The organism is Pseudanabaena sp. CCNP1317 (assembly GCF_034931345.1).
Taxonomy (GTDB): Bacteria; Cyanobacteriota; Cyanobacteriia; order Pseudanabaenales; family Pseudanabaenaceae; genus Pseudanabaena; species Pseudanabaena galeata.
In genome coordinates this window covers 1-57,671 of the sequence record NZ_JAYGIF010000012.1, presented here as the reverse complement: position 1 = coordinate 57,671, position 57,671 = coordinate 1, and the positions used below count along the sequence as shown (strand labels likewise).

The window sequence follows — 57,671 nt, the reverse complement described above, 5'->3', positions numbered from 1 at the left end:
GCTTGTCTATAATCGCGCAAATCGAGATTTATGTCAAATGCGATCGCTAAAAAAATAAAAACTATGGAAGCGCCGCAACTCGTCTTCTGGTTTTGCGTACTAATATCAAGTGACAACAGCTATAAAGGCTATTTCGCGTACCAACTTTTGCGCTATTGCTGCAATGGCTTTAAGGCAAGAAAACAACTTTAACGTGAGTTCGATATAGCCATTTGCGGCGTGCTTCGCACGCCGCAAATGGCGAAAAAAGGTAAGAATCGCTAAGCGATTCTTACCTTTTTTCGCTTTCGTCGAACTGACGTTAACTTTACTCCCTTCCCACCGAAGAAATAGACATATAAAACCAAGAAATAGACGTTGCGGCGCGAAGCGCCGCAACGTCTATTCTTTCACTGGGAAGGGAGTAAGAGGATTTGAAGTTTTAATTCTGCAATAGGTGCTGAATTGGGCTATTTATACCAAGTTTGATACCACTGACGCATCTGTTCGATTTCTTGACTTTGAGATTGAACGATCGCATTAGAGAGAGATCTCATTTCAGCGCGATCGCTGTCAACGATCATGCTAGACATCATCAACGCCATTTTGTGATGGGGAATCATCTCAGCAATAAAGGCTTTATCAAAATCAGGAGCAGTTTCGAGGGTTTTCAGATCAACTGCCATCATGTTCTGCATTCCCATCGGTCTTTTCGTTACCATTGGCTTTTTCATTCCCATCATGCTGCGATGATTCATGGCAGTCGGAACATCTGTAACATACCATTGCTTATACCAAGACTTCATTTGCCCGATTTCACGGGTTTGATCGTTCTTGATTGACTCGGCAAGCTTTCTAATCTCAGGACGTTTAGAGAGTTTGAGGGCTAGATCTGCCATTTGGATTGCCCCTTCATGGTGTGGAATCATCATTTCGATAAAATGGCGATCAGCTTGCTCACCTGCCATCATCATGCCATGCATCATCATGCCTTGTTGAGGCATCATTGGTCTTTGAGTAATTGAACTTGGCTTTGTACTTGTAGAGGCTTGTGGTGTTTGCTCTGCTTGAACGATGTTGGTAGATGCGATCGCTACGGCTGTGCTACCGACGAGAATACTCGCTACACCCAAGAGTAATGCTTTGTATTTTTTGGGACTATTCTGACTTTCTCTGGCAGAGTCTTGAGAATCTTTAGAGTTCATAGATTTTCCCTAACGTTATATTTCTACACTAATTCAAGAAAATGAAATCAGAATGAAATCTACTCTTTTGAGAGGAAACTTAACAAGCGTACAATGCTTACTAGACCTTACTTTATGCTTATTCCATAAATATCTAAAAAAATATAACTTGCAGGACTTGACTCTCCATTTGGCTGGAGAGTGTATAAGTAGTTTAAGTTGATTTGCATCTAAATCACTTGAGTTTTTAGGAGGCAAAGATCTAACTATGGTGGATACATTATCTCAAACCCAAAACAAAGATCAGCTATTACTTCAAATAGGTCAAGTCGCAGTCCAGAGTCAAGTTCCGATTAAAACGATTCGCTATTATGAAGAACTCGGCTTATTAAAATCTTCAGAACGTACTGAAGGAGGATTTCGTTTATTCGCTCCTAATACGATCGCCCGAATAGCTTTTATCAAACGGTTACAGAAACTGGGATTGAGCCTACAAGAGATTGCAGAGATTTTGAAAGTTCATGATCGTGGTTTGGCTCCTTGCGCTGAGATTAAGCAACAACTGGAGCATCAGATCCTAGAGATTGATCGGCGAGTTACCGAATTGATGACTTTGCGTGGTGAGATTAGCGCATTGCTCGATGACTGGACTCCCACGGCAAAGTCTGCCACAGAAGAGATTTGTCCAATTTTACAGCAGCAATGATGATGTGCCGCCCAGAGTGCGGCACATCATCACTCAAAATACTTATTTAGAAAAGCAAAACCAATGGCAAAGATAACAATGAAGCTCCGAGGAATGCACTGTGCCTCTTGCGCCAGTAGCATCGAATCAATGACCCGATCACTGGCTGGTGTGGCTAGCAGTAATGTCAACTTTGCGATCGAGCAAATAGCGATCGATTACAATCCTCAAAAAACTAGTCCTGATGCGATTCAAAAAGCGATCACTAACCTTGGTTATGAAGCATTTGTGCCAGATTTATCGACAAATGGCGAAGATGCAGATAAAGAAGCACGGTTAACTGAATTACAGGACTTAACTCGCAAAGTTGGATTAGGTGGTGTGATTAGCACAATTTTAGTAATCGGTTCGCTACCGATGATGACAGGATTGAATATTCCCTTTATTCCTGCTTGGCTACATAATTTTTGGTTACAGCTTGTTCTTGCTCTACCTGTGCAGATTTGGTGTGGAAATTCTTTTTATATCGGTGCGTGGAAAGCCTTTAAGAATCACACCGCCACGATGGATACATTGATTGCATTAGGTACAATGGCGGCTTTTTGCTATTCCCTCACCGTTACCTTAAATCCTAGCTTCTTCATCGCTCAAGGTTTACAGCCTGAGGTTTACTACGAGGTTTCTGTAGTGGTAATTACGCTGATTTTACTGGGTAAACTGTTTGAGAATCGCGCCAAGGGAGAAACCTCCGACGCAATTCGGAAGTTAATGGGATTGCAACCAAAAACGGCGCGAATCCTCCGTGATGGTCAAGAATTTGATATTCCCATTGCAGATGTGCTGATTGGTGATGTCGTACTTGTGCGTCCAGGGGAGAAAATTCCTGTCGATGGCGAAGCGATCGCAGGTAACTCCACTGTCGATGAATCCATGATTACAGGCGAAAGTATTCCCGTTGAGAAGAAAAGTGGCGATCGCGTGATCGGTGCGACCATGAATAGAACTGGAAGCTTACAGATTCGAGCTAGTCATGTGGGCAAAGATACCGTACTAGCACAGATCGTGCAGCTTGTGCAGCAGGCTCAAGGCTCGAAAGCGCCGATTCAGAGATTGGCGGATCAAGTGACAGGTTGGTTTGTACCTGTGGTTATTTCCATCGCGATCGCGACATTTTTGATCTGGTTCAACGTTATGGGCAACTTGACACTGGCGACTATTTCCGCCGTTGGTGTGCTGATTATTGCCTGTCCTTGTGCATTGGGCTTAGCGGCTCCTACTTCGATTATGGTGGGAACTGGCAAAGGCGCAGAAAATGGCATCTTGATTAAAGATGCTGGCAGTTTGGAACTAGCCCATAAAATTCAAACCATTGTTTTAGATAAAACAGGAACCGTTACGGAAGGTAAACCCACTGTAACGGACTTTTTTGCCCTCACCCCCAGCCACTCTCCCACAGAGGAGAGGGGAGAAAGAGAATTATTGCAACTGGTGGCAGCGATCGAGCGTAATTCAGAGCATCCTTTAGCGGAGGCAGTTGTAGAATATGCCAAACAGCAAGGGCTGGATCTACCTAATGTGATTGAGTTTGAGGCGATTTCTGGTAGCGGAGTCCAAGGCAAAGTTGGTAATACGTTGGTGCAAGTTGGAACAAGACGCTGGATGGATGAACTCAAAATTGATACGAGTGCATTGCACCAATATCAAGATGCTTGGGAAGTGGGCGGTAAAACAGTGGTGTTGATTGCGGTTGATAGCGTAGCCAGAGGATTAATTGGAATAGCCGATCAAGTTAAGGCTTCTTCCCATGCGGCGGTTGATGCTTTACAACGAATGAAAATCGAAGTTGTGATGCTCACAGGTGATAATTTGCCAACGGCTGAAGCGATCGCCCGTGAAGTTGGCATTAAGAGAGTCTTTGCTCAAGTGCGTCCCGATCAAAAGGCGGCAAAAATCAAGGAGTTGCAATCCGAAGGCAAGATCGTCGCGATGGTCGGCGATGGCATCAATGACGCTCCTGCCTTGGCTCAAGCAAATGTCGGTATTGCGATCGGTACGGGTACGGATGTGGCGATCGCCGCCAGCGATATTACCCTGATCTCAGGCGATCTCCAAGGGATTGTCACCGCCATCCAACTCAGCCGCGCCACGATTCGCAATATCCAACAAAATCTCTTCTTTGCTTTTATCTATAACGTTGCAGGTATTCCCATCGCCGCAGGGATTCTTTTCCCCTTCTTTGGGTGGCTACTCAATCCAATTATTGCAGGTGGCGCGATGGCATTTAGTTCTGTCTCTGTGGTCACTAATGCTTTGCGGCTACGCGGATTCCGTCCCAATGTTACTAACTAGAAAATACACTTATGCTAAAACTTAAATTGATCAACCTCATGCTTAGCCTCTCTTTTATGGGAGCGATCGCCTCAAGTGCATCGGCAGCAGAAATGAGTGGAATGGCTAAGGACCATACTACGCGATCGCCTCAATTTCAAAGAATTGAACAACCTCTTGCGCTTAAAATCGGCTTAACTGTAGGTGGTCTAACCCTAATCAGCACTCAGCTATGGTGGTTTCTTTTCAGTAAGCCAAAGTCTCAACAAGCAAAAACAAGTAATGGTGTACAAGAAATCAGCATCACTGTAGATGGTGGTTATAGTCCTTCGCTAGTAAACGTGAAACGTGGACTACCTGTGCGCTTAAAGTTTATACGTCGCGATCCTAGTAGCTGTTTGGAAAAGGTTCTATTTCCTGAGTTCCACATCGCTCAAGATTTGGTGCTAAATGCAACCACCCCAATCGAGTTTACGCCGCAAACCGTAGGAAGTTATCAATTTTCCTGTGGGATGAATATGTTTCACGGAGCCATCAATGTAGAAGAGTAAAAAGTGATGAATAAATCAAGCAATCACTTAGAGCTTGTTTTAGAAGTCTCCTGTCTAGCATAAATTTCTGCATTTACCCCCCTTAATCCCCCCTTACAAAGGGGAGAAACTTAAATCCTCCCCCTTTGCAAGGGGGGGGGTTAGAGGGGGTAAAAAACTTCTCAAACACCGTCTTAAGTACTTGTGCAAAATAAATTACCAAAACCCGTAAAGTTGCGCTCCTTCGGGGCGCAACTTTACGGGTTTTGGTAATTTATTTTGCACAAGTACTTATTCATCGATAGGTTTAGCAACTTCAAACTTAGTGCGTGGCAAAGCTGCCACGATCGCATCGAGCACTTTACTCACAGGAATAACTTCCATTCCATAGTCCTGCATCACCTGCATACTCGGAATAATGGCTCGTTTAAATCCTAACTTCGCCGCTTCCTTTAGACGTAAATCTAATTGCGATACGGGGCGCACCTGCCCACCAAGTCCCACTTCACCAATCATCACTGTGCGCGGATCTACCGTGCGATCGCGAAAACTTGCAGCAACAGCGATCGCTACTCCCAAATCCACCGCAGGTTCCGCCACATTCAATCCACCCGCAGCCGCCACATAAGCATCAAGTTTTGATAAAGGAATCCCAATTCTTTTTTCGAGAACTGCGAGAATTTGCAGAAAGCGATTGGTTTCAATACCCGTTGTCGTGCGACGTGGAGAAGAATAACTGGTAGGACTGACAAGGGCTTGCAATTCCACCACAATCGGGCGTGTTCCCTCACAGGCAACAATTGTGGCAGTTCCGGGGACAGATTCATCACGATTACCGAGAAATAATTCCGAAGGATTGGAAACCTCACGCAAGCCGCGATCAATCATTTCAAAAACACCGATTTCCTGCGTTGCTCCAAATCTATTTTTGACCGATCGCAATAATCTATGAGTAGCAAAGCGATCGCCTTCAAAATAGAGAACTGTATCCACCATATGTTCTAACACTTTGGGCCCCGCGATCGAGCCTTCCTTAGTCACATGACCAACGATAAATAGTGAGATATTCTCACGTTTAGCCACTCGCATCAACGCCGCCGTGCATTCCCGTACTTGCGAAACGGAACCGGGGGCAGCATTTAAGTTGGAGAAGTAGAGCGCTTGAATACTATCAATTACCGCAACCGTGGGTCGAAGAGATTGTAATTCTCTTAAGACAGTTTCTAAATCCGTTTCCGCTAACAAATAGAGATCATCAGAATTCTCTTCTAAGATCCCCAACCTTTGCGATCGCAGTTTTACCTGTTGCGCTGACTCCTCGGCACAGACATAGAGCGTGGGATAGCGGCTCATCAATTTTTGCGCCATACCCAATAAGAGCGTACTTTTGCCAATCCCCGGTTCTCCACCAATCAGCACAAGGGAACCTGCGACAATGCCACCACCCAATACGCGATCGAGTTCTTCATACCCAGAAGGAGATCGGGCTTGGTCATTGTCGGTAATTTGCGAGAGAGTTAAGGATTCTCTAGGTTTTGCCTTGCCCGTGGATTTGGCTGTACCAAGATGCGAGAATGTGGCGATCGCATTGGTATTTGTAGACATGACAGGTATCAGTTCCTCTTGCAAGGTTCCCCAACTGGAGCAAGCGGGACATTTCCCATACATCTGCGGGAAGTCTTCACCGCAGTTATTACATACATATCGACTTTTTGCTTTTGCCATTATTTAAAGGTTTTGTTGCATTTCTTTCGACAAACTAATTCAATGGTCTAGTAAGCCCATGAGTCGAGTCTTCTAATCACTTTTTAATTTCAATGATAGTTTCTAATAGGGCAAGCGCTAGAATCATAACACCAGCAAGTAATATCCACTATTATCCTGCTTTCACGACAATTAGCCTCTCAATTTTTTTGAGTACAATCCAAGACTATAGCAATCCTAAATAGGTTGTGAGAGTGCGCCCCAAAGGGGCGCACTCTCACAACACTATACAAAATCCTTAAGGGCATCTCTAAAAATAGATGCTACGCCTATTTTTAGAGATGCCCTATAGTGGAGATTTCTCGATGTGTTTACGAAATTTGATAGCGTCGATGATTAATATCAATTCACAAAAGTGTTGGCACACCTTCATAAATTGGTATTAATCCCACCATAGTGGAACTGTTTTATTGATCACAAGCGATCGCTTAAGTAGCTCAAATCCATAATTCTCATCAGAGAGATGTTATAGCTATAGCCACCTGTATCAGGACAAATCAAAACCCAGATAGTGTGAGGCGGCGCTTCGCGCCGCCTCACACTATCTGGGTTTTATGTCCTAACAAGAATGGCGACAGCTATATCGCCATTTGTACCGACTTCTCTTACCTGTTGATATTTATCCATATATTTAGTGAGTTTATGATTAATTACGCCCTGAGCCATCGGGTTGTACCATCTTTTTGATCAACGAGGGTAATGCCTAAAGCTTTTAACTCATCTCGAATGCGATCACCTTCTTGATAATTTTTTGCCTTCTTAGCCTCAATCCTTTGTTGAATTAGCGATTCTATTTCTGGATCACTAATGTTTTCCACCGTGACTTGGCGATCGCTAATATTCGCAACAAAACCCAAAATGCTGGTCATATAGCTAAGGGCTTGCCAATCTTGAAATAGAACCTCAGAACTCGCAGCAGTTTTACCTGCATGGGATAGCGAGTTGCGCTCTGAGCGTAATTTCTTAGCTAGTTCAAACACATGGGACATCGCCACAGAAGTATTAAAATCATCATCCATCGCTTCTTCAAAACAGGCGATCGCTTCTCCTACATCGCTTCGAGTAGGAATTTCTATATTTTCCCAACCTAACTTTGCGCCAAAATCTGCTGCAAACAGCATTCCATCGCGAATCGTTTCCCAGCCCTTCGTTGCCGCATTAATCGCTTCTTCGGTAAAGTCAATCGGTTGCCGATATTGCGCTTGCAAGATAAATAAACGGATTGCCATTGGGTGGAAATGAGTAACCAGATCCCGAATAGTTGTGAAATTATTTAGCGATTTCGACATCTTCTCGCCATCAATATTCACAAATCCGTTATGCATCCAATAGTTGGCAAGTGGCTTTGCATAAGCCGCTTCGGACTGCGCGATTTCATTCTCATGGTGGGGAAACTGTAAATCCGTGCCACCTGCATGAATATCGATCGTTTCACCTAACCGCGATCGCACCATCGCTGAGCATTCGATATGCCAACCAGGTCTTCCATTTCCCCAAGGTGATGACCAAAAAGGCTCATTGGGCTTAGCGGATTTCCATAAGGCAAAGTCAAAGGGATAACGCTTATAGGGTTCCTGTTCATCTACGCGACCACTTGCCCCTGCTTGCATATCTTCGAGTTTGCGTCCCGACAACTTGCCATAGCAAGGAAACTTCTGCACTGCATAATAGACATCGCCACCAGAGGCATAGGCATAGTTGCGATCGATTAACTGCTGGATCAAATCAACAATTTCGGGGATTGTCTCTGTAGCGCGAGGATAATCATCGGCTTGGGCAATATTCAGCTTTGCCATGTCTTCATCGTAGGCAGCGATATATTGCTCTGCGATCGCCTGCATGGTTGTGTCATTTTCTTGCGCCTTTTTTAAGATCTTGTCGTCAATGTCCGTAATATTCTGAACATATTTAATTTGATATTTTGTCGCCAAATAGCGCCGAATCATGTCCCAAACTACATAGGCTCTAGCATGACCTAAGTGGCAGTAGTTATAGACAGTTACACCACAAACATACATTTTCACAATCCCCGTTTCGAGGGGAATAAAGTCTTCTTTGCGACGAGTAAGTGTGTTGTAGAGGCGAAGGGTCATGGATTTGAGTATTTTCGATTATCTAGGCGCGAAGCAATTATACAGCATGGCTTTGCTACGAAAATATCTGTTAATCATGCTACTTACCAATTGATAATTAAACTTAGTAAGGGTAATAGCGAATCAAGAAATGGCGTAGCCATTTCTTGATTCGCTATTACCTTCAAAACCACCAAAAAAGTCGGAACTCTAAGCCTCTAACCAAAGCCAACACTGCTAAAATATCCAAAAGCACAACTTCATAAAAGCTATGGTTATTGCCAACTCTTCATCACCACTAACCATTCTCGAAAATGGCGATCGCCTTAATCGAGACGAATTTGAGCGGCGTTATACAGCATCTAATATCAAAAAAGCAGAACTAATCGAAGGCATCGTACACGTGGCATCTCCCCTACGCTTTACCCCACATGGTAAACCCCATAGCCAAATCATTGGCTGGCTAGTTACCTATCAATCAATGGTCGAGGGGCTAGAAGTTGGTATTGAGCCAACAGTCAGGCTTGATGACGACAACGAACCTCAACCCGATGCTGTACTTTTCCGTGTTGATGGCAGTGCCAAAATAGATGATGATGGTTATATTTCAGGTGCACCCGAACTGATTGCTGAAATTGCTGCTAGTACAGTTTCTTACGATCTACACAGCAAAAAACGTACCTACGAACGTAACGGCGTAAAGGAATACATCGTCTGGCGAACATTAGATCGTCAAATCGATTGGTTCATTCTCGAAAATGGCAAATATAGTAGATTAGAACCTGATCAATCAGGAATTATCCGTAGCCAAGAGTTTTTAGGTTTGTGGCTAAATGTAACCGCAATTTTGAACAATGATATGTCATCAGTTCTCAAGACTTTGCAGAATTAAAAGATGCGATGTTTGATGGCGCGGCTTCGCTGCGCCATCAAACATCGCCTCCTTATTGAATTGAATTCTTTAGCCAAAAAATACGATCCAGATCGGCAGCATAAAGATTAGTCCGATGAAAGAAAAGGCGATCGTGCTAATTAGTAAATCACGATCAAGATTGTAAACTTCTGCAAGAATTAGCACCGATAAACCCGTGGGCGTACCCGACATTAAAGTAAGAATTAGTCGCGGATCATGGCGCAGTCCAAACATTGTCGCTCCCAAACCGATCGCTAAAGGTACAATTCCCACACGCAAAAAAGCAGCGATCGCCGCAGGTTTCAGACTGTCCCACTTCTCGATTTTGCCTAATCGCAATCCCACTAGAGACAAAGCAAAGGCGATCGTCACCCATATCCCCATATCTAGCCCTGACTCGATCACCTCAGGTAAACCTATGGGGCGCGTATACCAACCAATCGCAAAAGCCCAGAGACTCGGCACAGTCGCCACATCCAGCAATAACTTCCACCAAGGCGGCTTCACATCGCTTTTGCCAAAATAGCTAGCAATAAAAACCGCAATTCCATAGTTACCAGCGACATTACTGGCGATACTATATAAAACTGCCCAATCCGCATAGGTAGAACTTGCTAGAGAAGTTGTCAGAGTCAAGCCCACAAATCCTGTATTGCCTAGCATCGTCGCCAAAATAAAGCTACCCAAACTAGAGCGATCGCTATCTTCCTGTTTTGCAAACTGCCAACCGACTAGAGCCAATAGCCAACTGAGAATCAGCGCCGCGATCGCCACATAGGGAATATAGGGAGTATCAGAAAATTGCGTGTGTCTGGCAAGGACAAATAATTGCAGTGGTACTCCTACCCAATAAAGGGTGACACCCATGAATTTGGAAGTATTGATTGGCGCAAATCTAGATGCTACCAAACCAACGCCCGTCCATAGCATCAATGGGATATAAGCATTGATCAGTTCGCCAAAATGGAAGATAGACCAAAATTGGTTGGGATCACTTAGCAGCATTCAAAATCCATTCGGTAACGCCGTCAGCGAGGGTCTTAGCAAGTAGCATTTGCTGTTGTGGATCGATAATCCATTCAAATTCAACAGGATTAATCATAAAACCTAATTCCAAAAGTACGGATGGAGCAGTTGTGGGACGGACTAGGGCAAGATTATTCCAAAAAACGCCATAATCACGACGATTTAGATTTTTAGAAAGGTAGGTATTAATAAACTTGGCAAAATCTTGCGCTTGGGGATTGTACCAAAAGGTTCCTATCCCTGACGTATTAATTGCATCGCCATGATCGGGCAGAGCATTGTAATGAATGCTAATCGCTAGTGTTGGTTCTTCACGATCAATTTGGGCAACCCTTGGTTCCAATAGGATATCGGAATCATCATTGCGGGTCATGCTCACCTTTGCCCCACGATTTTGCAATTCAGTTTGGAACAGTTTTGATGTGATCAGGTTGACATCTTTTTCGGGGTATCCTGTGGGACCTCGCGCTCCTAGGTCTTGGTCGCTGCCATGGCCTGCATCAATGAGAATTTTTACGCCTTGAAGTGGTTGAGAATTATCTGATGTATTAGACGAAAGAATCGGTGGATGCTTGAGGGATAAGATTAAGTTTGTCCCTTGATAGCGAACTTTATATCCCCATTGCTGCTTGGGTTTGAGACTAATTGTATAGGTCACCTTATTTGGGTCAGTTTGTACCCATTCCAGCTTATTAATAATCGATTCTGGATCGATTGAAATCGTATCTGTTTGAGCAGTCACATTATATAGTGTCAGCGTAAATAGACGATCGCCCTGTTTAATGGCGATTGGTACTGGTACTTCTAGGGGAATGGTCACCTCTGTCCATACATTATTAGGATAGTCAGCTTGATTGGCTTGATTGACAACTCGCTTAGTATTAATACTTCGCACAATTGAGGGTGGTGGAGTCTCGGCTGGTTGGATCTTCGTCATGCTCTTGCGTACCCAGCCGCCATAGCCAAGTCTGAGCCAATCGCCTTGAAGCCCTGTAACTACGTCTTTGACTCCTTGAGGTAAAGGCGTGAGTCGTGAGAAATCAGTACTTGCACCAGTTCTAGCATCCGCAGCGATCGCGGTTACTTCGGCAACTTGGATATTTTGAGAAGAGAGAATCTCCACTTTACCTTTGGCTTTTTGCTTGACCACGCGATCGCCAGATTGATCCTTGATCCGCATTTCATACTCAGGTTGACCTAGTTTACTGGCGGTTTCAAAGGTAGTGCAGCCACGAAAATATCCTGAAGGTGATTCGCTAGTGGCTTCGTTATTGCCTGTCAATACTGAAGAATTTGGTGGTAATTGGATATTGCGACGACGAGGTAACAAGGGGATTTCGCGATCGCCTATTCTGACTAGAGCCGTGGCGTTGGGTGTGGCGATCGCATCGAAGCAGATTCTTTCATTGGGTTGTCGCGCAATATCGACAGTGGGGAATAGAGATTCTGGGATAAAACCAATATCTTTAGGAGGTAAGGTGATGCGAGACTCCCGTAAGACTTTGACATTGATCTGGCGTTCATTACGGCGATCGCCTGTTGCATCGACATACTTGATCTCAAACTTGTTTTCTCCAAGGGCAAGCGGCAAACTTGGAGCGAAATGTCCAGCATCAGTACGTTCGATGGGATTGCCATTAATACTGACCTTGCCTTCTTTGGGAGCCGTACCAATAAAAAACAGGCGATCGCTGGTGGTTTTATGTTGTAGCGGTGGATAGGTGAGATGTAGTTGTGTGGGGGGGACAAAGTTTTGAGCGCCTACTGCGATCGCAAAGACAAAGCTCAACAGTCCAATCACAAATATTCTAATCAGTCGCCGCATAATTCCTACTACTTAATTAGTGATGCAGTAAATCATTACTAATATTATCTCTATGGAGGTTTTTAAAATAAGTCATAACTAAAATTGAATATCATCAAGTGGAAGTAAATCTTGATCAATATCGGGAAATTCTTCATCAATATCGTCAAGTGTTGGTAATAAATCTAATAAAGATTTTTTCTTATAGGGTTCAATAATTAGTCTTTCTCCTTCTTTGCGAATAATCACATTATTACTAGACATAGCAAATGCTTGGGGAATATTCAGAGCTTGGTTATGTCCATTGCGAAACAGACGGATTTGATATTGGGTAACCATAATTTTTGCCCCATCTGCCTTAGGAAAACATCGTTTATATTATAACTCCATTGATCTAGGGACAGCGCAAAACGATATATTCTGTGTTTAGGAAATGTAATGAGAATCAGTTAAAAATGAAAATTTTAGTAATGGGCGGCACAAGATTTATCGGTGTGTCGCTAGTCAAATTGTTGGTGTCCCAAGGACATGAAGTAACTCTATTTAATCGCGGTAAAAAGCCCTCACCCGTTGCAGGACTACGAACAATTATCGGCGATCGCACTGATTCACAGCAATTACAAGACAAGCTTGGTGGTGAATCCTTTGATGCGATTTTTGATAACAATGGTCGGGAACTAAGTGACACCCAGCCCCTTGTAGAAATCTTTCGCGATCGCCTTCAGCACTTTGTGTACATGAGTTCCGCAGGTGTATATCTCGATAGCGATATTCTGCCCTATCACGAAGCCGATGCCACTGATCCGAAAAGCCGACATAAGGGCAAGTTAGACACCGAAGCATATTTGCAAAAGGTACGCGCTGAATCAGGATTCCCCTATACTTCCATTCGTCCTACTTATATATATGGACCACAAAACTATAACGATGTGGAAGCTTGGTTTTTTGATCGAATTGTCCGCGATCGTCCAATGCCGATCCCTGCTAATGGCAAGTTTATTACTCAACTTGGTCATGTCGAAGATCTCGCTTCGGCGATGGCAGCAGTTTTGGATAATCAAAAGGCGATCGGCGAAATATACAATATTTCCGATACCCGCTATGTGACTTTTATCGGACTTGCTAAACAATGCGCGATCGCCGCAGGTAAAGATCCGAGTCAACTTAACTTTGTTTATTACAATCCCAAAGATTTTGACTTTGGCAAAAAGAAAGCTTTCCCCTTCCGCTTGCAGCATTTCTTTGCGACCGTCACCAAAGCCCAGCAAGATCTAAACTGGAATCCTAAGTATGATCTCTTGTCTGGCTTGAAAACATCGTTTGAGTATGACTATATTCCTTCCAATCGTCAGCACGCCGATATTGATTTCTCCACAGATGACCAAATCTTGAAATAGTTTTGTGATTTATCGGAAGTATGCGCCGCATACTTCCGATAAATCATAGTACTTACACAAAATGATTTGAAATCCTGATTCTAGCGTAGGGGCAATTCATGAATTGCCCCTACTTTTGGCTGTTTTACGTCTATTTTGCGTAAGTCCTAAATGATTTATAGCGCTTTGCGCTGTAAATCATTTGCCCCATCAACCAAACATTGAGTTAAAGTTAGACTTGATGCCCCAAGCCCGATCGCCAATATCACCCATGAATATTACCGTCAAGCTTCGCCGCCAAACATCGCGCACTAGCGAACCCACCTATCAGACTTTTCAAATCGAAGCCGATCCTGATCGCACAACAGTATTAGATGCATTAATCAAGATTCAGAGCGAACAGGATGGCTCCGTTAGTTTTCGGCGTAATTGTCGTAATGCTATTTGTGGATCTTGCTCAATGCGAATTAATGGGCGATCGGGCTTAGCTTGTCAGAAGCATATCAGTGAAGTGATGGGAGAGCATGATTCAGAACTGGTAATTGAGCCAATGCAAAATCTGCCTGTAATTAAAGACTTAATCGTAGACATGACTAAATTTTGGGATAACCTTCACAAAGTCGATCCCTATGTCTCCACTGCATCACGACAAATCAGTAAAACAGAATTTCTGCAAACTCCCTCGCAACGTGCCAAACTCCAAGCTGCTGCTAATTGTATTCTCTGTGGTTCTTGCTATTCTGAATGTAATGTTGCGGCTGTAAGCGATCGCTTTGTGGGACCTCATGCTTTAGCAAAGGCATATCGAGTCATGGCAGACAACCGCGATGATCAGACAGAGGAGAGAGTCGCAAAATATAATGAATCAGGTTTTGTCTGGGACTGCACGCGCTGCTATAACTGCAATGAAGTCTGTCCAGTGGAAGTGCAACCCTTAGATCGAATTTCCCAAATCAAACATGAGATCCTCGCTAATACCGATCTACCAGAATCCACTGCTCAGCGTCATCGTCATACAATGGTCGAGCTAGTCAAAGAAGACGGTTGGATCGATGAAAGTAAATTTGGGGTGCGGGTTGTTGGCGATAACTTCCGAGATTTAAAAGGATTACTCAGCATTTTCCCCCTCGGCATTCGTATGATTTTAAGCGGTAAAATGCCCTATCCTTGGCAATTTCAAAAATCAGAAGGAGCAGTCGAAGCTAAAGCATTGATTGAGGCGATCGCTTCTGCGAAAAGCGATCATTCTTCAGAAAGCCATTGACGACAAGCTCTCATAGCGGCGCTTCTACCTTGATTGATGGAGATCGCTACAAAGTTGGGGATTGCTTCGGTAATTTTTAGATTTGGGAAGGTAGGGCTAATTTCTGTCTGAATATAGCGATCGCCTTGCAAAATGTAAATTGATAATTGGCGATCGCTGTAGCACCATAACTCACGAACCTGTAAAGCTTCATAAGCTTTTAGTTGAGTAAATGAAGTGACATCTATTTCTATAGATAAATCAGGTGGTGGATCGATAGCGAGATTGAGCCTCCGTTTCCCAACCATCCTGTGATGATTAGCAATATAAAAACAAGTATCTGGTTCAATACCGCTTTTCCTCTCCTGACGTTTAAATGTCGTTGAGCCAAAGCATTCAAACTCCATCCCAAAAGTATCTAAAATTAGTTTGACGATATCCCCAATCAGTTCCTTGTCAACTTCATGTTCTGGTAAAGGCCTTCGCACCTCTAATATCCCATCAAAATAAGCGATCCGAGAAGCACGGTGTTCACCCATCTCTCCCAAAATTGCTTCAAATTCTTGCCAACTAAGATCATGCAAGCGCAATCTTTGCCCTTCGGGAATCTCTAACTGACGTAAAGCTAATTGAACATTCATACGTTAGCCGCAACAGTAATCTTTTCCTTGGGAATATCAAAATATTCTTTTTCTGTATTCTCGACTGTATTTTTAGTCTCAACTAAATTTTGTAAAGACATTTGAGAAATCTTAGTAGGAATATCTTCACCATGCTTTTGATAACTTTCTTTAACGCCGTTCCATGCAATTTCTAGTTCATCTAGAGCCTCATGAGGAGTATCTGCAAATGCAGAAACATTTGGCATTTCAATAAAATGTGCTATCCAATCACCATCTTCATCTCGGAAAATTTTGATACTAAACCCATCAAAAACATTTTTAGCGATTTGGCTCATTTCATTTCTCCTGCAAAGCTAGAAATTGTTTAACTTGGTATTCTTTGGCTTCGTTGTTTTTTGTGGGCTGAATTGATAAACGGACTTTCTCAGGAGAGTACCAAATACGATGACTTCCCGTTTGATGATCGCAAATCCAACCACAAATCTCCAGTAAAGATTCAAATTCACTAAAACGCAATCCTTTAGGATTTTGTTTGGCTTTGTTAAGTAGTTTTTCTTTTTTGCTCACTTATACAACGTATATGAATTTACTAATTTTAGCTTGTATTAATTGAGTCTAGAAAATACCTGCGGATTCGTAAAGGCGGCGGATGAGAGCGAGGATTTTGCGATCGTAGAGAGGATCGATCGCCCATCGTCCTGTTAGTTGACTTAAAACTGGGGCAATACCTCGCGCAACTAAATGGAATCTGGGCGCAACTACAGGTTGAAATAGCGGAGCATTGCTGGCATAAGCCTTGAGATGTTGAATATGCGCTCTTACACCTGTTCGCTGATCCTCAAAACTTGCACCCGATGCTTTTGCTGCCGAACTAGCTACGGCTCCTAAACTAGCAAAATTATTTTGCTCAGGCTCTATACCTTTCCCAAATCTCAAGAAGCTAGTTTCAATACACATTTGACAAAAAGCAATATCGTGGTTTACCCCTTCAATCTCCGCTTCTTCACGATATAAATGGGGAAGATCGCCATAGTTCGTCAGAGCAGATTCATTATTGTTTTTCAAAAACATCAGTAACTGCACTTCCGAAGCATTACCCACACCCATGATCTGAGCGATTTGCCCCGTAAAAACTTTGAAAATTGTTTTCAAATGAAGTGTGCGGGTTGTGCTATCCCAAGAAACAGAAGTATTTAACTCACGTAAGGCGATCGCCTGTACATAGACAATACTTTGATAACGCAACCGACAATTGAGCGGAATCTGATTAAGCTCAAAGCCAAGGCGATCGACTAAATCCGCAGGTACAAATACATTTCCCGATACAAGAATCCCTTTTTCGGCATAACTCTGCCCATTGAGATTGATATTAATCTCTGGATAAGTTATCGGTTGTAGATTAGTTGGGCGATTGGCTGGTGTATATACAGGAATTGTGGTGGCAGTTTCATTAATCCATGCTTGCAAACCATCGGCAATACCGATCGCATAGTCACGCCTTCTTGTTTGCATCAGCAGCCGATCTTGCGAACTATTAGAAAAAACTAATTCCAGCAAAATAGAAGGCACTGAAATTTGGCGGCAAAAACTTAAACTGCCAATACTAGCGATCGTATCGGCCTTTGCGCCACGATTGGTGATTTCAGGTACACGCTTAGTTAAGGCATTGGTGAGTATTTCTGCTTGTCTTTTACGCAGTGCATTATTGGTAATGTAATAGGCGGTTGTGCCACGTAATTCAGGAGCATTGGCAATATTTAGTTGCAACGATAAAGCCACATCTTGCTGATCTGACCTTGTATTAATCCATGCGATCGCCTCAGCTAAATTCAGATCGTCGCTAGGTATGGCGATCGTAATCCCACGCGATCTCAGCTCGGCAATTACCAAGTCTCTTGTAGCGACTAATTCAGCAGTTTCCGTCGTTCCACCTGTCATCTCGCTTAGATCGCGAAATGAGCCTTCAAAACTACCGTGACCTGCGGAAATAAATATTTTGCCCATATTCCTATCTGCCAGTCCATTTCAGCAAGCAAAAAAGTCTTCGTAAGTCTATCAGCTTTTGTCCTGTTTGACTTTTTATTATTAAAAACACAGCAATTCTCATTATGAAAAGGATTTGGGTGTTTCCAGCGCCTTCGGCGCTGGAAACACCCAAATCCTTTTTTTTGAAAGCTCGCCAACGACGGGCTTTCAAAAACAGGACAAATCAAAACCCAAATAGTGTGAGGCGGCGCTTCGCGCCGCCTCACACTATTTGGGTCAAAAAAGGCGACAGCTATAAATCAAACCCCAAGCCCAAAAGTTAGTGGCGGCGCAAAGCGCCGCCACTAACTTTTGGGCTTGGGGTTTTCCTAGCATGATTAGCAACAGCTACAGGATTAAGATTCGATGGTAAAAACATCAAAATTGGTTTCATAATTAATACAACACTCTATGGATGCATAATGAATGCATTTATAAAGCAAAAATCAATCTCAGTAAGGTTTTTGACTTTGGATTTTGCCTACGGCAAAATCCAAAGTGATCTATTGCTGATTTATTAGGGCGGGAATCTTCCAAAAACACCAACTATGAAAAAAAGAGTTAATCTTACCTTTCCCAAGCGAGCAATCAGCATTCCGATCACCTATCGGCTTGCCAAAGATTTTAATATTGCTGCCAATATCATCCGCGCCCAAGTTGCCCCCAACAAAATGGGCAAGATGGTACTGGAGCTATCGGGCGATATTGACCAGCTTGAAGAAGCGATGGACTGGATGCGATCGCAAGATATCGAGGTTTCATTACATGGTCGCGAAATTGTAATTGACGATACGACCTGTGTTGATTGTGGCTTGTGTACAGGTGTTTGCCCCACTGAAGCCCTGACCCTTGATCCAAAAACCTTTCAACTCAACTTTCTGCGATCGCGCTGTGTGGTCTGTGAGCAATGCATTACTGCTTGTCCAGTCAACGCTATCTCTATTAACCTATAGCAGGACAAATCTCGTGTCTCCCTAATTAAGATTGCATTGTCGGCATAGTCCTGCGATACAAATAATCAACAACTGGTATGCGATCGCAATAACCGCCTATAATGATACAAAAAGTAACAATTTTTCACAAACAATTTAACCCATCAAATTTTGAGTCATAACTCATGCATTTTGAGTTTTTTTCGTTAGAAATTATTCAAGAATGGACGCAGCAGTATGGATACTGGCTAGTCTTCTTTGGCATCATGCTTGAGAACGCAGGTATCCCCTTGCCAGGCGAAACGATCACCCTAGTTGGTGGATTTTTAGCTGGCAATGGCGAGTTGCGTTATCCATTAGTTCTGCTCTGTACAGTTGCAGGAGCGATTTTAGGGGACAGTGCGGGATACTGGTTAGGTCGTTGGGGTGGCTTACCAGCATTAGAGAAAATTGGCAAAGTATTTCGGATGCCCAGTGATGAAATTGCGATCGCCCGCGAAAAATTTCGAGGTAGTGCTGATCGCGCCGTCTTTTTTGGGCGATTCATTGCCATTTTGCGAATTTTTGCAGGACCAATGGCGGGCTTATCAGGAATGTCCTATTCCCGATTTCTCTTTTTTAATGCCACAGGTGCATTAGTTTGGGGAGCAGTGACCACAGGCGTTGCCTACTATGCTGGTACTTTGATTCCTTTAGAGACCTTAGTCTCTGGAGTTGTGAGGATTAGTTCTATCATTCTAAGTGGTGTAGTGTTATGGTTTGCCACCCCACCAGCCTTCCGTTGGCTCAAAGAAAGATTTATCACTTGGCGTAATGCTAAAAAAATTCATGCTTCTAACCCTAGTCAGCCGAAGTTACAGTCTGAACAGGAACCATCTGTAATATTTCCAATCGTAGAAGATAAAGTGATGGTAAAGATCGAAAAGGATTATTAACACCAAAACGCAAAATGGCTACGCCATTTTGTGTTTTTAAAGCTCTTACTGGGTTTGGTTTTTAATTAACGAAAGTGTGGCAACACTTTCGTTAATTGGTATAACGTGAGTTGGGGATAAGCTACAAAATTTTAAGAGCCGAAACAGTAAAAGCCTCGCTAAGCGAGGCTTTTACTGTTTCGGTTCCTAGATAGGGTTCGCGCAGCTAACCCTATCTAGGAAGGTGGTTTGAAATTAACCCGAACTGAGATTATTTAACGTCAGTTCTACGAAAGCGAAAAATGGTAAGAATCGCTAAACGATTCTTACCATTTTTCGCCATTTACGTCGTGCGAAGCACGCCGCAAATGGCAATATCGAACTCACGTTAATTCACAAAAGTGTTGCTAGACTATCGTGAATTGGTATAACAAGAAAGAAGGGCTACCCGATGGGTAACCCTTCTTTTTATAGTTACGGAGAGAGAGGGATTCGAACCCTCGGTTGCTTTCACAACATTCGATTTCAAGTCGAACGCATTCGACCACTCTGCCATCTCTCCCGTTGGTTATTCTAAAGCATGATTACGCCTAACACAAGCAAAAAATAAAGACTCGCAAAGCGAGTCTTTATTTTTTGGTTCGGCTACTTAGCCCAGAACCTATGCTTTGACAGCAGACATTGACAAGGTGTAATAACCCAACTGGTTAGGAACTCTCTCCCACTTACCATCAAGCTTGCCCTTAGACAAGTTCTTGGTAACGCGATCCTTCGCTTGGCGGAAATTTTCTACCGAAAGATCGCCATACAAAGCTTTGACAACACTATCTGCATTGACAAATTCACCCTTGCGCTCTTGTAAAACCTTCTCGATCGCATCAGTTAAAGTATTGCCCTGATAGAGAGGACGCATTACCAAAGAACTCATGCGCCCAGACTTCTTCGGCTGTGGCGCTCTAGCTGCCTCTGCTTCAGCTTTCTTGGATGCTTTAGGAGCAACTTTGGGAGCCTTAGGGGCAACAGCTTTGGTAGCCTTAGGAGCTTTAGTTGTTTTGCTTGCTTTAGGAGCAGGAGCAACTTTAGCCGCAGCTTTAGGAGCTTTAGGAGCTTTAGGAGTTTTAGGAGCTTTAGTAGCAGGAACTTCAGCTTTTACAGATGCAGCACGACCTCTCTTAATAGTTGAGATGGGAACAGTTTTTAAGGTTTCTAGAGATAGTGTGTAGTAACCAAGTTGGTTAGGAACACGCTTCCATCTATTTTCGCCTTTGCCTTTAGATAGATTCTTGGTTACACGCTCCTTAGCAACTCGGAATACAGTCTCTGTCAAATCACCGTAAAGGATATTGACTACATCATCAGCATTGACAGCTTGACCTTGACGTTCATTCAAAATCTTTTCGATCGCTTCTGTGAGGGTCAGCCCTTCGTAAGCAGGACGAGTTGTCAAAGAACCACGACGATGTCCTCTTCCTCTTCCTTTAGCAGCAGGTGTAGCGGCAGGGGCTGCTTCAGGCTTATCGATGGCTTTAGGTTTGCGACCTTTAGTGGGGGCGGGTGGAACTTCAGCAATTACAGGAGCAGCTACAACAGGAGCAACGGCTACGACTTCTTTCTTTTTAGCTTTAACCTTAGGAGCTTCGGCAGGCAAACTTCCTAGGAGGGCTTCGACATGAGCGAGTTGAGCACGGGCTTGAGCGACTTTATCTTCATATTCAGAGAGGAAGCCTTGCAAATGGGTTTGCAAAGCTTGTAAAGACGCACCAAATCCGTCTGGCTGCAAACTTACAGGTAGATCTATAGTCATATTATGGAAACCAAAGAGATAGTAATGATTGATTGATTTGATTAGTTTGTTTCCTCATACTTTTTCTTATGATGGAAGAAACTCATCATTTCGTTCTATCATGTTTTGAGAGAACTCGCAATAGTTTAGAAAGAATTCTCACCATTATCTATTTTTTTTAGAAGACAGAGGCGCGTTTATCATTGCCCATCTCTTGCTGCATAAGATTAATTCTTGAAAGTATAATTACACTCTCAAGAATTGAAAGCCTTATTTAGCAGGCTGTTTGGCTTTTTAAAAAGATTTTGCTATTTAGAAAATTAGTGTAATTTTAAAAGACAACAACTTTGCGGGGTTCAATTTGCCTTAGACAGATTAAACCTCGCTATAGTTGCTATTTTTTTAAGTTTAGGAGGAATTTGGCTTCGGTGGCCCGATCGCTGTTGGGATATCGATCAACCAATCTTTGCAAATAATTAGACTGTTCGCTAAGAAAGAAGCTAGAAAACAGCAAATCATCAATATATTGGCTCTGAGGAAACTTCACTTGTAATTCAGTGATGATGCCATCAATCCGTCGTTGATAGTCAGAACGTATGATATTTTCGCGTTGCGCGTAATCTTGGAAAGAATAGCTACGTTGTGTTGGTTGATATTGCTTGGTAGTAGCCACTCCTAGGGGTGGATGGATACGTTGGGTTTCTGAGAAAGTGTGGTTTTCCCACTGGTCAAGAAGTGTCATTGCTACCATGTACAGGGACTTTTCTCGCAGTGTTGATGAAAGCTGGTTATCGTCAAGTAATTTTTGATAGAGGGAAAGAGCGATCGCATTTTGACTGCCCGCTTGATATTTAGCAAGAATTTCCGCATCACTGCGTTTAGAGCGATCGCATACCCACCATTCGCGACAATTCCAGTCTGTTGGTAAGTAATAAGCTCGAAATCCATCCCAAATAGGTAAATAACCGTTTTTCCATCCACCCATACCTGCCCAATCAGAGGCGATCTGATACCGTGATTCAGGTGTGTTTTTGATTTGCCATTGGTGAAGCTTTTGCCAGCGTAATTTTTGTTCACCCAATAGTGATTGAGCTTCTTTCTTAAATTTCTCGACCTGATTATCTTGTTGCCACCAACGCCCTTGTGGATAGTAGTATGCTTCGAGAATCTGGTCAGGAATAGTTTCTAGCTGGACATTTCCTGAGATCTCTAAGGCTTTGGCATAGTTGTGTGATCTCGCATATTGGATGGCGATCGCATATTGTAAAAGTGGTGCAAGGACTTGATTTTCTGGTTCTTGTAAGAGGGTTTGCATTTGGTCGATGGACAAGCCAACATCAAGGAGAGTCCGAACATGGGGGAAAGCAAGATAAAGAGCATCGCGATCGCCCATTGGTTGCGCCATAATTTTGATCCAGAGACGCATTGCTCCGACAATATCATTGTTATCTTGCAATCTCAGCGCCAGAAAATAATTGGCATCATCGGCTCCAGAATGATCAGCATATCTCTTCAGCCAGTCTTGCCAAGCATTGAGATGTTCTTTCTCAGTACGTTTGGCATTGCGAGCAAGGATAGCTGGCTCGCGTGGCTCAGCATTGAAATATGAGCGTCCTGTCAAATCGCCATATTCACGACAGGCGATCGCAAATTTTGATTGTGGATATTTCTCCACCATTCCCAACAGCAGATAATAGGCATAGTCACCCTTTCGCTCAAAATTTTCGTAACTGACAATCTTGGAGAGAGAATGAAGCTGGGATAGATCGTTATTTAAAATATGTTTGAGGAGTTCTGTCCCTTGGGTATCTCCATGTCGATCAAGTTCAGCGATCGCCCACATGCGATCGCTAGCTGAGCGTTCATTAGCTAAAGCACGGAAGAATGCTCGCGCAAAAGATGTAATTTCCCCCGCCTTTAAAGCCCCTAGTCTCTCAACTAAAATATGCTCTTGAGCATCACTAGATAATTTCTGATAGAGGGCGATCGCCGCTTTGACTTGGATATCTGTTGGTTGTTGCAGTTGCTCGTAGGTCAACCATTCGGATAGACCGACAAAGTTTTTACCTTTCTCATAGGGATTTTTGCCATGTACAGCTTCATACCCCAACAAACGCGTTAAAAAATCTAGATTGAACTGGTCGTAATATCGCGGTGAATTTCTCGGTTCAAGATTGGCTTTGGCAAGACTGATTAACTCTTTACGCACTTGAGGATCATCTAAGCCAAATTCTTTCTCCCAGTCTTTGCTCTGAGCCTCTGACAGATAGGAAGCAATTTCATAAAAACTGGGATAAGTCATCCGTCGTTGAATCTGTCCCCGCATCCATAAAGTTGTATAGGGCTTGCCAAGGCGACGAATACCTTTGATACCATACTTTTGTCTGGTTTCATCACGGGAACGAGCATAATAACTCAGTAATGGATAGGCTTTAGCTCCATATTTTTCCCAAACTGGATTTTCAACAGGATCGCGTCCCCATTTAGCGACAATAATATCTTGGCGCACAGCTTGAGCGATTTCTTGCCATTGAGGATCAAAGCGAAGGCGATCGCGCAGGACATCATCGATTTCCAGTTGTGAGATTTCTTGGGGACTGAAGGAATCCGCTAGTTTTGACATTTCCGATGGACTAGGTATTTTCACTGTCAGAGATTGAAATACTTCTGTCGCTTTGAGTGCGATGCCAAACGAGAAGATAGTGACGAATATAGACAATATATATAGATGTCGCTTTTGCATTTCGATCTCCAAATTCTAAGTTAAGCTTCTGCAATTTAATCAAGAGCCAAATTTTTGACGACGTGGCTAAGCCACGCCGCCAAAAATTTGGCTCTTATTTTACGGCGAAGCTCTTATATCCTCCTATACATTAAACGTGATTTGGATGAGACAGAATTACATCTCATTAATTTGCAACAAAAAATCATCCGCAAAAAAAATAGAGTCGATGTTTTAAGCACCGACTCTATTTTTTTGAGCTTTAAATGAACAAATGACTTTCAGGTTGAATATTGATTTCCATCGGAACTGCTTGTGGATCAGCAGAGAGAGCAAACATAATTGCATTTGCGGCTGTCTCAGTTGTTAGCATTTTGCTGCGATCTACCTTCAGGCTGACATTATCCCAAAATGGCGAATCAATTCCTCCGAAATAGAATAGAGTTACCTTAATCCCCAAACGGCGAAGTTCATCAGCCATACATTTACTAAATCCGATCGCCCCAAATTTTGATGCACAATAAGCTGCCGCCATCGCCATCGGATGTTTGCCAAGAATACCAATGACATTACAGATATGTCCAATCTTGCGATCTTTCATGACATTTGCTACCGCTTGACTGGTATAAAAATTGCCCTTGAGATTGAGGTCAAGCATTTGATCGAGTTCTTGCGGTTCAATACGCAGAAATTGCTTCATCACGCCTGCACCTGCGGCATTTACTAGGACATCAATCTGTCCAAACTGCGCGATCGCCTGCTGCACCATTCCTTCAACTTGCTCATATTTAGTAATGTCAGTAGGAACTGCGATCGCCTCGATATCATAGTCATCTTCGAGATTGTTGACTAGTGCTTCCAACTTGGCGACATCTCTTGCTACAAGAACTAACTTCGCGCCTGCTGATGCTAATTTTGGGACAAGCGCCGAACCAATTCCGCCTGTTGCACCGACAACGACAACAACTTTATTTTGCATCTTAAAAATTACGATTTGTTTACAATACTTTATGCTTCTTTACATAATAAGCTTACATTAAACAAATCCAACACTAAATCCTTAGATCAATTTGCATTACAGTCTGCCTGAATGAGACGGCGATCGCTCTACAATCCGTCAATCGTAACCAACCCGCTTTCTATGAACTGTAAGACAAGTTCATGTTCATCTACTAAATTAGTCCCAATCAATCCAACAAAAAGGTGGATCGGTTACTTGAAATTTGGGTGGGGTGCTTATTGGCGACATATTGCACCTGAGTTGAACTGTACTAAGACATTCTATCAATACAGCAATTCCCATTATGACTTTTAGTTTGTCTAGGCTTTCAAATTTTGGACGAATGTATAGGCTTTTCAAGGATAGCTATTACAAATATTCTCAGTAAGCTGAGCTAAATCAAGACAAAATTTCCATAATGAGAATTACTGTAGCTTTAAGTATTTTAAGTGCTAACCAGTTATGAATGCTGTCAAAGCAACCACATTATCGCTTGGTAATTTAGATCAGCCCGTCATTTCTAAATATTAGTTTGGATTAACTGTAAACAAAATATGCCGAAGCAAGGTTTATAGTGGTAAACCTGTAGAGTTCCACAAGAACTTTGCGGAAAAAGCAGACATTTCTAAATACTTAAAATTATTACTAGATGAAGGAGTTTTGTTCCCTCATAAGAATCTCTCCAATATTTTTACTCGGCACTGGTCAGCTAATGTGAGATGGGTTCTGAAACGTCCATTTCATACCGACAAAAAAGACTCAAATACGTCGATCACGATTTAGCTGTCCAGTGCCGCTATCTCAATAACAAGAGTCTCAGTGATTTAAAAGTTTAGACTGACAATCCGCAAATAAATAATTTAAAATTCCGAGGATATCGGCTAGCTGGGTTTCTGAATAAGCTAGACTCTCGTAGCATTCTTCTCTGCTTAATTTATAAAATCTCCATATTGTTGCATTAGTGATAATGCCATATATAGGAAATGAATATTGTGGTTGATTCAATGTTAGACAGGCATACATTTCCGTTAAGCATTGTGCTAAGCCTTGTTCAAAATCATCTTTTTTAGCTTCGACAATACATAATAAAGGTGATCGATATACTTTCCCCTGTCCAGCGATTAAATAATCAACCACTCCAGTTAATTTTTCAGTTTGTAATTTTGCTTCCTTCCAGATTTTTAATGCAGAATAACTATCAATTGCTTCGAGCAAAATAGCATCAATTAATAATGATTTAGCGGATTCAGATAAGGATAAGTCAAAATGTGCTTTTAATTTTTGGGCGCTTGTCAAATAATATTCTGAAGCTTGTTTAGGTGTGAATTTTATTTGCCATTCTTTTAATTCATTAATCCCTATAATTTGCAACGCACTACGCAAATCAATCTGTGAAAAACGTTGTTTTTTAGTAGTCATAAGTTTGTCTCAAATTTTTTAAGTATTTATTTTTTGAAATATGCATTAAAGCTGCGATCACTCTACAATTCGTCAATCGTAACCAGTCCACCTTCCGTGAACTGTACAACAAGTTCATGTTCATCTAGTAAAGCAGTGCCAAGCAATGGTCTTCGTCCTGTAGCTAGTACACGGATTTCTCGTTCTTCTCCATTCCAAATAATTATTGCTTCATGCACTGCTAATAAAACTTCGCTGTTGTCTGCCAAGTTTACGGGTAGATCGTAGAGAAAGGGTAGCCCCAATAAACTGACTGCTTCTGGTGGTAAACATAGATAGTCGGTGAAGCCTGTATCTACGACAAATTCAATTGGGAATGTAGAATTATTTGGCAGCAGAAATGTCAACGAAATGATAGCGTGTCGATCAGTCACAATACCAGAAATCATTGATTGACGCGCTCCATGACACCGCCCAACGAAGCCGCAACATTGTATCCAATACAAATGCCAAACAGTCTTGCATAGGGATGTTTTGCCATCAGATTGTGGGCTGCTTTTATGCCATTTTTATCAACTTCGTAAGCACCTGTTTCAATATCGACGATTACCATTTTGCCGATATTTTCTTCTGTCTCCACTTTTTGACGGATGCTGGTTTCGTACAATTGTCTTGCACGATGGGCAACTTCCTGACGGCTTAGAAAAATTGCTTGCATACGCTGTTTCCTGATATCTAGGTGATTTTGATGATATTAACCTTGCTGTTTAGCATAATACCCTAAACAAAATTAGGTGTATTACGTTTCATTGCCGCATTTTACGAAATTGGCGATCGCACTATAATTTTTATGAGATTGGTGATCACACTATAATAAAGAAAACTAACTATGCTTAACTTAATTGTATCTTTCTAAAACCTTGTATAAGCTTTCATAGTTTTCCCGCTTCAGACAACCTGTATAATTAAGTCCACGTTTCTGAGATATTTTCGTTAGGGTATCATAGAAAGAGGGCAAAGTTTTTTCGACAGCTTCTCTCACTTTAGGAATTAAAGTATTATCTCGTGAACGTTTATCTACCTGATTTGCTAAAATCGCGTCACTAATAATTTTTAACTGGTAGAAATACTTCTCTCCAGTCGTAGATACTTCATAAAAGTCATCTAATGTCGGTTCTCCTTGTTTACTTGCATATTTGTGCATTACAGATGAAAAATCTTGAAATCTATCATTTTGAGCAAGCATTAGATTTTTGGAGTTCTCAAATAACTTTTGCTCAAGATCTTTTGTTTCTTTTTTCGTCATCGTGAATCTGGAAGATAGAAAACCTAGAATAAACGTAATAATAGGAAATAACACACTTGCATTTGTTCGCAAAAAGTCTAGCAACTTATTCATTTTTTTTCTGCTGCTGCTAGCAAAGCTAAAATGGTATCTGCTTCTGAGAAGTAAGCCATAGAGCCGTATTCTGAGAAAACTTCCTTTGCAGCAAGCAGCCCAGATTCTTCTCCAGCCTTACCTTCAGTATCTATGTAAAAATGAACTCTATCAACCCATTTCTTTATCTGAGCATCAGAAGGATCATTATGTAGACCATATTTTATTCTTAGCGCATGTGCTAATGAAATCATCTTATTTTTTATCTATAAACTTTAATCAATTTTAAGTGATGAAGTCCAACTGTTGCTACACGTAAATTTTCTGTTGGGTATTATTTACTCGTTGTAATTGAACCTAACCGATCGCCAAAAGGAAAAAATCTAATAGTCGCTTTACCGATGACATTTTCCTTTGGCAAAAATCCCCAAATATGTGAATCATTACTGTGATTGCGATTGTCGCCCATCATCCAGTAATGACCTTTTGGCACAGTCACAGTACGCATCATATATTTAGGAGCTTCCGCAATATATGGCTCATTCAGTGCTTCCCCATTGCGATAGACCTTGCCACCACGTACTCCAATGAGATCGCCTTCGATTCCAATTAGACGCTTAATATAAGCTTTAGTGTTGTCTTCAATCGCAGGAGACTTAGGTGGATAGAAAATCAAAATATCGCCACGTTGGGGTTCTTGCCATTGCATTGAGATTTTATCGACTAGGATGCGATCGCCCACTTGCAAAGTTGGCTCCATAGAGCCAGAGGGAATGAAGCGTGGCTCGACAATATACGCACGCAGAAATAAGGCGATCGCAAGAGCCACAATAAAAATACGAATGGTTTCACCATGTTGTTGCCACCAAGGCTTAATGGGAACTTGCGAATCTGACTTAACTTCTGTGGACATGTATCAATTTCTATAAGAGGACAAATCTTTCTCCCCCTCTCCTTATTGATAGAGGGGGATGGGGGGAGGGTCTAGTATTTAGGAACGCTTAAATTACCAACACGATTGTCAAAGGGCCAGTAGCGAAACATGGCTCTTCCAACTAGATTCTCTTCGGGCATAAATCCCCATGCGTGAGAATCCAAACTATTATTGCGGTTATCCCCCATTACCCAATATTTACCACTAGGCACTGTGAAAAATGGAAAACCCTTACTAGATTGCACATTGTCAGGGCGGAAACATCTAGGGCAGAGAGCATCGTCTTGGGTTGGCAAAGTGTAATTTGGCGGTGTTGCAATGTATGGCTCATTTAGAGGCGCATCATTGATAAATACTTTGCCATCACGAATACTGATGCGATCGCCTGGCAAACCAATTACTCGCTTGATATACACCTTAGACGCATCAGGCACAACGGGATCATTAGGTGGATTAAAAACGATAATTTCACCGCGTTCAGGCTTGCGCCAACGAATTGAAAGCTTATCGATAATTAAGCGATCGTCAATTAATAAAGTCGGCTCCATTGAGCTAGAAGGAATATAACGTGGCTCAGCAATAAAAACTCTTACACCAACTGCCAACAAAATAGCCACTGTGACGGTAGGCAAGTTATCAGACAAGAAATTTTTAAAAGAATTTTCTTGTTTAGGTACAGGTGGCGCTTGCTTGGGATCAGTGGGCGGATTGCTTGGGCGATCGCCAGATTTATCAGATGACATAGAAATGCTCGCGGGATATGTACTTATCTTAAAGCGTATTTAGTTAGTAAGTATGGCGCTTTGTGCCACATTTACTACTTGCTCAAAGCACTGGGAACTTCGATTGCGCGATCACCTGACAGGTTAAATTCTTGATGAATAACTTTCAGTGCTTGTTCCGCTTGGTGATCGCGCACTACACAGCTTACTTTAATTTCAGATGTAGCGATCATCTCAATATTAATACCTGAATCAGCGAGAGCACTAAACATGCGGGCGGCAATTCCCGACTGATGGATCATATTTGCTCCCACAATACTGACTTTACTAATATCAGCATCGCAAGTTACTGCGCCATAGCCAAGCTCTTTAGTATATTGTTTGAGGGCGGTTTCAGCTTTGGCAAGATCAGCGATCGCTACCGTAAAAGCAATTTCATTAACATCGCGATTGGATTGCGACTGGACGATCATATCCAAACTAATATTCTGCTCAACAAGCTGCTCAAGGATTTTTGCCGCCATCCCTGGGCGATCAGGGACTTGCTGCACGGCAATTCTGGCGCGATTGCGATCTAGCGCGACCCCACGCACAGGCGAAACATCGGCTTTACTCTCTGATGCGATCTCACAGGCTTGATGCGATTGCACTGGGACATCGAAGGTTTTTTGGATCGCTGCGATCGCCGCTTCACCATCAGCCGCCGCTATCACACAACTAATTTTAATTTCAGAAGTGGAAATCATTTGAATATTGATCCCTGAGTCCGCCAGAGCCGTGAACATTTGCGCGGCTACACCTGGTTGTCCGATCATGCCCACACCAATAATGCTGATTTTGGCAATGGTGGAGTCAACGGTGACTAAACTTGCGCCAATTTCTAAACCACGGGTGACTACTTCGGCAAGTTGTAGCTGGTTTTGCGGAATCGTAAAGGCAATGTCATTGACCCCTTCGGTTTCTTGCACTGCTTGGATAATTAAGTCAACATTGATCCCTTGATCGGCGAGAGATTTGAATAACTGGGATGCGATCCCAGGGCGATCAGGAATTTGTAACAGCGCAATTTTGACTTGATCGTAATCAATTGAAACTGTCTCTACAAAACGATTCACTTCTAAGGATTTTAGATTGCCCGTGCCAATGCGCGGCGAAGTAATCACCGTACCCGCATCATCTAGCCAACTAGATCGCACACACATTTTTACGCCAAAGTTACGGGCAATTTCCACAGAACGTGGATGCAAAACTTTTGCCCCTAAACTGGCTAGCTCTAGCATTTCGTCGCAAGTAATTTCCGCAAGCATTTGTGCCTTGGGGACAATACGTGGATCAGTGGTCAAAATTCCGGGGACATCAGTATATATTTCGCAAATGTCAGCTTCGATCGCCGCCGCAATCGCCACTGCCGAGGTGTCAGAACCTCCGCGACCTAAAGTGGTAATTTCATTGCTCGGTAAGCCCGTGGCTCGATCAATCGCCACACCTTGAAATCCTGCGATCACTACGACCTTGCCAAGATCCAGCGCCGATCTAATTTGATCTGGTTCTACGTATAAAATTCTGGCGCGAGTATGGTTTGGCTCCGTAACCACTCTTACTTGAGATCCATTCATAGCGATCGCAGGTTGTCCTATTGCTTGCAATGCCATACTTAAGGCGGCGATCGTGATCTGCTCACCCGTTGCTAAGAGCAGATCCATTTCTCGCTCTTTTGCAGCAATTTCCGTGAGGGTTTGAGTATGCGTTGCTGTCACTGACTCGGCGAGAGCCACCAAACCATCAGTGGTTTTACCCATCGCTGAAACCACTACTACAACTTGATTGCCAGCATCAACTGTCCGCTTAATGCGATCGCGGACTGCCTTAATGCGATCGGCATCGGCTACGGAAGAGCCACCATATTTCTGAACTATTAGCGCCATTCGTGAGGGAAATTTTTTAACCGAGGAAAGAATTTATTGCAGAGTAATCATCATACATTCGTTAGCGATCGGCAAAATAGAATCAGGTGATTCACGTTAGCTAATCTCATTATGAAACTAAATTTTTTGGGCTGCTGTCACGGTGTGGCAAACCCCAAAATTAGTTTTGAATCCAGTAATGCCGAACTGCAAAATTGCTAAGCCATTTTGCAGTTCGGCATTACTGGGTCTGGTTTTGAATACACAAAAGCGCGACGACACTTTTGTGTATTTGTATAAATCAGCAATTGTCATAAAGCAAAGCTATTTTGGGAATAATTAAAAGTTTTTTACGATACATTGCGATCGCGCAAATTGCCAAGTATTGTTAAGATAATCCGTAAATTTGCTCCGATGGTATGATTGCCTAGTGAGGAGTGAACATGTATTTAACAAGGAACTGTCTTTTATGCAAACGGGGTCTGTTTCTCCACTGGTTCTGATCATTTTGGACGGCTGGGGATATAGGAAAGAAACCGAGGGCAATGCGATCACCGCAGCAAATACTCCCGTCATGGATAGTCTGTGGAGTACTTACCCCAAAACTCTCCTCCAAGCCTCTGGCAAAGATGTTGGCTTACCAAAAGGTCAAATGGGCAACTCTGAAGTTGGACATTTAAATATTGGTGCAGGTCGAGTTGTCCCCCAAGAGTTAGTAAGAATTTCTGATGCCGTCGATGATGGCTCGTTATTATCAAATTCTGTATTAGTACAAGTTTGTGAAAAGGTTAAAGCTAACCATAGCAAATTGCATCTGATCGGGCTTTGCTCTGATGGTGGTGTACATTCACATATTGAACATCTCTTAGGGCTACTGGATTTAGCTAAGTCCCAAGGCATTGAAAATGTCTGCATTCATGTGATTACCGATGGTCGCGACACCTTGCCCCATTCAGGGATCAACTTTATTCGGCTTTTACAAGCACACATTAAAAAAATTGGTGTTGGACGCATTGTCACGATCAGTGGGCGTTATTTCGTCATGGATCGTGACAAGCGCTGGGATCGTGTCCAAAAGGCTTATGAAGTCTTGACCAATGATCAAATTACAACTGAGCTAACTGAGCCAACAGACTTATTGGAATCCGCCTACAAAGACAAAATTACCGACGAATTTTTGCCGCCTACACGCGTAGCCCATGGGGCGATCGCCTCAGGTGACGGTGTAATTTGCTTTAACTTCCGTCCCGATCGTTCCCGCGAGATCACTCAAGCTCTTGTTGCCGAAAACTTTACAGGGTTTGAACGCGAACCTATTGAGCATCTCGCCTATGCCACTTTTACCCAGTACGACAGCTCTTTACCTGTGCCTGTTGCCTTCCTGCCCCAAAACTTAACTAATCTACTGGGGCCAGTTGTCGCTCAACATGGACTAAAACAGTTACGCCTCGCCGAAACTGAGAAATATGCCCATGTTACCTATTTCTTTGATGGTGGCTTGGAAGAAGCTAGTGAAGGCGATGATCGGGTATTGGTCAACAGTCCGCGAGTGTCTACCTATGATCAAGAGCCAGCCATGTCGGCTACCGAGGTAACCCGCATCGCTGCGGAGGCGATCGCGAAGAGGATTTACTCACTAATTGTGATTAACTATGCTAACCCCGACATGGTTGGTCATACTGGCAACTTTGAAGCAACAGTTAAGGCTCTCGAACATGTGGATCGATGTTTGGGCAAACTACTGTCTAGCATTGCGAATGCTGGCGGTACAGCTTTAATCACCGCCGATCATGGTAATGCTGAATATATGTGTGATGAGCATGGCAACCCTTGGACGGCTCATTCCAGCAATCCTGTCCCATTTATTTTGGTAGAGGGTGAAGGTCGCAAGATCTATGGTCATGGTGCTGATGTAAGACTCAAGCAGACTGGCGGTCGTCTCGCAGACATAGCACCAACGATTTTAGAAATTTTGCAAGTTCCCCAACCAGAAGAAATGACAGGAGTCTCTTTGCTAGAAAAAGCAATTTATGAGATCAAAGCCACTAAAACCCCAGTCAAAATTGGCAAATAGTTTAGTGAATCCTACTTACTTCACCTTGTAGGGTGTGTTAGCGCAGCGTAACGCACCCTACTTAGCATTGGATCGTGCGTTACGCTATGGCTAACGCACCCTACAGCAAATCATATAAATGAAGGCGGCGCAAAGCGCCGCTTTCATTTATATGGGTTTTGAGGTGACACTCATTTTTAGTTTTAGGTTGCAAAATATAGATGGGGACAAGCGAGGCTTGTCCCCATCTATATTTTTGTAAAGGTTCACTTGCATGTCAAAACTTACCAGACGCGAATTCATCGCAGTTACTAGCCTCACGGCGGGCTTTGCGATCGCCGTGCAGCCAATTTCCGCGAAAGTAATTACCACTGACAACAAGGGGCTCGTCGCAGGTGAAGTCAAAATCCCTGTCAAAGATGGCACGATCCCTGCCTATAGAGCTAGACCAACTTTGGGCAAAGATTTTCCTGTGATCTTAGTTATTCAAGAAATCTTTGGAGTTCATGCTTATATCCAAGATGTATGCCGTCGCCTTGCTAAATTAGGTTATCTAGCGATCGCCCCTGAAATGTTTTACCGACAGGGGGATGTGTCTAAGTTGACAGATATTACTGAGATTCGCAAAGTAGTTAGTCAAGTCCCTGACTCACAAGTTATGTCCGATCTTGATGCCACCGCAGCATGGGCAGTTACATCGGCGAAGGGAGATCCCCAAAAGTTGGGGATTACAGGTTTTTGTTGGGGCGGTAGGATTACTTGGTTATACTCTGCTCACAATCCCCAAGTTAAGGCAGGTGTGGCTTGGTATGGGCGACTGGTTGGTGAATCAACAATACTTACGCCAAAGCATCCCATTGATATCGCCATGAATTTACAAGGAGCAGTTCTGGGGTTATACGGTGGTAAAGATACGAGCATTCCTCTGGATACGGTTGAGAAAATGCGCGAAAAGCTCAAGGGTTGCAGTAACAATTCCGAGATCGTAGTTTATCCCGATGCACCTCACGCTTTCCATGCTGATTATCGTCCTTCCTATCGTCAAGTCGAAGCAGAAGATGGCTGGAAGCGTCTACAGGATTGGTTTAAGAAGAATGGACTTGTCTAGAGACGAAAATGAATCATATAGCAATGTAAGTTTTGCTTAGGACATAAAACCAAAAAGATGAGTGGCGGCGCTTCGCGCCGCCACTCATCTTTTTGGTTTTGATTTGTCCTATCCATCTCTTGCGTTGCTATAGCGCTTTTTTACAGTAGTTATCGAGTGAACGATCCTTAGTAAAAGCCTTAAAACCATTGCTTTGCAAAGGTTTTAAGGTCAGTTCGACGGAAGCGAAAAGTGGGCTTGAGCAGGGTTGTCTATCGAGAAAGCCACGCGATCGCCTCTTTAATCCAAGCTTCGATATCTTGAGTTTTGGCAAGAATCGGTAAACTGGCGATCTCATTGAGGGCATTGCTAATTTCGGCGGGTGTATAACCTAGCGCTAACAAAGTCATTTCTAACTCTTCCTGTAGAGCCACACTTAAAGTATTACCTAGCGATCGCGTTGCCCCAACTTGCGCTAAGCGACCGTCAGCAAGTTTGGTTTTGAGTTCTAGGGCAAGTCTCTCAGCCGTTTTTGTGCCGACTCCGGGGGTTAAACTTAATACTCTTGTATTGCCTGAAACGATCGCCTTAACGAGATCTTGAATTCCTAAACTGTTTAACAAAGCCAAACCAACTTGAGTGCCAATACCTGAAACGCTGATTAGTTGGCGAAATAGCTCACGCTCGGCGAGAGTAGGAAAACCAAACAAAGTCATTTGATCTTCACGGACGATGAGATGCGTAAATATTTGCGTCTCTTCTCCCACGAGTGGCAACTTATTCGCAGTGCTAGCCGTGATTTGGATATCGTAACCTACACCTTGAACATCAAGGGTGAGCCAATAGGAAGGCGTATTTTTTCGAGAACTATCCGATGCTTTACAAGCCGCGATCGCACCACGCAGGAAACCAATCATCGGCGTGGCAAAGGAGGAAACTGAGGAAGTTGTACAGCCGCCAGAGAAGTCACTGCTTTACGTGGGTTAGCATTAGCGATCGCTAGCTGAGTATCTTCTTCTCTTCCTTCGTTAACAGGACTATTTGCATTACCATACAGAGCCTGCATAAACTTGGGCATAGCAACAGTAGAAGCCATTGATGAGTTGGTTACAGCAGAGCTTGAAGAAATTAGAGAGCTAGCTGATTCGTCGGTGGTCGTATTTTGACCTATAGCAGCGATCGCCTGATGATCGGGCTGTTTTTCAATGCGCCAATTAACTATAGATTGTTCCTTTGGCTCCGTAACCACCTGTAACGCTGGTAAGTTAGGGGCGATCGGCGAACCTTGCGAAGCTTTATGTGGTCTCACAATCAAAGGCGAAATTGCTTGCGTCTTAGCAGGCATGGATAACTGGACAGGTTCCTCTACTTCAAGGGATTGTGATTCTGAAATAAATGGCTTCAGTTCTTGATGTGAATCTAGCTCAATTGGTTGAGGTGCAGGTACGATTTTGACTACATTCTGCATAGGAGAATCATGGCTCGCCTCAACGGGAGTAATCTTTTCGTCGGCAAGTTTGGCGATCGACCAAGACTCTAAGGCAGAAAGTGCCATGTCATTAAGCGCCATGTCATTAGGTGCAGGTGTTGAAGTGTCGAGGCAGCGTTCGAGGGCTGCTTTGAGTTGTGAGGTGTGATGTTGTTGACGCTTGAGGCGATCGCGCAATTCATCACAATTAGTATGCACATCTTGCAACTCGCTTTCCAGTTGGTCGATACGTGATTGCAGGGTTTGGGTGAGGGTTTCCTGTCTTTGAATGACTAACTGCGACAGTTGCAGTTGTTCTTGGGCTTGACGCAACAAAATTTGCGCTTGCTGACTACGCTCATTGCAAAACTGTAGCTCTTGCTCTAAGACTTGTCTTGGCAAGGCGTTAAACAGAGTGGTTGGCTCACCGATTACATTCGGAGATACACTCTGAAGCGGGGTTTGCGGCTCTGGCATTGATGAACTAATGCTCTCTTGTGATGATGAATCGCCAAATCCTGCCTGACTCATGACTTACCCTTCACACCAAGAATTTTACCTAGTGTCAAATCTTAGCTCAAAAATTTGTTTTTTGTATCATTAATTTTCATGAATTGAAAAATATTCATAACAATTACGACAATACTGATCAAAACTGATCCCAAAAGAGACATTTTCTGCCATTTGCCTCGAGCTTCGCACGAGGCAAATGGCTATATATACTGCTGTCGATTGTGTTAGCACAAAAGAAGAGAATGGCGGCGCGAAGCGCCGCCATTCTCTTCTTGGGTTTTGCTTTGCGACAGCTATAGAACTCACGTTAAATAAAGAGTTGACATAGAGATTTAGAATTAGGTTAAGTAGCTAAGTGCAATTAAATATAAAAGCTAAATCTTGTGGCACGAGCTAAATCCTGTAGCGCAAGATTTAGCTCGTGATGTTTAGAGTGAAGTTTGCCAACCATTAATCCCAATTTGAGGGGAACCTGTGAAGATTAGTAAAGCAATCATTGCCTATAAGGCGGGTAGCCAAATTGGCAAAGTGTGGGCTGAGCGATGTAGCTGTGAGTTAGAAAATCTTGGGGTCAAAGTATTAATTGGTCCAACAGGCGCAACTGATAATCCCTATCCTGTATTCCTCGAATCAATGCACCAAGATATTGATCTTGCGATTGTCTTAGGTGGAGATGGTGCAACTTTAGGTGCAGCTAGATATTTAGCAAAACTTGAGGTTCCGATTTTAGCGATTAATGTTGGGGGGCATTTGGGATTTCTCACGCATTCGATTGAGGAATGTGAAAATACTGTCGAAATCTGGGAACGGCTTTTGTCCGATCGCTTTGCGATCGAGCGACGAATGATGTTAGAGGCAAAAGTGGTAACTGTGGATGAGGGCTTAGGCACTCGCTTAGGTCAGCCCTGTGGTCCCTTTTTATGTCTCAATGAGATGTGTGTGAAGCCAGCTTCGCCCGATCGCATGGTCACGGCGGCTCTAGAACTAGAAATTGATGGTGAGGTGGTCGATCAATATCATGGTGATGGGTTAATTGTGGCGACTCCCACTGGCTCAACTTCTTATACTGTGGCGGCGAATGGACCGATTGTGCATTCAGGAATGCACGCGATCGCGATTACACCGATTTGTCCTTTGAGCTTATCGAGTCGAGCGATCGTGATTCCGCCCAAATTAACTGTAAGCATTTGGCCTCTGTCTACGGATGACTTTAGTTTAAAACTATGGACGGATGGCGTAATTGCTACGTCAATTTTTCCTGGGCAGAGAGTAGATATCCAGATGTCAGAGTGTCAAGCGCAGTTTATTGTCCTTCGAGAAGAATATTCCTACTATCAAGCTTTGCGGCAAAAGTTGCTGTGGGCAGGTGCAAGGGTGCGTTATCCCAATCAGTACAGAAACTAAGAGAGGGCGCTATGCGCCCTCTTCTGGTAAAAAAAGGGTTGCGAAGCAACCCTTTTTTTATGGTTTTAATTGAAGCGCAAAGCGCTGTACATTAGTCACGAAACGCAATTCGACCTGTTTTCGGTAGGCTAAAAGCAAGAAATACAAATAAATACAAGATATAAACAATTCCCCCAACCGCACCCGCAAATGCCAAGTTTTCAACAGGTACACCATTATGAAATGTGGTGCTAAAGCTTAGCGGTGGCTCAAACCAAATTTTGCAAATATCGCTTAATTGCTCAACATTCATAAATGCACAATTAGCGAACATTAGCCGAAATACGGCACTTAGAGAGCAGTAAACCGTTGTCGCCCAGCGCCATCCCAAATAAATAGGGGTAAGACTTTTGCGTGAAGCTTCAATATCCTCATTGAGATCTTGCCAAAACCAAAGCGCGAGAACGATTAAAATCGCAGCCAAAATTCCTGATATATAAGATATGCCTAAACTACCGATCGCTAAGTAAATCGTAATTAGTACCAAACTCGCAACACGCCAGTATAAAAGTAGCGATCGCTTGATAGCTTCACTATCACTTCGTAAAGCCCAGACTAATAAACCGAAGGGGATAAAAACAAGAAACAGCAGAGCTAATCGATAGTCTAGCCATACAAGTTGACGAATAAGGGTTGCATCCATAAAGACAAAAAATTCTGACCAGATCTTCCATTTTATGTTACTATACTAACTTGCAATAAATAAGCTTACGCAAGTAGCTATATTTTTTCAAAAACTCTATAAAAACAGCAAAAAAATAGCGAGATCCAAACTTGTTAGTTTAAATCTCGCTGCAAATGGGCTTAACGAAACATCTATGTTGCTGTTTTTAGAGTCTCAAATAAGCATGATTTTTACATCAGCTAAATAGCTTAAACACGAAACAAATGGAACGCTTCGCGTTCCATTTGTTTTTACACCAGAAAGCACTAAAGATTGTTGCTTTGCAACAATCTTTAGCGCTTTCTGGTTTTAAACCATTCGCCGCCATAAAATCGCCAACGCGGAAAGATGACTCGCATGAGCGTTTGTGAGGCTGTAAATACAGCTAGCCAAATACAGGAATAGTGGAGTAAAAACTTGTCGAGGGGAATGTCGGTATTTAACCAGCCAATTTTTAAGATACTACTAATCAAAAACTTGAAGGGAACATAAAAGAAAAAGGCTTCCCAAATCCCTGAGGCTAATTGCAAAATCGCTGACCAATCATGATCCCAACGGAGGGTTTGCAATTGGTTGTAAACGATATCCCACATACATCCTAAAACGGCGATCGCGAGGAGAACTTGAAAATAGAGCGGATCACCATTGAGGCTAAAGGGAATGGTGACGAGTACTCCCAATGTTCCCAACAGTAAGATCCGAGTTTGCCATCTTCCGATTAATGTAGGAGTCATATCTTAATTCTAAATAGTTGATAAGAGTGCGTCCCGAAGGGACGCACTCTTATCAACTATTTAATCTCATAACTGATGTTACGTGGAAGGAATTCCAGCGATGTCATATAGCTATAGCCACAAATCAAAACCCAAATAGTGTGAGGCGGCGCTTTGCGCCGCCTCACACTATTTGGGTTTTATGTCCTAACAAGAATGGCGACAGCTATAAGTCTAGGGCTGGCACGGGGGCGCAGCCCCTACGAGATCTAAAATTTAACGTGAGTTCGATATAGCCATTTGCGGCGTGCTTCGCACGCCGCAAATGGCGAAAAATGGTAAGAATCGCTTAGCGATTCTTACCATTTTTCGCTTTCGTCGAACTGACGTTAAAATTTACGGGGTAGGGGCAATCCCTCCGTGGTTGCCCCATTTGCTAGCTCTTACTTGAGGATTGCTATATATTTGAAATCAAACAGCTTTGGCTTTGTAAGTGATTATGTCAGAACTAACTTTGGCTTGGGTAGAAGCAGGGATTACCAAAAGTTATAGGATTGGTCTGACAATGACTCGAATTGGGCGCGATCCTGCTCGGTGCGATTTAGTTTTGACGCATCCCACAGTTTCAGGGTTACATGCGGTAATTTATTTCGATCCACAAAAGCAGAGCTTTTGGATGAGAAATATGCGCGAGTCTAATCCTCCTGTAGTTGATGGGCAAAGGTTATTGAGTGGGGAAGTTGAATTAAAAACTAATAGTGCGATCGCTTTAGGTCAACAAATATTACAAGTCACAAATATTGAAATTGATCTACCAAGTCAAGCACTTATTTCGCAAAATCCCGATCATGTATATGGATTGCAATGCCCCAATTTAAAATGTGCCAAAATTTCTCCCTATGAGCGAATTGCCTTAGTATGTCCTTGGTGTGGTACTTCGCTAGCGGGAGCAGCTAGCAGTATTTTACCGTCACAATCTGTTTTATAAAGATTTGAAACCTATGCAGATCTCTGTTCAATTAAGTTGGTTAGAAATAACCACCAGTCAGCCGCAATCTTTGCAATTGGATTTACCGATCGCCATTGGTAAAGACGAAACTTCATTGCCAGAGAATCTAGATGGAAATCAAGTATCACAGTTGATATTGGGCGATCGCTCAGTGTCTCGATACCATGCTTTGCTAATTTTTGAGCAGGGAAATGTAGTAGTTATCGATCAAAATAGTACTAATGGAATCTTAGTTAATGGGATTTTAGTTGGGCGGGGAATGGAACTTCGCAAGGTGCTAGCCACTGGTGATCGCCTCACGATTGGACGATATGAAATAGTGATCGCCTTTGATGGGTCGGCTTTAGGTAAAACGGTGATTACTGGATCACCCAATAACACCATTCAGCTATCATCTGCTCCGCCCACAATTTTATTTAATCCCGAAACAGGTTTACCCCACGCGAATATCACTCAGCCTAGTGTAGCTGGTTCGTCAAATTTCCCGCCCGACTTCTTTCAATTGCCAGTCGTGGAAGTGCAGTCGCTACATCGAACAGGGCTGCCTGTGCATGAAACAACTTACGGAGCGATCGGAGGAGGATTGGGAAGTTATATTTGGGTGGATTATCTACGGATTTTTGGGGTGGCGGCTGATCAAATTGTGGCGTTAGGTTTGGAGCCTCAACCCTATGCGCGGTATAAACGGCTCTGTCTCAATTCACAGATTCCTTTATATGAGAGGTTGCGCTCTAATTCTGATTCTTGTCCAGATAATATTTGGGGATTTCCTAGTTATGCATGGCGTGAGGCTTGGCATGATTTCACTCGTGGCAAGATTAATCAGGCTTGCCAATATCTTTGGCAGGTGTTTGCGGAACCTGATTTAGCGGAAACCTATACACCGAGATCTGGAAATGTGTTTGACTCCATCGATCGCGAGGTTCGTCGAATTGGTTGGGATCAGATTTATCGTTATGGGCGAGTGCGATCGCTACGGAAAACCAATGATGGACGCTATGCGATCGCCTATTCGCTTGGGCAGGGTTATCATGCTTTTTTAGTTGCCAAATATCTACATCTAGCGATGGGTTATGCAGCTATTCAGTTCTTGCCAGATTTGCAAGCCTATCGTAGCCAGACAGAAGACTTTCGCGCCGTGGTCAATGGCTATGAGGAGCATGAACATATTTATCAACATCTAGAAAGTCATGGCGGGACTGTATTAATCCGTGGACGTGGCATTGTTGCCTCGCGGATCGTGCAGCGTATTCATGAAGTGCGTCAGCGATCGCCACAGCAAAAAATTAATCTCTTGCACCTGATGCGATCGCCGAAAGCGCAAGGCAATAGTTACGGTCATACTCAACGTCCCGTCGAAAACCATTACGAATTTCAGCCATTTAACTGGCCCAAGGCTTGTTGGGGTGGAGATTTACGCGCTGTTCTTGAAGAGGCTGATCCGCAGACTCGACAAACTTTGCTCAAGGATTGGGGCGGCACAACTACAGCTGATCGCCGTGACTGGAAACAGATTGTGCAAACTGGCTTAAATGAAGGTTGGTATCAAATTACCTTTGGGGCTGTCGAAAAGGTGGAACAACTCCCAGATCGGCGCACTGCTACCTATATCCGTCCGCACCAAATGGAAGGAGTTTTGCAGTTAACCGCCGATTTTATTATTGATGCCACAGGTTTAGATGCGAAGGTGCAAACTAATCCAATTTATGCCGATTTGCTTGATTGCTATCAGATACCGATCAATGCTTTGGGTAGATTAAATGTGACTAATGACTTTGAGATTGCTGAGTTTCGTAATGATGATGGTAGAGTCTATGCATCGGGAGCCGCAACGTTAGGGAATTCCTATGCCGCAGTCGATAGCTTTTTAGGTTTACAATTTGCGGCGTTGCGATCGGTTGATAGTTTAGTTTCGGCTCGCGCTCCCCAGTTGCATAATCTCAATGGCTGGCGATCGTTTGTGCAATGGGTGAAATGGGTTAAAAATCAATCACCTTAGAAATCTTTTAAGAATTACTTTCTAATTGATGTTACGTGGAACGAAGATCGCCCTCACCCCCCAGCCCCCTCTCCCATGAAGGGCGAGGGGGAGTAGGACTAATTTCTTGTTCCCCTCTCCCATTTTGGGAGAGGGGCTAGGGGTGAGGGTCTTGGGAACTTTCACGTAACATCAGTTTCTAATTGTTTCAAAATTAAAAACCTGCAATCAATAAATTTCTAGCTTGAGATGCTTCAACGGGTCTAGAGAATAAATATCCTTGGCAAAACTCACACTTTAATTCGCGGATCTGATCGAGTTGATCTTGAGTTTCTACACCTTCAGCGATCGTAAACATGTCCAAACTCTTCGCCAATGCAATAATCGCCTTAATGATCTCTGTATTTTTGCCATTTTTGCCAATTCTCATCACAAAGGAGCGATCAATTTTGAGATGATCAATGGGGAGTCGATGCAGATAACTCAATGAAGAATAACCCGTACCAAAATCATCAATGCTCAATTTAATCTGCCGATCGCGTAGTTGGGAGATAATTTTGCCAGCAAATTCAGCATTCTCCATAATGTCGCTTTCGGTGATTTCTAGCCTTAAAGAATTTCCTATAATTCCTGTTTCCTGAAGAACACGATCAATATGCTCCAGCAAATCAAAACTCATAAAATGTTTCACAGACAGATTAACATTCATCGTTAAGGACGTGTCGGCAATACCTTCATCTCGCCAGCTACGTAGCTGCTGACAGGATTGTTGCAGAATAAATAAGTCGATCGCGATTACTAGCCCTGTTTCTTCAGCGATTGGGATAAACTTGCTGGGATCAATTAGTCCCTTTTCTGGATGATTCCAACGTACTAAGGCTTCAAAAGAATCTATTTGGTTATTAACTAAATTAATAATCGGCTGATAATAAGCCACCAATTCATGACGTTCTAAGGCATGTCTGAGATCGGACTCTAACTGAAAGTTATGCAGTGCGCGGCTATGCATAGTTTGCTCAAACATTTGATAGCAAGCTTTACCATTTGCCTTAGCCCGATACATAGCTGTATCTGCATCACGCAAAATATGTTCGGGTTGTTTATAAATATCACTACCCATGGCAATGCCAATACTGACATTCGTAAATACTTGATAGTCTCCAATTTGAAAGGGTGCTGCTAATTCAAGCAGGATGTCATTAGAGACTTTGATGGCATCAGAAGCCTTTTCGGTATCTTGCAACAGGATGGCAAACTCATCTCCCCCCAAACGACAAAGCATTGTCCCCGGTTTTAAACAAAGTTCAATTCTTCTGGAGATCGATACTAATAACTGATCGCCAACTAAGTGTCCTAGAGAGTCGTTAACCGCTTGAAAGCGATCGCAATCTAAGAACAAAACTGCAAAACGGTAGCCTGCCTGTTGGTTAACCTGTTGCAGTAACTGCTCCAAGCGCTTCATAAACCAAGTTCGATTGGGCAGTCCTGTTAGCACATCATGCAGGGCTAGATGTAATAGGCGCTCTTGGACTTGCAAGCGCTCAGCTATTTCCTGTTCTAACTGGGCGGTTCTCTGTCGTACACGCTGTTCGAGTTCGGAATTTAGTTGGCTAATCTCTTTTTGAGCAAATCTTAAACTTAAATGGGTTTGAATTCGAGCTAAGACTTCTTCTAGTTGAAATGGTTTAGTAATGTAGTCCACACCACCAACATTAAAAGCTTTCACCTTATCCAATACTTCATCTAAAGCGCTTAAGAAAATCACAGGAATATCACAGGTTTGCTCGTTAGCTTTTAGTCGCTGACAAACTTCATAGCCGTCGATATTCGGCATCATAATATCTAGCAAAATCAAATCTGGTTTGGCAGCTTCAGCAACAGTCAGCGCCATTAACCCTTCAGTGACGCTACGGACTTTATAGCCTTGCTCGGTCAAAGTTGTCGATAGAAAGCGCAAATTATTTGGCATATCATCGACTATTAATATATCGCCACTATAATTTCTAGTCATTATTTAGTCGTATCCATAGGGCGATTATTTAACTATTTGTTAAAAGCTTGCAGGGATGAATCCATGATTTGATTGTAACAAAAATTATCGACAAGACTGATTAAAGAATGAATTAAAACTGTATTACTTTCTGGTATAGATTTGAGCAGTTCACTAATTAAGTCATTGTCTGCGAGAGTGGCTGCTTGATGTAGTTGCCTGATCCAACTGTCAGGCATTTGCGATAAATAAATTTTAAGGTTTGCGGCTAAAGTTTCTAGATCATCTGTATCTCTATCCGTAATTTGGCGATTGCTTTCATCTTCATATAAATAAGTTACACCTAAATACTCAGCTAATTTATCGAAAATTAGTGCTTCTCGAAAAGGCTTACGCACAAAATCATCACAACCTGCGGAGAGGATAATGGCTTTTTCTTCTTCTAAGGCACTGGCGGTTAAGGCAATAATTACGGTGGCTTGTCCTTTTAAATAGGTTTTGATTTGGCGTGTGGCTTCATATCCGTCCATCACAGGCATTCGCATATCCATCCAGATTAGATGTGGTTGCCATTCCTCCCAAATGGCGATCGCCTCCGCCCCATTTTCAGCCTCGCGGACTTTAAAGCCCACTGCTTCTAGTATTTTTACTAGTAAATGCCGACTTTCCCATCGGTCTTCTACAACTAGAAGCCGATATTCTGGCTGGTGGGGGGCTAAACCGATAATATAGCGATCGCTAGTTTGCCTTAACGGTAAAGGAGATGCTGACACATTGACTGGAAGATAAACCCTAAAAATGCTGCCTTCACCTAACTGACTACTAACCGTAATCTCACCACCCATAAATTGGGCAAATTTAAGACTGATGGGAAGACCTAGCCCTGTTCCTTCCGCAGTTCTCTTGCCTAGCTCCGTCTGTTCAAAGGCTTCAAATATTTTCCCTAAATAATTGGCAGGAATACCTTCACCAGTATCTTCTACGGTAAATTTTAAGATGGTTGGAGTTTTCTCTTGGATTAGAGATTCTAGTTTGGAGTTTGATTCTATATCAATAGATAGAATTATCGAGCCTTGATTAGTGAATTTTATGGCATTACTTAACAAGTTAATTAAGATTTGGCGCAGTTTTCCTTCATCAGTGTTAATCCATTGCGGGACTTGAGACGATCGCCTAAACAACAGTTGTAGAGATTTATCATTAACCTTAAGGCGAAACATTTTTTCCAAGGTATCGAGGAGATGATACAGATCAAAGCTAGTGATGTTGAGCGTAATCCTTCCTGATTCGATTTTTGACATATCTAAAACATCATTAATTAATTCCAGTAGATGTTCGCCACTGTCATGAATGATTTTGAGATAGGAGCGATGATTGTCTTTGAGTGATGTGTCACGCACCATTAATTGAGCAAATCCTAAAATCGCGTTTAACGGTGTTCGGAGTTCATGGCTCATACTTGCCAAAAATTGACCTTTGGCTTTGCTAGCAGCCTCGGCAGCCTGTTTTGCTTGGTTGAGTTGTTGTTCGACTTTTTTGCTCTCTGTAATATCGCGAGCGACCCAAACCACGGTCTCTGTATCAATGGGAGAGATGCTGGCATTCCACCAAATCGGTTGATCGGTGAGGGAGAGCAGATACTCAACATTTAGAGCTTGTTGGGTTTCTAAAACATGCTGTATATAACCAGAGAAGAGGCTAGCTTGCTCAGGGGAAAATAATTCTGAAGGGAGTCTGCCTATTACCTTACTATCATCTAGAAAAACTGATTGTCTGCGGGTTTGAGGGATTTTGAGTACGCGTCCCATGCGATCGCGGACTAAGATCACTTCATCCATCGCCGCAAATAAAGCTTTCATTTCGGCATTGGTCACTCTCAATCGCTCTTCTGATTGTTTATGATCAATACCTATGGCGATCGCATTGGCGATCAAGTCGATATTCTGGACATCCATGTCTAAGTGAAACTGAGAAATCATCAGGATCACTCCGATGACTTTGCCTTTGACAATTAGTGGATGTCCTACCAACGAAACAATTCCTTGCTCTTGCAACCACAATCGATCGGATTCGCTTAAATCTGCCACAATTTGATCGGTTAAAAGCGGCTGAAATCTTCCTTGAGTAACTGACCATATCCGCTCTCTTTTGATGAGATTACTGAGACGATCGCTATCTGATTTGTTATAGTTTCCTGTGCTGACTTGTAAATTTAAGTCATCGCCAAAAGCATTGATTGTCCAGATCTGCACAAAAGAGATGTTCATATGTCGCCATAGGGATTCGACAAAGGCTTGGAGAACTTCTTCTAAGGTATTTAGCTGTGTAGATGCAGAGCCAACTTCAGCCATCAAAATTGATAAATGCACACGTTCTAAAAGCTCTGATTCGACTTGTTTGCGATCGCTAATATCAAAAATCGCACCATCAATCCACAACAATTGATCCTCTTCTGTAAATATTCCCTGACCTTTTTCATATAGCCAGCGAATAGTACCTTGAGAATCAATAATTCGATATTCTAAAATAAAGGGTTCGTGACAAGTTAGACTTTCATTGATAACTCTTTTTACAGTTTCTCGATCTTCAGGATGAATAATACTTGTCCAACTACGAACTTGATTAGCAATGAATTCTTCCGCAAGATAGCCTGTTAGCTCTGTAACTGCACCGCCAATGAATTCCATAGACCAATCGCGATCGCAATTACAACGATAGACAAGCCCTGAAAAATTGGACACTAAATTTCTAAACTTATTTTCAGATTCCTGTAATTCTTTTACTCTATCTTGAATTCGCAATTCCAAGTTTTCATTAATCTTGCCAAACTCCGCAAAAGACTGTTTTAACTGTGTCGCCATTTGATTAAAGGATTGCGAGAGAATATTCAATTCAGTAATGGCTGCTGAGGGAACTTCTCGATCTAATTCTCCATTTGCCAAGGCTTGGCTTGCCAAAGTTAAACGGCGTAATGATTTATTAATATATTGAGTCGTCAAAACACCTAAAGCGATCGCACCCGCTAGTGATAGACAAACGAGCAAAATTGTGTTTTGTCGCTTGATATCAATTTGTTCCATAAAGTCAGATTCGGGCATTACCACGGCAATTAACCAGTTAATCCCGCGCTCATCTCGGTAGGGTAACACCTTAAAAAAAATATTTTTCCCCTCAGTAGAAAACTTAAAATTCTGTTCAGAGCTGATGTTATCTAAGCTTCCAATTTGTTTCTCTAGATACCCCACCGCATCTCGAATCATTGGTTGCTTAATATTCTTAACAGGCAATCTCTGTAATTTTTGTGGATCACTGCTAGGTTCATAGGGCTTTTCTCCATTCGAGCTAGCTACCAATAATCCTGAAGGTTCTAGAATAAATGCTTCTCCCGACTTGCCAATTTGTAATCCATCTAAAAACTGGCTAATATCTCCTAGAGACAGATCCGCTCCTAAGACACCTATTCTCTTTCCATCAGCATTATATACAGGTAGACTCGCTGTAATCACTTGCTCAGGCAAAGTGGAATCTTGATAAATTGGACTCCAAATAGGCTGATCTGTTTGCAAAGCAGCTTGATACCAAGGGCGTTGACGGGCATCATAGAACTCTGACTTCCCCCTAAGTTCACGACGATTTCCCTGTGCGTCTAGGTTGTAATAGTAACGCCGAAATCCGCCAACATTGATCGCTAATTGGAAAGACTGCGTGGGATTTTGCTGTTTGTCTAGGCGAGTAATTCCCACAAATCCTCCTGCCTTTTCACCTCCATAATAGATCCAAGAAACCGTAGGAAAATTTTGAATCTGTTGCCAGAGATAAATCTCACTAGCTTTGCCTTGGGTTTTTAATGTTCCTTGCCGCACTGCATCGGCATTAATTTTATTGATTAGGTGGGGAGTCTCCAGATAAGAAGAGAGCTTTTGCTTGATGCGATCGCTAACTTCATTTTGTAGTTTTCCGACTAAGTTGGCGATCATCTTCTGCTCACTTTGCCAAGATAACCATGCCATTAATCCTGATATACCAACGATCAAGATCACAAACTGACCAATCAGAATGAATTTAAGTGGTAATTTTCGGGATTTAGAAGGATTAGGAGATGATTGGCGATCGCTCATTGCATTATTTCTACTGAAAGCTCCCATGGGGTTTTAGCTATTTTACCCAAACCTCGCAATGGATCGCTGTTGTATGTGGTAAAGGCAAGAATTGGTTGGTGGCGCTCCACGCCGCTACTCAATTCTTGCCTTTACCACATACAATAATTTCGCAGCCAGTTCAAGGATGAAATGCAACGCATAGAGATCCGAACAATGGCAGAAATAAACAGAGTGACCATAAAACTATTTGAGCCTGTGGCTTCAACATTCCAAAAGACAATGATCTTTGATAATGGAAGAAAACCCTGTGGCTTTTTCTAGTAAAGCTAAGCATTGCGAAAATATTTGAATTAGAAGGTTGTGTAATTCAAATATTCATGCTAAACTTGCTTCTGGGAATAGGAATACAATTCAAATAATGCAAAACTTGCTACATGTTGAGAACTGTAGAAATACTTACTTAACAAAGTTAGAAAGTTTATCCTACGGGTGGGGACACCTTATTAAAAGAGTGCTGTATTTATTAAAATTGTCATTACTCTGTTAATTTATTTTTGTTTTGCGTCACTTTTCTTAGGAATAGGGACGTATAAACTTATTTATTTTTAGCAGTTATTTTTTATTAACAAAAAATCATGTTTACGATTGTTACAGAGTCTTTCACTGTTGCGTAACTTGTTATAGCCGTGATTGCCTTAGATATCCCAAATGTATAACTTTCCGCTTACAACTTTGAATCTAGGGCGCTACTGTTTTTTTTGGTAAGCACTATCTTTAGAAATAACCCAAAGTAAAATTAAGATGAGAGTTAGTCAAAATATTGTCTAGGGCTAATGGCGAAATTCAATAGCTAAGAAAATCTCAATTGAGAAATAGATAAAAGAAAATCTAATAAACTTTATGTTGTCAATTATATAAGGATAATATCTTAATTCGGAGATTTGGATATGGAAGGTAGAATTGTTCAGTATAGTATCGAATCTCAGCAAGGCTATGTTCGCACTAAATGCGGTAAAGTTTATAAATTTTCTGCCAGTATTTATCGCAGTTTGATGCCAATAATCCCAGGAGAGTTAGTAGATCTTGAGATTGATTTTGACGGGAGTTTGAAAGCGATTTATATAGCTTTGCCAATTAAATGTTTGGAGTTATTAACAAGAGTCATTTCGGAATACTAGCAGTCAGAATCTCTAAGGTTTCCTCTCTAGCACTCTTATCGATGGCAATGATGATTTCCCTTTGTGCTTTCGAGAGGTTCATTGGTCGCCAAGCAGCAATGCGATCGCCCTTTTTTAATTCCGCAGTAAACGTTGCTTGTTGTTCTGGGGTTAGTACATCTTGAATCAGTTTCGATCCCAGCCCCCCTTAAAAAGGGGGGAGAATTCAAATTCTCTTTTTAAGGGGGATTGAGGGGGATCTCATAGAACTTTTGACCACAGCAAGTAATTCTTAAATGGTTTCTTACACATCTTCATTTTAGGCTTTCTATATTTCTATGGATAGCCTCGAACTTCTAAGGCAATAAAATCATCGACTAGATCCCATAGTTTATCTATGTCTTGTTTTATATCTAGATTTTTAGAATATTTCTTAGATAATCTATCCTGAAGGGAATTTAGATGGATCGCAATTTCAAATTGTTCCAGAGAGATTATAGACTGTTGATAGAGATGATGAATCATCAAAATACTCGATACACTCTCTGTTGGTATCGGTGTTTGTTTTGTGAGTCTTTCCATTAAATGCTCAGCAAATTGCCATAGGGATAGAAATGCTGAGCTATATTCACCAGCCGCAATTAGCTTAGAAACTTGATTCTTACAACTCAATACATATGATATAGATAGTGGAGAATCTGACATATTTCTTTCTTTTATAGGCAATTGACCATCTCCAGAAATGAGGAGCAGTTGCAAACCATTAAATTCAGTAACAGTTTTAATTATGGAGTTGTAGATATCAATCGATAAATTTTCATTATCGTATTCTACCTCTATAGTAAATAACTCTGTTTCAGATATATTATCCATAAGCAATATAGCAGGGGAGTTGAAAATTTATATTTTGCTGTTTAAAATGTTTCTTTCGTTACTTAGTTTTTCTAAGCAACCTGTTATCAATGACATGAAATATACTGAGAAAGATTTATATTTAAAAATCAGACTCTAAGAGGATTTCCTAATCTAAATCAACTAATAAATCAATTAAAGAAGTATCTGTTTCTATTAGATCATCCTCAAATAACAAATCATTATTGTTAATTGTCAAATCTTTAGTAGAGGTATCATTAGGCGTAATATTAATTTTCACATCATTAGATGTAGCATTAATTTTCACATTTGGATTTCCAGAATCTTCATAGGTAGCTGTAGCTGAGGCTACCTTATTACTTTCTGAGATAGCAAGACCAACAGCATTGCTTTGTGCTAGTACTAGTGAAGAAAAGATTTTGGATTCTCCAATTGTCAATATAATTAATACTATAAAAAGTTGGATAGTTTTTCCATTCTGAGATTTGCTGAGCTTTGTAGCTTGTTTGACATTTTTCATTAGCTATAGCACTTTAAGTTTATTTCCTATTCCCACGATTAATATACTTCAAGTAATTCCAATTTGCAAGAGATCTATAAGATTTATTCGGATTTTGGAGATAAGTATTGCTTAGGAAGAACTAAAGGAACAGATAATTGTCTTTTTGTAGATATTATTACTGATGCTATGTGAAATGAAGATTTCCCTCACCCCCCAGCCCCCTCTCCTCTCTAGGAGAGGGGGAGCAAAACCCAGAGAATTCTTGTTCCCCTCTCCCTTTGGGCTAGGGGCTAGGGGTGAGGGGCTTAGAAGCTTCCACATAACATCAGTTAAAATAAAGAACCAGATTTTAGTGGCGCGGCTTCGCCGCGCCACTAAAATCTGGTTCTTTATTAAATCGCAAAAAACTAAGAAATTCTAATTGCTTTTTTCGAGGATTCTGATTTTAGGCGATCGCTATAACATCTTCGTATCAAGGTTATTTTTATTATCTATCTGGGTGAATAGAAATAGCCAAGTGTATCAGGACATACAATTCAAAAGAGAGTTGAGGTGCAAAGTGCCACAACTCTTCTTTGGTTCTTGATTTTGTCCTAACGGGAATGGCAATATCTATACAAAATCGAGTCCCCCCCGAATTTGCTAATTAATTGAACAAAAATATATTTTATAATGTATCACAAAATATATTATAAAAAATCAGAAAAAGCATTCAAACATGAATATTTTAATTGTATAGATCCGATGGTTTACGGATGGACAAAGATGCCATGCTGAACAGCTATGGTAGTTGGACAGAGCATCGACTTTTTTTAGGCTGGAGTTACTATCATTGCGCGGATTACCCCCTCGCGATTTGACTAACCATTGCCTTGGCAATTATCTAAATGATTGAAATAAACTAAGTAGTTGCTATTTTCAAAATCTATGATAAATTGATAATGGCTTGCTACATAGTAAGTAAAGTTTTAACGGGTGGGTATTGCGAAATAAAGATTATAAAGGAGGAGACTCTTATTTATTTAGGCAGTTGTGTATATTCCATCACAAAATATGATTGTCTTTTTATTTTATTTTCTTTTTAAAAGACAATTAGCCAGAATCAAATAGAATCTTAATTTATTGCAAAGCAATAAATTAAGATTCGTGACCATTCAAAAACGGGTGGGAATACCAAAAAATTCAATCTAGTTTATAGGTTGTTTGATAACTATTTTTATGTATTTTATACATAACTCTTTGCAGTATCTCTCTATTCAATTAAAACATCTACAGGCTTTTTAAGCCATTGTATTGCAGCGTTTAGAAGATTTTTATCTAACGGGTGGGTAAAGAGCTAAGGCGCACTTATTGTAAGTTGTGCCAATTCTTTGGTTTGATTTAAAAACTGCGAAAATCTGGACAAGTGGATGTTCAGATAAACTGCTTCTATGGACAAATAAATGTTAACTAAAAAAGCATCTTTTAGCTACTTGATAGCTATGTATATTTTAGTATCTGCGAGTAGAGCATCGGCTCAAAATATGACTTTATCGACTGTTAGTAACCTTAGTACTAATGTTACCCAAATCAGTAATCAAAATAACATCAGTGGTATAACTCAATCAGAGACAAACTTATTAGATCGTTTGCAGAGGCTAGATTTGTCCATAGGAGAGATTGCTAAGGAAGTTAGCAATCCTAAGGTTCAAAATATTTTTATTCATGTGAAGGGTGAAGAAGTATCACCAATTAATAGATTAATCCAACTACCTAGTTATGCTAAAGAGATTCCTGATCTCCAAGCTAATCTCACTATGGAAGAGATGAGTGACCAGATCGAAAAGCCTTCAAAAACTTTGATCCCAGGAGGTCTAGCAGAAAAGGTAATTAAGCCTGCAAAATCTGTGTTCGCTATCGCCGACGAAAAAGATGAGCTTACTAAATCATTCAGGACTTACATGTCTGAAGTCCCCTCTATTAACAGGGTAATCTTAGTTGGTAGAGCTAAACTGACTAATGAAGAGCTAGCGACAATTCTTCAATTTCTCGAAGGTAAATCTTTAATGATAGAACAGGTTAATGCGCCTGCTAAAGAGATTACCAAGCTAAGAGCAAAATAAATGAGTGAATTTTCTAAACGCAAAATCGCGATTGTAGGTGGTGGGATCTTTGGAGCAGCGATCGCCTATGTACTTGCTCGGGATGGGTTCGATGTCACACTATTTGAAGCGCTTTCGATTGGAGCAAATGCATCTAGTAAAAATGCAGGCAATTTAAATCCGCTCCATGGAACACCCTCAGCCTTACTCCCATTTGCATTAGAATCATTTCGCTTGCATCAAGCGATCGCCATAGGATTAGCAGAGCTAAAAAGTGCCCATTATGATTTGCTCCCTTCACATCGCATTCTACTAGAATTAGATGAGTCTAAAAAGAATTCATTAAAAAAAACTACTGATTTATTTACTAATACTGAGGGCTTTTCTGCTGAAGAATTAGATGTTGAAGCCCTTCATCAAATAGAGCCTCGTTTGAGCCAAAATGTTCGTTTTGGGATTCTCACTAAGGGGAGTCTTGCTGTAGATAGTTATCTACTTACGATGTCTTTAGCTCAGGGAGCCGAACGTCTTGGGGCTAAATATGTTTATGACGCAGTTTTAGGGGTCGTCAAGAAGGGCGATCGCATTACAGGGGTCGAAACTTATCAGGATAGATTCGCCTGTGATGAGATCATCTTCGCAACTGGCCCATGGTTAGGTGAGACTAAAGCTTGTCTCGATATTGATATTGATATTGATATAGAACCAGTAAAAGGGGAGCTTTTGCTCATGCAATTATCTGGGAAACCATTGGACTATGACTTTACTTGGGGAGCAAGTTGTCTTTATAAAAGACGCAAAAACCAAGTATGGGTAGGAGGGACTTTTGAACGCAGTGGTTTTGACTTGTCTCCTTCGCTCAAAAATAGAGAATCTATGCTTAATCAGGCAGCACAGATTATTCCCGAAATTAGAGAGGCTAGACTGCTGGAACATGTAGTTGGGTTACGTCCCATGACGAGTTCAGGATTACCGCTCGTGGGTCGTGTCCATAAATGGCAAAATGCCTATCTTGCTAACGGTGGAGGCAACAAAGGCGTATTACTGAGCGTGGGAATTGCCCAAGTAATTCGGGATTTGCTGATGGAGGGAAAAACAAAGTTGTCTGTTGATTCCTTTTTGATAGGACAAGAAGGAAGAAAGGCGCTTGGCTCCGATCATCATTACGCTAACATCTCACTATTTTTAACTTAGCTATTTACAGAGATATATTACAGAGATATAAATGAAACACCTGTGCATTAGTTGCAAAAATGAGATTACGACAGGATTCCATCCATTTTGTGACTGTGGCGGCATGATCGATGTCAAATATCCTCTAGAAAAAGTACATCTATACGATTCGCCTAATCCTTTTATTCGTTTTGCTGAGCTACTCCCGATTGAAAGTTTACACGATCGCTTACCTGTTGCTAGGTATACTCCTGTAATTCATGCCACCAGACTTGGGCAAAAGCTGGGGATGCCTTCACTTTATTTGAAGAATGAGACGGTATTACCCACCAGATCTACTAAGGATCGAATGGCGGCAGTATCACTTGCCTATCTTTATGAGCGAGGAGTGCGTTCGTTCTGTATATCTTCCACTGGCAATAGCTCGACTGCATACGCCTATGAGATTCAAGCATATCCCGAAATGCATCTTTATTTATTTACTGCCGAAAATTTTGTATCCCGCGTTCAACATGCAGACCATTCGCAAGTAACTCATTTTGGGTTGCGTGATGCTAGTTTCGTTGATGCTTTTGCATATGCTGGGGTTTTCGCTCGCGAGAACAAATTAGTTGCCGAACGAGGATTTTTTAATATCGGTCGCCGCGAGGGGCTAAAAATGACTTTTCTGGAGGCGAGCGAGCAAATCCCTCAGACTATAGATTGGTATGTACAAGCAGTATCGAGTGGGATGGGAGTCTATGGTAACTATAAGGCGGCTAAAGAACTTTATCAACTTAAACGGATCAAGCACCTACCCAAGCTATTGTGTGTGCAACAAGATACCTGTGCGCCAATGGTTCGCGCCTTTGCTAATAATAGCGAGACGATCGCATCAGAATATGTCGTAAAAAAGCCCAAGGGGATTGCTTCATCAATTTTACGAGGAGATCCTACGAGGGCTTATCCTCATATCAGACGCATTGTGATAGAGAGTAATGGTGCTTTCATTGCGGTGAGTGAAGCTGAAATTCGGGAAGCACGTCAAGCAGTAGAGGAGTATGAAGGTATTTCTCCATGTTTTTCTGCATCGGCTGCGATCGCAGGAATTATAAAAATGGCTCGCAATGACAATTTCCCTAAAAATGATGTAGTGATGGTCAATGTGACTGGAGGCGATCGCGCTACGGCAGAATATCCGTCAAATATCCAATGGCTAAATAATACAACTAATGGATGGATGCCAGAGGATAGATACCAGAGATCACGAAGTCCAGCAAGGCTCATCGGTAATTTTTTCGCTGTGGAACTATTTGAGTTTATGAACGAAAATCAAGATTTCATGTTGGATCATTGGTGATTTTAGTGCTATTCTATTTTTGATTCTTCCTTAATGAGTGTTAAAAATAAAGTGAAGAGATGATAATTAAGAAACTATTTGAGAATTGTCTAGATTCACCCATCCCCCCTTAAGGCTAGGGGTGCACACAAGTCATCAGCTATTGCGTGAGTTACTAATGATCCCCCTCAATCCCCCTTAAAAAGGGGGAAGAAGAAAATTATCCCCCCTTTTTAAGGAGGGCTGGGGGGATCTAAACCCTCAAACGTAGACAGAGAGACTTGTGTGTACATGGTAGCCTTTGCAAGGGGGAATTAGAGGGAGTAAGTCCGACTTGTGCGTACAAGGTAGCTTTTTAAGGGGGGAGAATTTAAATCTTCCCTCTTTTTGAGGGAGATTGATGGGAACTCTTAGGACTTTTAACCGCAGAAATTAATTCTTAAATAGTTTCTAGAACTTACGCAAAAAAGACTTAACACCCTCATGACACCATAAGAGCAATTCATGAATTGCCCTTATGGTGAGATGTTCTGCGTAAGTCCTAATACTTAAATAACTTACTGATGTTACGTGGATAGAATTCCTACGATCATCTAAGTCTAGGGCTGGCACGGGGGCACAGCCCCTACAAAAATCTAAATTATTGGAGTAGGGGCAATCCCCCCGTGGTTGCCCTGTCGTGCTAGCAACAAGAGATTCATCATCTGAGTTCCACGTAACATCAGTAACTTATCTTACATTTACCAATTATAGGTATAACTGTGGTGACAAACTTCAATTTTGAAGTAGTACAAATAAATTCGCAAATTAAGAACCGTAGTCCTCTAGTAGTTGATCCTTATACAACTGTTTTAGAAGCGATCGCCAAAATGCGGGAGGCAGATTCTAGCTACGTCTTGGTTATGGCGAGTGATGAAATTGACTCAGGAAGTGACTTGCTCGGTATTCTCACTAGGGAAGATATTACCCGAATTAGTCTAAAGGGTTGCACCTTTGACCAGTTGCTGGTGAAAGATGAGATGTGTAGTCCTGTGATTACGATCCAAGAATCAGAACTAACAGATATGAAGTCTGCCTTAGTATTGTTCTATTCTTATCAAATTAGTCGTTTGCCTGTACTAAATGGCGATCGCTTAGTCGGAGTATTGACTCAAAATGATTTAATCGACCTATTGGCGGAGAAGGTTTTAGAAAGCAACTCCAACAGGTATAAGATATCGCAAAATCCTTTAAATCTTCAAGACATGCAAGTCCAAGATGCGTCATGCCTTTCTTTACTATTAGACACATATGAAGAACTACAGCTACATATTGAAGAATTAAAGACTATTGAAGAAGAATTAAGACTTCGGAATATTGACCTAGAAAACATACAGTATCAATACCAAGATTTATTTGATTTTGCCCCCGATGGCTATTTAGTTACCGATCGCTTAGGTGTAATTTCATCAGCCAATGTGGCAATTTGCAATTTTCTAGCAATCTCGCAAGAACAATTGTGTGGCAAGTCCTTAGTTATGTATGTCGAGCCTTCAGATCAGACATTGTTTCACAAAAAACTCCGTGGAGATTTTAGTGATTGTGAAAAATTAACGTGGGAGATGTCCCTCAAACGGGCACATGATTATTATTGTCCTGTAGAAGTTTCAGTCTCTAAGACCCGTTTATCAGATAACGGCACAACTTTACGATGGTTGGTGCGAGATATTAGCGATCGCCGACAAGCTCAGCAAGCACTTCAGGAACTCAATCAATCCTTGGAAACAACAATTGAACAACGTACCAACGAACTTTGGCAAGTCAACAAACTACAACGCACCATCCTCGATAGTACTGAATACTCGATTATTACCACCGATCTTAATGGCATCATTCAGGTTTTCAATCATGGTGCTGAACAAATGTTTGGTTACTGCATGGGAGAGATTGTCGGACAGTTTACTCCTGAAATCTTTCATGATGCTCAAGAACTAGTGGAACGGGCGATAACTGTCTCTGCGGAATTAGATCAAGATATTAATGGGTTGGCGATATTTACAACTAAAGCATCTCTAGGAATTACTTCTGAGGAAGAATGGACAGGCATCCGTAAAGATGGATCTCGTTTTCCCCTCTCTCTATCAATATCGGCTCTTAGGGATGAGAAGGAGCAAATTATCGGGTTTTTAGGCATTAGTAAAGATATTAGCGATCGCAAAAAAGCTGAAGCTCTCCTACAAACTACAAATCAGGAACTATTAAGAGCAACAATCCTCAAAGATGAGTTTCTCGCGAATATGAGTCATGAGCTTCGCACCCCTCTTAATGCCA

Annotated in this window: 48 protein-coding genes, 1 tRNA gene and 1 pseudogene; 18 read left to right on the top strand and 32 right to left on the bottom strand. The window is 42.0% G+C overall.

Features of this window, described 5'->3' with window-relative positions:
* Nucleotides 1–449 precede the first annotated feature (449 nt).
* The gene (locus VB775_RS06540) at nt 450–1,184 is read right to left on the bottom strand and encodes a DUF305 domain-containing protein (protein ID WP_281007623.1); all 735 of its coding nucleotides are present in this window, start codon (nt 1,182–1,184) and stop codon (nt 450–452) included.
* Nucleotides 1,185–1,431: 247 nt separating this feature from the next.
* On the opposite strand from VB775_RS06540, the gene VB775_RS06535 reads away from it, so the two are divergent.
* The 3 genes from VB775_RS06535 (at nt 1,432) to VB775_RS06525 (ending at nt 4,727) form a co-directional block, all read left to right on the top strand.
* The gene (locus VB775_RS06535; protein WP_281007622.1) at nt 1,432–1,869 is read left to right on the top strand and encodes a heavy metal-responsive transcriptional regulator; all 438 of its coding nucleotides are present in this window, start codon (nt 1,432–1,434) and stop codon (nt 1,867–1,869) included.
* A 63-nt stretch (nt 1,870–1,932) separates the two neighbouring features.
* Nucleotides 1,933–4,197 carry a heavy metal translocating P-type ATPase gene (locus VB775_RS06530; RefSeq protein WP_281007621.1) on the top strand — a complete coding sequence of 755 codons (2,265 nt, stop codon included), beginning with the start codon at nt 1,933–1,935 and terminating at the stop codon, nt 4,195–4,197.
* 11 nt (nt 4,198–4,208) lie between these two features.
* Nucleotides 4,209–4,727: a cupredoxin domain-containing protein gene (locus VB775_RS06525; protein ID WP_281007620.1), complete on the top strand. Its 519-nt coding sequence runs from the start codon at nt 4,209–4,211 to the stop codon at nt 4,725–4,727.
* Nucleotides 4,728–4,997: 270 nt separating this feature from the next.
* Here VB775_RS06525 and radA read toward each other — a convergent pair whose 3' ends face one another.
* The 3 genes from radA to cysS all read right to left on the bottom strand — a co-directional run bounded on the left by radA (nt 4,998) and on the right by cysS (nt 8,563).
* Entirely contained in the window at nt 4,998–6,431 is a 1,434-nt protein-coding gene (gene radA / locus VB775_RS06520; protein ID WP_281007619.1) for a DNA repair protein RadA, read from the bottom strand.
* A gap of 453 nt (nt 6,432–6,884) precedes the next feature.
* Nucleotides 6,885–7,010 carry a hypothetical protein gene (locus tag VB775_RS06515; RefSeq protein ID WP_323216663.1) on the bottom strand — a complete coding sequence of 42 codons (126 nt, stop codon included), beginning with the start codon at nt 7,008–7,010 and terminating at the stop codon, nt 6,885–6,887.
* Nucleotides 7,011–7,120: 110 nt separating this feature from the next.
* Nucleotides 7,121–8,563, bottom strand: coding sequence for a cysteine--tRNA ligase (cysS, locus tag VB775_RS06510; protein ID WP_281007618.1), 1,443 nt, complete (start codon nt 8,561–8,563; stop codon nt 7,121–7,123).
* Between the two features lie 250 nt (nt 8,564–8,813).
* On the opposite strand from cysS, the gene VB775_RS06505 reads away from it, so the two are divergent.
* Complete coding sequence (locus VB775_RS06505; RefSeq protein WP_281007617.1) at nt 8,814–9,434, top strand: Uma2 family endonuclease; 621 nt, start codon at nt 8,814–8,816, stop codon at nt 9,432–9,434.
* Nucleotides 9,435–9,503: 69 nt separating this feature from the next.
* Here the strand turns inward: VB775_RS06505 and VB775_RS06500 are convergent, their stop codons facing one another.
* From VB775_RS06500 to VB775_RS06490, 3 genes are all read right to left on the bottom strand, one after another.
* On the bottom strand, nt 9,504–10,460 hold the full coding sequence (locus VB775_RS06500) for an AEC family transporter (RefSeq protein ID WP_281007616.1): 957 nt from the start codon (nt 10,458–10,460) through the stop codon (nt 9,504–9,506).
* Nucleotides 10,447–12,306, bottom strand: a complete 1,860-nt coding sequence (locus tag VB775_RS06495; protein ID WP_281007615.1) for an N-acetylmuramoyl-L-alanine amidase — start codon at nt 12,304–12,306, stop codon at nt 10,447–10,449. Before VB775_RS06495 ends, VB775_RS06500 begins: the two co-directional genes overlap by 14 nt.
* 78 nt (nt 12,307–12,384) lie before the next feature.
* Nucleotides 12,385–12,624 carry an antitoxin gene (locus tag VB775_RS06490; protein ID WP_281007614.1) on the bottom strand — a complete coding sequence of 80 codons (240 nt, stop codon included), beginning with the start codon at nt 12,622–12,624 and terminating at the stop codon, nt 12,385–12,387.
* A 116-nt stretch (nt 12,625–12,740) separates the two neighbouring features.
* Here VB775_RS06490 and VB775_RS06485 point away from each other — a divergent pair, with 116 nt between their 5' ends.
* Together VB775_RS06485 and VB775_RS06480 are read left to right on the top strand one after the other, a co-directional pair.
* A complete protein-coding gene (locus VB775_RS06485) occupies nt 12,741–13,682 on the top strand; it encodes an NAD-dependent epimerase/dehydratase family protein (RefSeq protein ID WP_281007612.1) in 942 nt (313 codons plus the stop codon).
* 250 nt (nt 13,683–13,932) lie between these two features.
* Nucleotides 13,933–14,925: a succinate dehydrogenase/fumarate reductase iron-sulfur subunit gene (locus tag VB775_RS06480; protein WP_281009354.1), complete on the top strand. Its 993-nt coding sequence runs from the start codon at nt 13,933–13,935 to the stop codon at nt 14,923–14,925.
* Here VB775_RS06480 and VB775_RS06475 read toward each other — a convergent pair.
* The 4 genes and pseudogenes from VB775_RS06475 to VB775_RS06460 form a co-directional block, all read right to left on the bottom strand.
* Nucleotides 14,904–15,545 carry a Uma2 family endonuclease gene (locus tag VB775_RS06475; RefSeq protein WP_281007611.1) on the bottom strand — a complete coding sequence of 214 codons (642 nt, stop codon included), beginning with the start codon at nt 15,543–15,545 and terminating at the stop codon, nt 14,904–14,906. The two genes, VB775_RS06480 and VB775_RS06475, sit on opposite strands and share 22 nt — an antisense overlap.
* 116 nt (nt 15,546–15,661) lie before the next feature.
* A pseudogene (locus VB775_RS26385) lies at nt 15,662–15,862 on the bottom strand (type II toxin-antitoxin system HicB family antitoxin); the annotation flags it as partial.
* A gap of 1 nt (nt 15,863) precedes the next feature.
* Nucleotides 15,864–16,094 carry a type II toxin-antitoxin system HicA family toxin gene (locus VB775_RS06465; protein WP_281007609.1) on the bottom strand — a complete coding sequence of 77 codons (231 nt, stop codon included), beginning with the start codon at nt 16,092–16,094 and terminating at the stop codon, nt 15,864–15,866.
* 48 nt (nt 16,095–16,142) lie between these two features.
* Nucleotides 16,143–17,531 carry an N-acetylmuramoyl-L-alanine amidase gene (locus VB775_RS06460; protein ID WP_281007608.1) on the bottom strand — a complete coding sequence of 463 codons (1,389 nt, stop codon included), beginning with the start codon at nt 17,529–17,531 and terminating at the stop codon, nt 16,143–16,145.
* A gap of 569 nt (nt 17,532–18,100) precedes the next feature.
* On the opposite strand from VB775_RS06460, the gene VB775_RS06455 reads away from it, so the two are divergent.
* Nucleotides 18,101–18,505, top strand: a complete 405-nt coding sequence (locus VB775_RS06455; RefSeq protein WP_190578868.1) for an NIL domain-containing protein — start codon at nt 18,101–18,103, stop codon at nt 18,503–18,505.
* A gap of 164 nt (nt 18,506–18,669) precedes the next feature.
* Nucleotides 18,670–19,419, top strand: coding sequence for a DedA family protein (locus tag VB775_RS06450; protein WP_281007606.1), 750 nt, complete (start codon nt 18,670–18,672; stop codon nt 19,417–19,419).
* A 456-nt stretch (nt 19,420–19,875) separates the two neighbouring features.
* Here the strand turns inward: VB775_RS06450 and VB775_RS06445 are convergent.
* The 13 genes from VB775_RS06445 to VB775_RS06385 form a co-directional block, all read right to left on the bottom strand.
* Nucleotides 19,876–19,960: transfer RNA gene (locus VB775_RS06445), tRNA-Ser, on the bottom strand.
* Between the two features lie 99 nt (nt 19,961–20,059).
* Entirely contained in the window at nt 20,060–21,202 is a 1,143-nt protein-coding gene (locus VB775_RS06440; protein ID WP_281007605.1) for a hypothetical protein, read from the bottom strand.
* Between the two features lie 373 nt (nt 21,203–21,575).
* The gene (locus VB775_RS06435; protein ID WP_281007604.1) at nt 21,576–23,924 is read right to left on the bottom strand and encodes a hypothetical protein; all 2,349 of its coding nucleotides are present in this window, start codon (nt 23,922–23,924) and stop codon (nt 21,576–21,578) included.
* A gap of 241 nt (nt 23,925–24,165) precedes the next feature.
* Nucleotides 24,166–24,882 carry an SDR family oxidoreductase gene (locus tag VB775_RS06430; protein ID WP_281007603.1) on the bottom strand — a complete coding sequence of 239 codons (717 nt, stop codon included), beginning with the start codon at nt 24,880–24,882 and terminating at the stop codon, nt 24,166–24,168.
* Nucleotides 24,883–25,719: 837 nt separating this feature from the next.
* Entirely contained in the window at nt 25,720–26,322 is a 603-nt protein-coding gene (locus VB775_RS06425) for a hypothetical protein (protein ID WP_281007602.1), read from the bottom strand.
* A 62-nt stretch (nt 26,323–26,384) separates the two neighbouring features.
* Nucleotides 26,385–26,750 carry a clan AA aspartic protease gene (locus tag VB775_RS06420; RefSeq protein WP_281007601.1) on the bottom strand — a complete coding sequence of 122 codons (366 nt, stop codon included), beginning with the start codon at nt 26,748–26,750 and terminating at the stop codon, nt 26,385–26,387.
* Nucleotides 26,747–27,019, bottom strand: coding sequence for a hypothetical protein (locus VB775_RS06415; protein WP_281007599.1), 273 nt, complete (start codon nt 27,017–27,019; stop codon nt 26,747–26,749). Before VB775_RS06415 ends, VB775_RS06420 begins: the two co-directional genes overlap by 4 nt.
* Before the next feature lie 180 nt (nt 27,020–27,199).
* The gene (locus VB775_RS06410; protein ID WP_281007598.1) at nt 27,200–27,607 is read right to left on the bottom strand and encodes a hypothetical protein; all 408 of its coding nucleotides are present in this window, start codon (nt 27,605–27,607) and stop codon (nt 27,200–27,202) included.
* 89 nt (nt 27,608–27,696) lie between these two features.
* Nucleotides 27,697–27,933 (bottom strand): hypothetical protein, encoded by a 237-nt coding sequence (locus tag VB775_RS06405; RefSeq protein WP_281007597.1) that lies wholly within the window; start codon nt 27,931–27,933, stop codon nt 27,697–27,699.
* Nucleotides 27,934–28,013: 80 nt separating this feature from the next.
* Complete coding sequence (gene lepB / locus VB775_RS06400; RefSeq protein ID WP_281007596.1) at nt 28,014–28,592, bottom strand: signal peptidase I; 579 nt, start codon at nt 28,590–28,592, stop codon at nt 28,014–28,016.
* Between the two features lie 71 nt (nt 28,593–28,663).
* Nucleotides 28,664–29,356 carry a signal peptidase I gene (lepB, locus tag VB775_RS06395; protein ID WP_281007595.1) on the bottom strand — a complete coding sequence of 231 codons (693 nt, stop codon included), beginning with the start codon at nt 29,354–29,356 and terminating at the stop codon, nt 28,664–28,666.
* Nucleotides 29,357–29,430: 74 nt separating this feature from the next.
* Nucleotides 29,431–31,260: an aspartate kinase gene (locus VB775_RS06390; protein WP_281007594.1), complete on the bottom strand. Its 1,830-nt coding sequence runs from the start codon at nt 31,258–31,260 to the stop codon at nt 29,431–29,433.
* Nucleotides 31,261–31,377: 117 nt separating this feature from the next.
* Nucleotides 31,378–31,554, bottom strand: a complete 177-nt coding sequence (locus VB775_RS06385) for a hypothetical protein (RefSeq protein WP_281007593.1) — start codon at nt 31,552–31,554, stop codon at nt 31,378–31,380.
* Nucleotides 31,555–31,708: 154 nt separating this feature from the next.
* On the opposite strand from VB775_RS06385, the gene gpmI reads away from it, so the two are divergent.
* On the top strand, nt 31,709–33,313 hold the full coding sequence (gene gpmI / locus VB775_RS06380; RefSeq protein ID WP_281007592.1) for a 2,3-bisphosphoglycerate-independent phosphoglycerate mutase: 1,605 nt from the start codon (nt 31,709–31,711) through the stop codon (nt 33,311–33,313).
* 253 nt (nt 33,314–33,566) lie between these two features.
* Nucleotides 33,567–34,400, top strand: coding sequence for a dienelactone hydrolase family protein (locus VB775_RS06375; RefSeq protein ID WP_281007591.1), 834 nt, complete (start codon nt 33,567–33,569; stop codon nt 34,398–34,400).
* A 251-nt stretch (nt 34,401–34,651) separates the two neighbouring features.
* On the opposite strand, the gene ruvA is transcribed toward VB775_RS06375, so the two are convergent.
* Nucleotides 34,652–35,296 (bottom strand): Holliday junction branch migration protein RuvA, encoded by a 645-nt coding sequence (gene ruvA, locus VB775_RS06370; protein WP_281007590.1) that lies wholly within the window; start codon nt 35,294–35,296, stop codon nt 34,652–34,654.
* Nucleotides 35,293–36,378, bottom strand: a complete 1,086-nt coding sequence (locus tag VB775_RS06365) for a hypothetical protein (RefSeq protein ID WP_281007589.1) — start codon at nt 36,376–36,378, stop codon at nt 35,293–35,295. Before VB775_RS06365 ends, ruvA begins: the two co-directional genes overlap by 4 nt.
* Nucleotides 36,379–36,834: 456 nt before the next feature.
* Here VB775_RS06365 and VB775_RS06360 point away from each other — a divergent pair, with 456 nt between their 5' ends.
* Nucleotides 36,835–37,764 carry an NAD(+) kinase gene (locus VB775_RS06360; protein ID WP_281007588.1) on the top strand — a complete coding sequence of 310 codons (930 nt, stop codon included), beginning with the start codon at nt 36,835–36,837 and terminating at the stop codon, nt 37,762–37,764.
* 91 nt (nt 37,765–37,855) lie between these two features.
* Here the strand turns inward: VB775_RS06360 and VB775_RS06355 are convergent, their stop codons facing one another.
* Nucleotides 37,856–38,446 carry a DUF3177 family protein gene (locus tag VB775_RS06355; protein ID WP_281007587.1) on the bottom strand — a complete coding sequence of 197 codons (591 nt, stop codon included), beginning with the start codon at nt 38,444–38,446 and terminating at the stop codon, nt 37,856–37,858.
* Nucleotides 38,447–38,760: 314 nt separating this feature from the next.
* Nucleotides 38,761–39,201 carry a hypothetical protein gene (locus VB775_RS06350; protein ID WP_281007586.1) on the bottom strand — a complete coding sequence of 147 codons (441 nt, stop codon included), beginning with the start codon at nt 39,199–39,201 and terminating at the stop codon, nt 38,761–38,763.
* Nucleotides 39,202–39,679: 478 nt separating this feature from the next.
* Here VB775_RS06350 and VB775_RS06345 point away from each other — a divergent pair, with 478 nt between their 5' ends.
* The gene (locus VB775_RS06345) at nt 39,680–40,168 is read left to right on the top strand and encodes an FHA domain-containing protein (protein WP_281007585.1); all 489 of its coding nucleotides are present in this window, start codon (nt 39,680–39,682) and stop codon (nt 40,166–40,168) included.
* Nucleotides 40,169–40,181: 13 nt separating this feature from the next.
* A complete protein-coding gene (locus VB775_RS06340; RefSeq protein ID WP_281007584.1) occupies nt 40,182–42,188 on the top strand; it encodes an FHA domain-containing protein in 2,007 nt (668 codons plus the stop codon).
* Between the two features lie 193 nt (nt 42,189–42,381).
* Here the strand turns inward: VB775_RS06340 and VB775_RS06335 are convergent, their stop codons facing one another.
* Together VB775_RS06335 and VB775_RS06330 are read right to left on the bottom strand one after the other, a co-directional pair.
* A complete protein-coding gene (locus VB775_RS06335; RefSeq protein WP_281007583.1) occupies nt 42,382–44,178 on the bottom strand; it encodes an EAL domain-containing protein in 1,797 nt (598 codons plus the stop codon).
* A 32-nt stretch (nt 44,179–44,210) separates the two neighbouring features.
* Nucleotides 44,211–48,302, bottom strand: a complete 4,092-nt coding sequence (locus VB775_RS06330) for a cache domain-containing protein (RefSeq protein WP_281007582.1) — start codon at nt 48,300–48,302, stop codon at nt 44,211–44,213.
* Between the two features lie 902 nt (nt 48,303–49,204).
* On the opposite strand from VB775_RS06330, the gene VB775_RS06325 reads away from it, so the two are divergent.
* The gene (locus VB775_RS06325; protein WP_281007581.1) at nt 49,205–49,435 is read left to right on the top strand and encodes a hypothetical protein; all 231 of its coding nucleotides are present in this window, start codon (nt 49,205–49,207) and stop codon (nt 49,433–49,435) included.
* Nucleotides 49,436–49,750: 315 nt separating this feature from the next.
* Here VB775_RS06325 and VB775_RS06320 read toward each other — a convergent pair whose 3' ends face one another.
* Together VB775_RS06320 and VB775_RS06315 are read right to left on the bottom strand one after the other, a co-directional pair.
* Nucleotides 49,751–50,287, bottom strand: coding sequence for a hypothetical protein (locus VB775_RS06320; RefSeq protein ID WP_281007580.1), 537 nt, complete (start codon nt 50,285–50,287; stop codon nt 49,751–49,753).
* A gap of 148 nt (nt 50,288–50,435) precedes the next feature.
* Nucleotides 50,436–50,807 carry a hypothetical protein gene (locus VB775_RS06315; protein WP_281007579.1) on the bottom strand — a complete coding sequence of 124 codons (372 nt, stop codon included), beginning with the start codon at nt 50,805–50,807 and terminating at the stop codon, nt 50,436–50,438.
* A gap of 1,463 nt (nt 50,808–52,270) precedes the next feature.
* Between VB775_RS06315 and VB775_RS06310 the strand changes: the two genes are divergently transcribed.
* From VB775_RS06310 to VB775_RS06295, 4 genes are all read left to right on the top strand, one after another.
* On the top strand, nt 52,271–52,891 hold the full coding sequence (locus tag VB775_RS06310) for a hypothetical protein (RefSeq protein ID WP_281007578.1): 621 nt from the start codon (nt 52,271–52,273) through the stop codon (nt 52,889–52,891).
* On the top strand, nt 52,892–54,064 hold the full coding sequence (locus VB775_RS06305) for an NAD(P)/FAD-dependent oxidoreductase (RefSeq protein WP_281007577.1): 1,173 nt from the start codon (nt 52,892–52,894) through the stop codon (nt 54,062–54,064). It abuts the gene before it with no gap.
* A gap of 31 nt (nt 54,065–54,095) precedes the next feature.
* Nucleotides 54,096–55,382 (top strand): threonine synthase, encoded by a 1,287-nt coding sequence (locus tag VB775_RS06300; protein ID WP_281007576.1) that lies wholly within the window; start codon nt 54,096–54,098, stop codon nt 55,380–55,382.
* Nucleotides 55,383–56,125: 743 nt separating this feature from the next.
* A partial coding sequence (locus VB775_RS06295) for a PAS domain S-box protein (protein ID WP_323216661.1) occupies nt 56,126–57,671 on the top strand: 1,546 nt, incomplete at its 3' end.

What these genes read in the sequence shown, in the direction of transcription:
- VB775_RS06540 (WP_281007623.1), bottom strand. Translation starts at nt 1,184, where the DNA reads ATGAACTCTAAAGATTCTCAAGACTCTGCCAGAGAAAGTCAGAATAGT.
- VB775_RS06535 (WP_281007622.1), top strand. Translation starts at nt 1,432, where the DNA reads ATGGTGGATACATTATCTCAAACCCAAAACAAAGATCAGCTATTACTT.
- VB775_RS06530 (WP_281007621.1), top strand. Translation starts at nt 1,933, where the DNA reads ATGGCAAAGATAACAATGAAGCTCCGAGGAATGCACTGTGCCTCTTGC.
- VB775_RS06525 (WP_281007620.1), top strand. Translation starts at nt 4,209, where the DNA reads ATGCTAAAACTTAAATTGATCAACCTCATGCTTAGCCTCTCTTTTATG.
- radA (WP_281007619.1), bottom strand. Translation starts at nt 6,431, where the DNA reads ATGGCAAAAGCAAAAAGTCGATATGTATGTAATAACTGCGGTGAAGAC.
- cysS (WP_281007618.1), bottom strand. Translation starts at nt 8,563, where the DNA reads ATGACCCTTCGCCTCTACAACACACTTACTCGTCGCAAAGAAGACTTT.
- VB775_RS06505 (WP_281007617.1), top strand. Translation starts at nt 8,814, where the DNA reads ATGGTTATTGCCAACTCTTCATCACCACTAACCATTCTCGAAAATGGC.
- VB775_RS06500 (WP_281007616.1), bottom strand. Translation starts at nt 10,460, where the DNA reads ATGCTGCTAAGTGATCCCAACCAATTTTGGTCTATCTTCCATTTTGGC.
- VB775_RS06495 (WP_281007615.1), bottom strand. Translation starts at nt 12,306, where the DNA reads ATGCGGCGACTGATTAGAATATTTGTGATTGGACTGTTGAGCTTTGTC.
- VB775_RS06490 (WP_281007614.1), bottom strand. Translation starts at nt 12,624, where the DNA reads ATGGTTACCCAATATCAAATCCGTCTGTTTCGCAATGGACATAACCAA.
- VB775_RS06485 (WP_281007612.1), top strand. Translation starts at nt 12,741, where the DNA reads ATGAAAATTTTAGTAATGGGCGGCACAAGATTTATCGGTGTGTCGCTA.
- VB775_RS06480 (WP_281009354.1), top strand. Translation starts at nt 13,933, where the DNA reads ATGAATATTACCGTCAAGCTTCGCCGCCAAACATCGCGCACTAGCGAA.
- VB775_RS06475 (WP_281007611.1), bottom strand. Translation starts at nt 15,545, where the DNA reads ATGAATGTTCAATTAGCTTTACGTCAGTTAGAGATTCCCGAAGGGCAA.
- VB775_RS06460 (WP_281007608.1), bottom strand. Translation starts at nt 17,531, where the DNA reads ATGGGCAAAATATTTATTTCCGCAGGTCACGGTAGTTTTGAAGGCTCA.
- VB775_RS06455 (WP_190578868.1), top strand. Translation starts at nt 18,101, where the DNA reads ATGAAAAAAAGAGTTAATCTTACCTTTCCCAAGCGAGCAATCAGCATT.
- VB775_RS06450 (WP_281007606.1), top strand. Translation starts at nt 18,670, where the DNA reads ATGCATTTTGAGTTTTTTTCGTTAGAAATTATTCAAGAATGGACGCAG.
- VB775_RS06440 (WP_281007605.1), bottom strand. Translation starts at nt 21,202, where the DNA reads ATGACTATAGATCTACCTGTAAGTTTGCAGCCAGACGGATTTGGTGCG.
- VB775_RS06435 (WP_281007604.1), bottom strand. Translation starts at nt 23,924, where the DNA reads ATGCAAAAGCGACATCTATATATATTGTCTATATTCGTCACTATCTTC.
- VB775_RS06430 (WP_281007603.1), bottom strand. Translation starts at nt 24,882, where the DNA reads ATGCAAAATAAAGTTGTTGTCGTTGTCGGTGCAACAGGCGGAATTGGT.
- VB775_RS06425 (WP_281007602.1), bottom strand. Translation starts at nt 26,322, where the DNA reads ATGACTACTAAAAAACAACGTTTTTCACAGATTGATTTGCGTAGTGCG.
- VB775_RS06420 (WP_281007601.1), bottom strand. Translation starts at nt 26,750, where the DNA reads ATGATTTCTGGTATTGTGACTGATCGACACGCTATCATTTCGTTGACA.
- VB775_RS06415 (WP_281007599.1), bottom strand. Translation starts at nt 27,019, where the DNA reads ATGCAAGCAATTTTTCTAAGCCGTCAGGAAGTTGCCCATCGTGCAAGA.
- VB775_RS06410 (WP_281007598.1), bottom strand. Translation starts at nt 27,607, where the DNA reads ATGACGAAAAAAGAAACAAAAGATCTTGAGCAAAAGTTATTTGAGAAC.
- VB775_RS06405 (WP_281007597.1), bottom strand. Translation starts at nt 27,933, where the DNA reads ATGATTTCATTAGCACATGCGCTAAGAATAAAATATGGTCTACATAAT.
- lepB (WP_281007596.1), bottom strand. Translation starts at nt 28,592, where the DNA reads ATGTCCACAGAAGTTAAGTCAGATTCGCAAGTTCCCATTAAGCCTTGG.
- lepB (WP_281007595.1), bottom strand. Translation starts at nt 29,356, where the DNA reads ATGTCATCTGATAAATCTGGCGATCGCCCAAGCAATCCGCCCACTGAT.
- VB775_RS06390 (WP_281007594.1), bottom strand. Translation starts at nt 31,260, where the DNA reads ATGGCGCTAATAGTTCAGAAATATGGTGGCTCTTCCGTAGCCGATGCC.
- VB775_RS06385 (WP_281007593.1), bottom strand. Translation starts at nt 31,554, where the DNA reads ATGACAATTGCTGATTTATACAAATACACAAAAGTGTCGTCGCGCTTT.
- gpmI (WP_281007592.1), top strand. Translation starts at nt 31,709, where the DNA reads ATGCAAACGGGGTCTGTTTCTCCACTGGTTCTGATCATTTTGGACGGC.
- VB775_RS06375 (WP_281007591.1), top strand. Translation starts at nt 33,567, where the DNA reads ATGTCAAAACTTACCAGACGCGAATTCATCGCAGTTACTAGCCTCACG.
- ruvA (WP_281007590.1), bottom strand. Translation starts at nt 35,296, where the DNA reads ATGATTGGTTTCCTGCGTGGTGCGATCGCGGCTTGTAAAGCATCGGAT.
- VB775_RS06365 (WP_281007589.1), bottom strand. Translation starts at nt 36,378, where the DNA reads ATGAGTCAGGCAGGATTTGGCGATTCATCATCACAAGAGAGCATTAGT.
- VB775_RS06355 (WP_281007587.1), bottom strand. Translation starts at nt 38,446, where the DNA reads ATGGATGCAACCCTTATTCGTCAACTTGTATGGCTAGACTATCGATTA.
- VB775_RS06350 (WP_281007586.1), bottom strand. Translation starts at nt 39,201, where the DNA reads ATGACTCCTACATTAATCGGAAGATGGCAAACTCGGATCTTACTGTTG.
- VB775_RS06345 (WP_281007585.1), top strand. Translation starts at nt 39,680, where the DNA reads ATGTCAGAACTAACTTTGGCTTGGGTAGAAGCAGGGATTACCAAAAGT.
- VB775_RS06340 (WP_281007584.1), top strand. Translation starts at nt 40,182, where the DNA reads ATGCAGATCTCTGTTCAATTAAGTTGGTTAGAAATAACCACCAGTCAG.
- VB775_RS06335 (WP_281007583.1), bottom strand. Translation starts at nt 44,178, where the DNA reads ATGACTAGAAATTATAGTGGCGATATATTAATAGTCGATGATATGCCA.
- VB775_RS06330 (WP_281007582.1), bottom strand. Translation starts at nt 48,302, where the DNA reads ATGGGAGCTTTCAGTAGAAATAATGCAATGAGCGATCGCCAATCATCT.
- VB775_RS06325 (WP_281007581.1), top strand. Translation starts at nt 49,205, where the DNA reads ATGGAAGGTAGAATTGTTCAGTATAGTATCGAATCTCAGCAAGGCTAT.
- VB775_RS06320 (WP_281007580.1), bottom strand. Translation starts at nt 50,287, where the DNA reads ATGGATAATATATCTGAAACAGAGTTATTTACTATAGAGGTAGAATAC.
- VB775_RS06315 (WP_281007579.1), bottom strand. Translation starts at nt 50,807, where the DNA reads ATGAAAAATGTCAAACAAGCTACAAAGCTCAGCAAATCTCAGAATGGA.
- VB775_RS06310 (WP_281007578.1), top strand. Translation starts at nt 52,271, where the DNA reads ATGTATATTTTAGTATCTGCGAGTAGAGCATCGGCTCAAAATATGACT.
- VB775_RS06305 (WP_281007577.1), top strand. Translation starts at nt 52,892, where the DNA reads ATGAGTGAATTTTCTAAACGCAAAATCGCGATTGTAGGTGGTGGGATC.
- VB775_RS06300 (WP_281007576.1), top strand. Translation starts at nt 54,096, where the DNA reads ATGAAACACCTGTGCATTAGTTGCAAAAATGAGATTACGACAGGATTC.